Here is a 57068-nt window from a genome sequence, read left to right as displayed (position 1 = left end):
CTCCTGTTCCGCTTCCGGGATGTCGAACGGGACCGCTCCTAGTTTGGCCTGGATGACCAGGAGAGCGACCAGGAAAGCGATCGCTCCGGAGAGAGAGGTGATCGTCAGGCCGTGGACCGCCTGGTAATTGACGATCCCGCCGATCAACAGGGTCCCCGTTTTCAGGACAACAGTAAAGACCGCCAGAATAAAGGAGAGTTCGTAAGCCAGGATCAGCTTCATCTCGCGGCTAGCCCCGAGCGCCGCCAGTGGATTGCGCGAGGCCGAGGCCCCGATGATCACCGCCAGCGACGGCAGGGTCAGTAAATAGATGAGGACGATCAAGTCACCGACAAAGCTGGCCGAACGGTCAACGTTCAGCGTCCAGAGCATCGTGCCAACGAAAGTAACAGCCGCCAGGCCGAGGAGCGGCGCACCGAGAAAGACCAGCCGGGAGGCCCCTTCCGGGACCATCGTCTCTTTCCCCAGCAGTTTGGCCACATCAGCAAAAGGTTGGAACCAGGGTGGCCCGACCCGGTATTGCAGCCGGGCGGTCACTTTTCGGTCAACCCAGGTCGCCAGCAGCCCCATCACTGCGGTGAAGAGAAACCCGGGCATTATTAAAGTTGCCAGCAAAAGTTTTAGCATCGGCTTAGAAAAACTTGTTCTTCAACTCCTCGAGGGTCATTAAATTCTTGCGCGACCGGTCATCTTCGGGGTCGATCTCGACCGCCCGGGCAAAAGCGGCGATCGCTTTATCCAATTCCCCCTTGTTGTAGTAGTTCCGGCCCAGGTTATAGTAGCCGGCCGAACTGTCGGGGACGTCCTTGAGGAAAGACTCGAACTCGGCGATCGCCGCGTCGAATTTACCCTGCCGCGAATAGGCCACGCCAATGTGGTAGCGGGCAACCACGACGTGCGGCTCTTTCTCCAACACTTGCTTGAAGTACTCGATCGCCTGCTGCAGCTTACCTATATAATAGTAAGACAGGCCTAGCCAGTAACGGGCAATATGGAAATTCGGGTTGATCTCGACCGCCTTTTTGAAGGCATCGATCGAGGCCTGGAAGACCCCCCGCCGGTAGAGCGAAACCCCGAGCTCGTAATAAGCATCGGCGTAGAGCGGGTGGTGTTTGACGGCCAGCTGGAACTCGGCGATCGATTCGTCGAGCATGGTCAGGCGGTAATAGATACTCCCCAGGCTTTTGTGGGCGATGGCGTTCTCCGGGTCGAGCTTCAGCGCCTCCTTGTACTGGTTGATCGCTTCCCGCATCTTCCCTTCCCGCAAACAACTGCAGGCATTATCCATATGTTCGTCAACTTTAGCCATTTTATCTCCTCCTACCGATGAAGTTAGACAACATTCTAACCGATGTCAGGTTTTTTTGCTCGTCGACGACCTGTTCGTCCGCTTCCACGAATGACAACGCCCCGGAAGTGCAGGTTGCCACGCAGCGCGGGCGCTCCCCTTCCGCCAGGCGGTCGAGGCAGAGATCGCATTTTGGGGTCAGGTGTTTTTCCAGCGTTGTCTGGATCACGCCGAACGGGCAGGCGACGGCACAGCTCCGGCAGCCGACACACTTAAATTGACTGCGCAGGACGGTCCCATCGTCCATTTTTTTCATCGCCTCGTTCGGACAGGCCGCGGCGCAGGCCGGCTGGTCGCAATGGAGGCAGTGGAGGGGCAGCTCGGCATCGTTTTTTAACCGTGAATGGCCCAGGAGCGACTGCAAATGGTGCCCGTAAGCGCAGGCCGCAGCACAGCTCCGGCAGCCGCAACAGAGGTCCAAATTCAGATAAACCCGTTTAGCCATTGTTCACCCTGTACCAGAAAAAGTTCTTGACCAGATGGTCATTGCCGAAATGGGTGATCGGTTCGAGCGGCATCGCGGCCAACGGTTCGATCGCTTTCAAACCGGCGACGATCTCCGCCGGCTCTTTCTTTTTGCTCACGAGCTCCGGCGCTGCGGGCCCGCCAACCAAATTACCGCCGATCATCCGGCAGATCTCGGCGCAGGTCCTCTCCCCAGCCGGGGCGGCGACCGGCGCCAATTTTTCCAGTCGCCCATCGGCCAACCGGTAACTCCCCGCCGCTTCCATCTGGGTCGCTTGCGGCAGGAGGACGCTGGTATCGTAGATCGCCGGCGATTCGCTTTCGAAATGGCCGCTAAAAGCGACGAACTTCAGCATCCGGAACTTTTTCTGCAGTTCCGGATGGCCGGACGAGATATCTTCCCCGAACATCAGGAGCGCTTTGACCTCGTTCCGTTCGATCTTGGCCAGCAAGTCGTGATAAGTCGGGTGTTCCGGCGCCTCCCGGTCAATGATCGTGTTCACCCCAAGCGTGTTGCCGAACTGGTAGAGAACGATATATTTCTTATTAGGTGAAGCGGCCGCGATCTTTTTGGCGCAATAGACTCCTAGGTCGTGGCGCTGCGCCCCCTCTTGCGGCACATAGAGGACCGTCCCTTTGGCCGCCGCCTTAAAGTCATTCGCCGCCGCGGTCAGCCGGTTGGCCGGCAAACCGGTGACCTCGGCCGCTTCGGCAACTGGCAGGTCGCCGCTCAACGCCGCCAGAACGACCGCTTCCGTTCCCGGCCGGCAGGCCAGGTGATCGGTCGCGAACCAGGCAGTATGCGTCCGATTCGGGTCGATGACAATGATCTTGTTCCCTCGTTTGCCGTATTTGACCTGGTTGACCCGTTTCGAAAGGACCGGCGTCCGGGTCAGCAGGTCGCCGACGATCAGCAGGGCGTCGGCTGTTTCGATATCCTCCAGCGTCGCCAGTTCGGCGCCAGGAACTTCCCACTTAAAACCTTCATATGCTTCCAGATCGGCGGCCGACCCGGCCGAAAGGACATTTCTGATTCCGAGTGTTTTAGCTAAATTTGCGATCGCCGCCGTGTCTTCGTTGCTGGTCAGGCAGGAGACCAGGATGCCAAATTCGTCTTTGGCGAAAATGTTCAGTTCTTGTTTAATGAAGTTAGCCGCCTCTTCCCAGCTGACCGGCCGGGGGCCCAGCCGCGGCGCGGTTAAGCGCTGTGGGTGGTTGAGATATTCCAGGTTGTAGTGCCCCCGCGGGCAGAGCGCCCCCAGATTGATCGGGTTTTCGCTGTCGTAATCGATCGCGATCGCCTCTTCCCCCCTCATCCGGAACGCCGTCCCGCACCCCAGCGAGCAAAACAAACACATCGATTTTGAAGTTTGAGGTTTTCCGCCGGAGGCGGATCCGCCTTTGGCGGAGAAGTTTGAAGTTGTTGTTACCATGGTTCCGGTATGTCCTTGATCTGCTCCCAGGTGAACACTGGGCCATCCTTGCAGACAAAATACTTGCCGAGATTGCAGCGGAAGCACTTGCCCACTCCGCAGCTCATGTTCTTTTCCATCGAAAGGTAGATATCTTTCGGGGCAAAGCCCATGTCGAGCAGCCGCCGGTTGACGAATTTCATCATGATCGGCGGGCCGCAGACGACCGCCACCGCGTTTTTGACGTCAACATCGCCATCCTTGAGGATCGTCGTCACTAGGCCGACGTTGCCGGTCCAGCCCGTAGCTGCCGTATCGACCGAAATGACCAGGTTGGTTTTTTTTCTCTTCTGCCAGTTCGGTAAATCTTCCCGGTAGCAGATATCTTGCGGCGAGCGTGAGCCAAAGCGGACCTCAACTTTTTTCAGGTGGTCGATCTCGTGGTTTAAGCCATAAAGGAGTGCCCGGAGCGGAGCCAACCCGACGCCGCCGCCAACCACATAGATCTCCTTGCCATGATAGTCCTGCAACGGGTACGGCTTTCCGTACGGGCCGCGCAGACCGACCGCGTCCCCCTCTTTTAACTGGTGGATCAGGCTGGTGACCGACCCGGACCTCATAATGGTGAATTCGAGCGTGGCGGCTTTCTTATAGTCCGAAGACGGGGTAAAAGCGCACTCGCCCACCCCCGGCACCGTGACCAGCATAAATTGGCCCGGTAAAAAGGCGAGCGGCTCTTCCGGCCGGAAAACGAATGTTTTGATATTCGGCGTTTCCGTGATAACCTGCTCGGTCTTCGCTTTTATTGGCCGGTAAATGTTATTTTTGCAGTTCATACCAGTTTGGCCGTTAAGGGGGCCTGCCTCTCCAGTTCTTTAAAAATGAGGCGCATATCGATATTACCCGCGCAGGAGTCGATACAACGGCCGCAGCCGACGCAGGTGTAGCGCCCAAGGCGATCGTAGGAGTAGTCGAACTTGCAGTGGTAGCGGTTCTGCAGCCGCTCGTATAGTTTCGGCCGCGAGTTAGCGCCTCCCGCCACCCGGGCGTAGCCGTTCTTCAGACAAGCGTCCCAGACTTTATGCCGGCTATAGTCGGCAGTCGTCGGTCCGGCCTCGCTATCTATCAGTAGAAAGCAGGTACAGGTTGGGCAAATAAAGTTGCAGGCGCTGCATTCGACACAATCTTTGGTCAGTTTTTTCCAGACCTTGTTTTCCAAATTAATTTTATGGATATCAGATAAGTTCAACCTAAGTTTATGGTCAAGATTGTTCTGCTCCAGCCGCAATTCCATCCGCCGGCGTGACCCCGCGTGTTCATTGAGTTCTTCTTCGCGCGCGGCGCGGAAAAGGGTGGCGTTGGCCACGACCAGCTCTTCTCCGCGCTCGGTCCTCGCTTCAGCCACATAGCCCCCGGCGACCGGCGACAAGGAGAGGTCATAATTGCGGGTCGGATACGGCTGACCGCCGACCATGGTGCAAAAACAGGTTTTGGCGCAAGCGGTACAATCGACGCCGATAAAACCGATCTGGGCGCGGCGCGCCTTGTAGAGCGGATCACAAAACTCCCCTTCCAGGTTGACCCGGTCGAGCACGTCGAGCGCCTCCAGATCACACCCCCTGGCCCCTAGTACCCAGACCCCGGTCCCTAGTATTTCCTCCTCTCCCCCAAAATAACGGCCGACCTTCTCGATCAGCCGGAAAAGATATGATTTGAGCGGTTCAACCGTCCGGTAACCGGCCAGGTTCAATTGGCCGGCGTTATCGGCCGTGATCTCGGCCAGAATATTTTGCCCCCTAAATTCGACCGGGCCGACCACCGTCCCGTTGCCGGCTAGGCGCCGGGCCAAATCCGTGACTTTTTCCTGGCTGATAAATTGTGTTTTCATCTATTTGTGAATTCTTTCACTATTTAACTGGGCAAGCCCATTTTAGAGCATTTCGCCGCCGTCTGTCAATGTTTACGCGCCAGGTTTTTCTGGCCGTAAACGAAGAACGACATGCTCTTCAGCTCGCTCGCCAGGTCAACATTATTGACTTTGACCCCTTTGGGAACGCTCAACTGGACCGGGGCAAAATTAAGGATCGCCTTGACCCCCGCCTTGGCGATCTCTTGGGCCAAGCTTTGCGCCGCTTCGGTCGGCACTGTCAGGATGACCATTTCTACCCCTTCCTGGCGGCAGACCGTGGCCAGCGAGCCTATGTTGTAGCAATACTTTCCTCGGTATTTTTTCCCTATCTTATTGGGAGAGTTATCGAAGGCCGCCACGATCTTAAAACCAAGCTCCTCAAACCCTTTGTAGCCGACCAACGCCTGGCCAAGGTTTCCCATGCCGACGATCGCCACTCGCCGCCCCTGCTCTAAGCCAAGGATCCTGGCCAAAGCCCCTTTCAAATCCAGGACGTTGTAACCGACGCGCGGCTTGCCGAATTTACCGAAATAGGAGAGGTCTTTTCTCACCTGGTCCGGCTTAAGGCCAACCAGCGCCGCCAGGTTCTTCGAGGCAATGGAGAAGGTCCCCTGCTGGGCGAGATTGTACAGGCAGCGGTAATAAAGCGACAGTCTGGCAATAATGCGATTAGATACGTTCATTTGTGAATTGTTTCACTATTGTAACAAAACAGCCCGGCAGTGTCAACCTTTGGTCAAGGGGAATGAACGGCCCAGGCCCGCCAGCCGCAAGATTTTCGCTTACCAGCACGATAAATATCATATGGGTGGAACAACTAATGTAAAGGCCAGGGAAGGTGCCGCGCCTCCAAATCGACCTATTCCCTCAAACCGCGCAACAACTGGACAGGCAAATCCGTCAAGGATCGGCACCGGGCATGAACAGCTATTAAATCGCCTTGGAACAAATGTCCAAGAAAGGATAATGAAGCTCCTCTCATCGGGTTATAACAATGGATGCAGCAATAAGCCAAATCATGAGGAGGGCTACCAGTCGATTTCCGGCGACCTGCCAAAAAATTGTTTTGAAACCGTTTTATGGACATTGGGAATAAGAGGCTCTGCTCCAAGAGAAGAAGAATTTGAGGACGAAAATAAGATCCTGCCAAGGTTAGAAGCTAATGGTTATCATACTAGGCCAAATAGTATCCCTCTTTTTACGACCAGAGAAAATAATCAGGGCGATAAAGTTGTAACCGGCGTAAGGCCCATTCCAGCAGGTTTAATCCCGGGAGACGTCCTGTTATTCGGCTCCCCCCCAGGTATGCCAACAATAAATAAGTACTATTTTACTCCGGACTTTCCAGAACGCGGGATACATGCTTCTCCGGAGGAAAAAGCCAGAGCCGGCCAAGTTTGGGAAGCGTTAAAAACGGCTGGATATATTAACATAAGAGGCGAAATACAATCCAAATTTAATGGCAAACCTGACGATCTTAATATTGGCATCGAACCGCCCTTAACGTCGGAAGAAAAGCAAAAGACAATGCAAATTCTAAACAATATCGTTAAAAGCGCCAGAGAACACACCAATACATACTTTCATGGCGCCATATATTTAGGAGAAAGGGACGGGAAACACTATATTTTTCAAAAACCGTCATGGAATTGCGGGCCTGATTCACCTTACCAGATCACTACTATAGAAGCCTACAATTCCAGTATGGTCGGACAACCAATTAACTGTGATAATAGCTATAGCCAAATATTTGTTTATCGGAAACAAAGTAACGATGCCAATTTAATTTTAAATCCGGGGAGCGCTTTCCACTTCACTAGTGTGATCCCCTCTTCTATCGGGGTTTCGCGACAATTTTGATCGCTCTGACCTAGCTGGTCTTAATTTCCTTGCGCCTCTTGCACGCGGGAGTTATTATCGGTTTTCAAAAGCAGATGGCAATGAAAGAGCAAAGATATTGCAGGCTATTATTTTTGCGAAACCACGCTCCTCACCCCTGCCCGCTCCTCAATAAGCCCCCCTGGAAACATAAAATCTCAGTCGAAAGTAAAAGTATAGGCCCGCGTGATCGCAATCGCCTAAGAAATCGTGCTTTAGCGGCGCTTTTTGGGGGCCAGCTTCTTTATTCCCGGCTTTTTGGGGGCCTGCTTCTTCTTGACCGGGGACGCCTTCGAGAGGGGCAGAATTGTTTGGGCCGGGAGAGGAATGACCTGGCTCGGGCTGGCCGGGACAGGCGCCGGCGCCACGACTTCGGCTGGTTTGATCTTTCCGGGCAGGAGGTAAGAAAAGCTGAAGTAATGGGCCGTATTGGCCGACAAGACCGCGTCATTATAATAAGCGTAATCAAAGCTGAACCCTTTGAAGAGGAATCCGAGCCCGGCAGTCAGGTTAGTGTTGCTGGCCGTAGCGCTCGCCGCTAACTGGTCGATCCCTCCCCGCACCGCCAACCACGGCTTGGGGAGCCATTCCACGCCGCCGTGGAGGGTGAACGGATCCCCGCCGCCGACGTCCAGATCAGCTGCGATCAACAGATTATCCCTGGCCTGGAAATTCAGGCCGGCCTTGAACGCGGAGGGGAGATCTTCTTTGGTATTAGTCCCCCAGTTGATGTTGTCGGGGAGAATATTTTTCAGCGCCAGGCCGGCGGCCAATTGCGGCCGCGGCCGCCAGAGGAAACCGAGATCAAGGTCATACCCGCTCCCGGTCCCGCCAGCGATGCCGCTAAACCCTTTATTGAAAAGCTTCAGCGCCAAGCCAAGCGCCAGTTTTTCCCGGAGCTCTTTCCCCCAAGCGAAATTAATGACACTGCTCGAAAAATCGAAAGCGTTCCCGGTCCCGCTCACCCGCCCCGCTTCATAAGTCGTCTGCAGGAAGCCGGGAGAAGAAGCCCCCAGGTAGGCCATCCCCAAAGTTCCTTGCGGCAGGGGTTTCGCCGCGCCGAGCATAGTGTAATTGATATCCTCCGCCAGGCTGGTAAACATGCTGGTCGCCCCGAACTCCGTCAAATAGGCCGCGTTAGCCGGATTAACGAAGAGCGAGTTGATGTTCCCCGGATCGGCGGCCGCCGTCCGTCCCAGCGCGATCATCCGCGCCCCCAGACCCAACCTCGTCGGGTCCAGCGCCACGGCGTGAGCCGACGAGGTAACATCAAACATCCAACCCCCAACCTCAAAACAAATAGCAACTATCAAACAACAAACACCAAAACGTTTGGTAATTGGCCATTGATGTTTAATATTTGTTTTGAAGTTTGAAGTTTGAGGTTGGATGTTCATTTTAGTACGGCGATCTTGATCTTCCCAATGACCCGGCCGCCGGAGACGATGCGGAGAAAATAAGCGCCGTTGCCGGCCACTTCGTTGAAGTCAGTCGTCCCATCCCAGCTGATCTCGTTATAACCGGCCTTGCCGCCATTACTACCGGAAAGATAGACCCGTTTCCAAACGAGCTGGTTGATCTCGTTGAACATATACAGGGTAAGGTCGGCGTCGCCGTTCAGTTGATAAGCCAGCCGGGCGGGACCACTCGCCGGGTTAAAAGGATTGGGGTTGATAAAGGCGTTAGCCGCCTTCAGTTCGCCGGTGTCAACTGCGACCGTCCGGGAGACGAGCGTGGAGTTACCGCTGATATCTAGCGCCTCGATGGTCAGATAATGCGTCCCCGCCCCCAAGCTGAACGCGCAGGTTAGCGCCCCGGTCGCCGCGTCATACGATGAGGTGCCGGTCAGCGCGTTGAAGGCGGTCGCCGTCCCGTCGATGACCACCCGGCTCGTCGCTTGGTTTATCCCAGACGTTTCATCGGTCACCGTCGCCGTCAGGACGCCACTGCTCTTGACCAGGTCCCCGTTAACGATCAGGCTGCCGTCGACTTTGATATTACTGATGACCGGGGCCACGCCATCACCGCTGGCCGAGAAGGTTAAAATAGGGAGCATGCCGGCCAGGCTGTTGAAGCTGGTGCTGGTCAGCGGCCCCGAGGAGACGATCCCGGTCGAGACATCGCTCTGGAAGCTGGCCGAAGAGGCAATGCCGTTCCCCATGCCGAACCCGTTCGGGCCGGAAACAAAGTTGGCACTACTGGCCGCCCAGGCGGCGCCGGCCAAGAACAACGCCAACAGCAACAGCGTTATCTTTTTCATGGTCGTTATTATATACCAAGATCGGCCGGGGCACTACTTATTTAGCCTGAAATTTCACGAATCCGCGGCCGAAAACGTAGTAGTTGAATTGGGGAGGGGATAATATGTCCGGACCAAGGCTGGAAATTTCATGGCGCGGGAAAAACGTAAGAGTTAACCGTTTAGACGGTTTAGTTTTAAAGGGAAAGTTGCCGCTTCGTCCCCAGGCGCCAGAGAAATTGGGCCCCGCCTGGGCTGTTTTGGAGTCCGCGAAATTAGTCGAAGGGAACTGTTTGAATCTTGATGGACTGCTGGACTTTTTAGGCGCCGACAAAACCAATATCAAGTTAATGAAAAAAAACCTGGGCTTAAGGAAGATGGATAATTCCCCGCAACCAACCCAAGAAATCACGGCAGTTGATCCTCTAGATGAGGATGAAAAAGAAAAGAGGGTCATCGTTCTTAATTCTCAAATTCTGCCGATTATAGGGCACATCGCCGCTGATGAATTTTTTGTTAGTAAATATGGGGGAGCTCATCCTTTATTCCTCGCCGCGCTTGAAACTCTGAAGAGCGGGCAGATAAATGAATTTAATCAGCACCAGCAATCCTTTGTGGAGGGAACTCTTCAAGGCTGGACACTGGGGAGGGGCGCTGGGGAGAGATTTGATATGAGCGGTTTAAATTTAAATCAAATATCGCTAAATGAAGCGCGCATTGCGTGGGCCAATTTTGATAAGGCCCTTCTTTCAAGCGCTTCTTTAAAAGGCGCAACGCTAAATACGACCTCCCTGAATTACGCAATTCTTATCGGGACTGAATTTGAAGGCGCGCGATTGGAAGAGGTTGATTTGGCCGGAGCCAATCTTATGGGTGCTATTTTTAGGGGCGCGGTTATTAAAGAGGTTTCTCTTAAGGGTGCGAGCCTCGGCGGGACCGATTTCCGGGATGCTACTTTGGAGGGGATCACTTATCTCGTCAATGGCAGTACGCATAAATCCTACGACACCTTAGAAATAAAGCATTTCCTTGAACAGGCGGGAGCGATCGTTTAAATGGATGAGAGCAGGGGCAAGGGATCTTCAGATCAGAAAACAACTGAAATTTTCAATCGCAGGAAAGGATAAACAATTGTTATGAGAATTGATAGTAAACCTCCCGTTAGCCCCGCTTCGGGAATTGACTTGGTTAAACAGCGGCTTCTTAACATTATAAGAAAGCCGGGTTTTCGGTCGATCACTATTTCTCCCTACTCGCTCCACCGTCTGGGCTATTCATTCGCTCTCACCATTTTTGATGGCAACGGCATGGTCAAAGATCAGCTCAAGGAGCCGTACGAAACGGCACGGCAACTCTTTCGGGAGAAGGTAGAAAAGATCGTGATCAAACGCGGCGCTAAACCAGAGGATATTGCCGCGCTTTTTTTTCGCCTGGATGATGCGCGGCTTTCTCTCCATGATTTTTCCTCAAAGATCGAAGTCGTTTATCGGCCGCAGCCATCCGAGCAGAACCAGGCCGCCGTTCCCCAAACCGCCAAGCCGGTCGTAAAACAAACTGAATTACTTCCGCCAGTTCCACAGACCATTATTCCACGACCGGCAAACGTAACCCCTTCGTTCTCATATAATTACGATAGTTTGGTCTATGCCTGCGAATCTGCCGCTCAGACCTTCCATCCTGACAGACATTATGTCTTCTCCCAATTTATTGAAAACGGTAAAGTCCTATCGGGCTGGATAGACTATTTAACTCAAGGGAATGGGGATAACTTAAGAATAGTTTATAGGATCAAGCCCTCACAAGAACAACTCGCGATGCTGATCAAGGCTTTGCGCGAAACCGCTCAAATGATAAGGCAACATCCGGCGATGAAGGCCGCCGCTCAACCGGCAAAAGCTCCCACTCCAGAAGTGAAATTGGTGGGAGCGCCGCTAACCCCAGCCGACTTGCTCGCGGCCGGAGGAAAACTTAAGAAGCAAGCGAACCAGAACCCCAACAATATTCCCAAAGCCGAGATCGAGGCCTGGATCGCAACAGCTAAAGAGAAGCTCTCCGCTTATCAGGGGGAACTTGGCCCCGGCCCACGCCACAACTGGACTGAAGCCTTAATCACCCAGCGGGTCACTTTTGCCGACCTGGTCGAAGCCATGCACAAACTGGAAACTAAATTGGGGGGAACCCCAACCGAGATCAACTTGCCTAGATATGTCGATCCTGCTGCTCGAAATGCCTGGGATCGTCAGCAACGGGTTGAAACTCGCCAACCGCCGCAGCTGGCCGCTCGTCCTGCGCCTCGACAAGCGGTAGCATCAAGAGACTCGATCGCGCCTCTCTCCCCGCCAAGAAGCGGCAGGGCATGGGGAAAACAGTTTTTCGTAGCAGGCATATATGGTAGATTTGTCGACGTCCTCGGAGAAAAATCAGATCACTTTCTTCCCAATCAACTGTCGCACACAACTTTGGATTATGGCTATTTTGTTGATACAGGCATAACCCTTCTGGGCCATGAACGCCCCTTAAAAGTCTATTGCACCCAGACATTTCTTGAAGTCACCGCCGACTTTCTTTTAAAGGCCATTGCCGACGGGCAAATATTTCATCGTAAAGATTCTTTATCTTTAAATCCTGAAGAGGAGCTTATTTTTGCCACAGAACATTTTGGCTCATATTATCCTCAAGGAGCGATGTCCGCTAAAACATTAGTCCGTGGATTTGATTTTCCATTCCGTTTAACTGTTGAAGAGTTCTTAAAGGAATGGACGGCCAAAGATCTAATTCGCGCCATGGCCCAAAGGCCGCTTCGGGCAGTTGGGATTGAAAAAGAAGCAGAGACAGTTCCAACTCAACCCGTTAAACCGGAACAGCCGGCCAATTGCCGGACGGATGACCAACTCGTCTCTGTTATCGGGGAGATCCGCCTGATCAGTTGGGAATTGGAAGAAGGGGAGATCTCTCCAGCCCGCGCCATGGCCCGGTTGTCAGCGTACAATGATCCCAGTTTACTAATTTGGCTCGATCATCTGGCCCAAGACCGCGACCTGCGTGAATATAGCAGCCTTTATGGCTGGGGGTCGAATTTGAGCGACGCGATTAATATCATGAAGCACTGGTTCCCTACCTCGGACACAGCTGCTCAAAAGGCCCAACCGGCAAAGCCGCCGCGCCCGCTTAGCTGCGATAGGCTGTACTATTTGAGGGAGACCTGCGCGAAAATATTTGAGATCGGGCATTCATCCGCTCCTGCCCTTGGTGAACTTAATAGCCCTGAAAGGGAACTACATATAAATGCTTGCTTGGTCGGCGAAGATATTAGACCCTGGCTGACGCACCTTAATTCGGGCGGCACAGCCGCGCTGACGGCTGCATATCCTGATGAATATCAGTACATGTTGAGAAACGCGCTCAATCCGGATTATTATCCTAGTTTAATCAGAAAGGCATTGGATATTTTGAATCAGGTTTATGAAAAAATTTAGATGGGAGACTGACGGGAGGAAATAAATAATGGCCAATCCAATCGGCCCCAACAGAGCGGAAAGATCGTCTCGCCCAATTTCAAGCCTTGCGCGCATTAAAGACGTCATTATGACAGCCGTATTTAGTCTCAAGCATAATTACAGCAACCCCTTGCGCGGAATAGAAATTCATCCTTCTAAGCGTGGTAGCTACCTTTATTTATGTGTTACGACTTATACAACAAAGAGAACAAGCTTAGAATTTTGGTCCGAAGCGTCGACAACTGCCGAACATCTTTCCAAAAAAGGGATTAAGCACATCAGTATAGGCCCTGATGCAAAGCCGGAAGAAATAACAGCTTTATTTCAATTGCTGGGGAATGCTGATCTTGATTGGCAAAAATTTAACCGGCCAAACATCAAGTTTGTTAAATAGAAAAATCGTCTAAAATATTATCGTCAAACCCCCAAATCCGTCGGCAGCCGGGGTAAAAGTCTATTTCACTGCCAGACCTAAGGAGCAGCCATGTCCCCGAAATTCATCACATAATCATATTATCTGAAATCAAGATCATTATATATCGAGAAAATAATTGAAATGCTACCAAGAATCGAACAATTAGCCGCGCAAGTCAGATCGATCCCGAACTGGCCGGCGCATCCCAGAGAAATGATGGAAAGGATGACCGATCTGCGGAAAGAACTCGGGAAATTCGTCCCCAAGTTTTCACCGGCCACCCTGCCGCCCGCCGATCACTATCATCTCTTTGGCGGTAAATTCAAAGTCAAAAACCTGATCGCTAATAGAACTTATACCGCTATTTATCTGGCGACCAACGAACAAACCGGGGAAAGCATTGCTATAAAAAGAGCCCTGGTCAGGGAAGAGATCCATTTTGTGTTACGGGAAAGCAAAATCTTAAAAAGGCTTTCACATCCTAATATTATCCGCTATCTTGGGACTGATGACGATTCATTGATGATGGAATTGCTGACCGGCGCCCCCCTAAATCGCCTGGGGAACTTTAATCGGGAAGATCTGCTATTAACATTAATGTACGAAGCGGCAGAAGGATTGAGAGCGATGCATCAGAGCCAGATTGTCCACAGGGATATAAAAATCGATCATATTTTCGTCTCCGAAGAAGGGGAAATTAAATTCCTGGATTTCGGTTTTGCCAAAGATTTATTGGCCGATTCCGATATTGAAGGGAACTTCTTCGGCACATCGGAATACGCGGCTCCGGAGGTAATCCGTCTGGGTCAGAGCCAGGCCGGACCGGAAGCGGATTTTTTCTCTTTTGGCCTGGTGTTATTTTGCGGCCTAACCGGGCGCTACCCGCTGGCCAGGAAAATAAAGATCGATAAATCTCTGTCAAACTTTGTTTCTTTTCCCGCCTGGGGTCCGGTTTTAAGCACCGAGTCATTAGGACTGCTTCCTCTAAGATTTAGGCCAATCTTAACCGGCTTGTTGGAAAGAAACCCAAGAAGGCGGTTATCGGACCATGATGAATTTCAAAGGATGATATTAAGGGCTCTGTTTACTAATTAAAGATTATTCTCGGTCTAAATCCCCAAGTCCGTCGGCGCTCTTCCTAACGAATAAAGCAGATCCAGCGTAGACTTGATCTGTTCCTCGATCGTCTCTTCGGTATGGGCCCGGTCGGGATATATATTGTAGAGGCGGCGATAGTTCAACGGCGTCACGTTCATCATCACCGAATTCGCTCCGGCCAGCAACCCTTTGCGCCTCGCCTCGGAATTAAGCGTCTCAAAGCCGGTCGTCACGACGATCTTGGCGTTCTTCGGGTCGATCAGCCGGCTGACGGCTAACACTTTCAGGACCAGATCGGTTTTCGGCCCATCGGGCAGGACCGGACCGAAACTGTACATTTCAGCGTTCAATTGCTTCGTCATTAGAATATCATTTAATAAGCTCTCTTCGGTCTGACCCGGCAGACCGATCAATCCCCCAGTCAAGACCAGATAGCCGAGTGAATAAGCGTCTCTGACATCCTGCAGACGATCTTCCAGCTCATCGCCGCAGTGGAGGTTCGCGTATAATTTCGGATCGCTAGTCTCAAAACGTAAGAGGACTCCCCTCGCCCCGGCTTCGTAAAGTTTGGCCAACCCCTCCTTGCCCACTTCGCCGACCGAAACAAAGATCAAAACCGCGTGCCGCCGCTTGATCTCTTTGATCAGCCCGGCGACTCGCTCTGCCGGATATTCCGGGTCTTCCCCCGATTGCAGGACCAAAGCCTTAAAACCGTGCTTCTCTACCGCTTCATCAACAGCGGAGAAAACCTCCTCCTCCGTCATCCGGTATCTCTTAATAATTGAATTACTGCGCCGGATGCCGCAGTAGGCGCAATCGTGCTGACAATAATTGGAAAATTCGATGATCCCGTGGACACAGCAAGAGTTGGAGAGATATTTCTGGCGGAGAAAGTTGGCCGTTTTATAAAGTTGGTCCAGTTCGGCCGGATTCTCGATCAACAAGAGCTTAAGCAGTTCTTCTCTTTTTAGCTCCCGGCCTTCGGCGGCCTTATCAAAGATCAGAGAAATACTTTTGCTGACCCCGGTTTCTTCGGCTGGGCGGCGTGAGAGGCGGACGTCGGTCTCCCGCAGTTCAAAAAAGAGCTCTTTCCAGGTTTCGAGGACTTCGGTCGCTTCGCGTTCGGGTATCGTTTGGATTACATAGCCCCCCTGGGCATAGATGTAATCGCCCAGCTTGAGGTTAACGATCTCATTGATCGCCTTTTTCTGTTCGCCGAAGTAATCGACCGTGACGTTCTTGCCGTCCAGAGCGGTAACCTTACCGGGGATAGCGTAGCACATTAGAAATAACCGCTGACCAGAATATCGGAACCGAGCCGGTCGACGTGGACCAGGCGCAAATGTTTGGCTTGCGAGGGGAGCGCCACTCCCTCTCCTTCCACGGCTGTCTTGGCGTCGCGGCCGCCAAATATCTTCGGGGCGATTATAAAGTAGGCCTTGTCGACCGCTCGGGCCGTGAGGAACGAGGCATTGACCTCGCCTCCCCCTTCGACCAATAAGCTGGTGATCTTCATTTTGCCCAACTGCCTGATCAGGGCTTTGATATCGATCAGTCCGCGCGGCGCCGGCAGTTGAAGTATTTCTACCCCCCGCTTTTGCAAGGCCGCCACCCTTTTCCGGGGAGCGTCCGGTCCAACGGCAATGATGGTGCGGCCGCCCGCGGCGGCGATCACCTGGGCCGCCAGTGGGGTGCGGGCATAAGCGTCGAGTACCACCCGGATCGGGTCCTTCACTTTCTTGACCAGCCGGACATTGAGCTTGGGATCATCGACCAGCACATTGTTGATCCCGACCAGGATCGCGTCGTAGAGGTTACGCAGGTGGTGGGCGAAGTGGAGCGACTCCGGCCCGGCCACCCAGCGGCTCGCCCCGGTCCGGGTCGCTATTTTGCCGTCGAGCGTGACTGCCGATTTCAAGACGACGAACGGGCGCCGGGTCGTGATATATTTATTGAAGACCTCGTTCAATCTCTTCGCTTCGTCCGCCAGCAAGCCGACCTCGACTTTTATTCCGTGTTTCCGGAGCTTGGCAAACCCGCGGCCGTTGACCCGCGGGTTGGGGTCCTTTGTCGAAGCGATCACTTTCTTGATCCCGGCCCGGACAATCGCTTCGGTGCAGGGGGGATTGTTTTTCTTGGCGAAAGAACAGCATGGCTCCAAGTTAAGGTAGAGGGTCGCGCCGCGCGCCTCGTCCCCCGCCTTCTGGATCGCCCAGGCTTCGGCATGCGGGGTCGTAACTTCGCCATGGTAGCCCATCGCCACGATCCGCCCTTGCTTGATCAGGATGGCGCCGACCAGCGGGTCGGGGGTGGTCCGCCCTTCAGCTGACCGCGCCAGCTGATGAACTTCACGCATAAATCTTATATCGTCTTCAGACCACATATGACCTTTTTATAATCGTCCGAATAAAATATCGCCGAACCGGCCACGAGAACATTAGCGCCCGCTTTAACAACTTCCCTGGCTGTCTCGATGTTTATTCCGCCATCAACTTCGATGTCGACCCCTATTTTCCGTGCTCTAAGCTCCGTGTTCAGTGCTCTGATTTTTCCCAAAACCTCGCGCATAAACTTCTGCCCTTCGAACCCGGGATTGACCGACATGATGAGGACCATGGCTACCTTGTCCAGCACGTGAAAAATACCTTCGATCGGCGTGGCGGGATTAACCACCACTCCCGGCGCTACATTGTTCATCTTGATCAGTTCGATATCCTCATCCAGGTTTTTCGAAGTTTCGGCGTGGATCGTGATGATGTCGGCCCCCGCTTTAGCAAAATCGGGGATGTACCGGTCGGGGTGCTCGATCATTAAATGAACATCGAGCGGCAGTTTGGTCGCCCGGCGGCACGCTTTGACGACCAGCGGGCCGATCGTGATATTGGGGACAAAGTGGCCATCCATCACGTCGATATGGATCAGGTCCGCTCCGGCCGCCTCAACTTTTTTTATCTCCTCTCCCAACCGGGTAAAATCGGCCGACAGGATCGAGGGCGCTATCTTGATCATTCTGTTTCCTCCGTCCTTTCTTCGGTCACGACTTCTTGGCTGGTGGCGACCAGCAGGTCGACCCGCCCCCCCATCTCCGCCTGTTCACCGGAGAGCGGCTCTTGCGCCAGGATCGTCCCTTCCTGCAGGGCGGTGCTTTGCTCGAAGCGAATATCGCCGATCTGCAGCTGGGCCGGGGTTAAAATGGCGTCGGCCTGGGCCAGTGTTCGCCCGAGCAAACTGGGGACATTGACTTTTTCCCGGCCGGAGCTGATCATTAAATTGACGACCCGGCCGACCTTGGCCGTCCGCCCGGCCTCGGGCCGCTGGGAAACTATCGTCCCTTCCGCTTTTTTTATCTCAAAGACCGTCCCGGCCACCCGGGCACGGAGCTGGCCTGATTCGAGCTTGACCTTGGCCACTTCAAGCGTTAAACCGGTGACGTCGGGGACCATCGTTTCCGGGAGGGAATCAAAATAGACCGTGTAAACATAACCGATCAGAAGCGGCGACAGAATAAAGAGCATGATCACCGTGATCAAAGACCGGGGTGAAGGGAGCTTGAGCCGCAAGACCAGCCCGCTGACCAACAGGCTGACGACGATCACAAAGATCAAATAAAAGCTCAAGTAATTGGTTAACATATTTTACTACCTGCCTAAGAAATAAGCGTAAATTATCCCGAGCACGACGAAACTTAGCGTCACGACCGCCAGGATCCAGTTGCGGTGCTTTTCTTTCCCCCAGCGGAGCTTGATCTGGCCGACCTCCTCCAGCACTTCGCTCCGGCTGTCGAGCTCTTCGCCGCCGTATTGGGTCACGACGCTCTCAAAGATCTTGACCAGTTCATCGTCGGCTGCTCCGCGGCGGGGGAGCCGGCGCCCTTCCAGCGCCGCGCGGAACTCGTCCGCCGAGGCAAAACGCTGCAGCGGGTCCGGCCGCAAAGCGCAGGTAACGATCTCCCGGAGATAAAGTGGCCAGGACGCCGCTGTTTCCGGCGGAAGCTTGACCGGGCCGCGCAGTTTGCGCACGCCGCCCCCCAGGCCGAGTTCCGTGACGGCCGGCCGACCGGTCAAAAGTTCGTAGAGGACCAGCCCCAGGGCGAACAGGTCGGTCGCCGGCGTGACCGGGAGGCCGGCCAGCTCTTCGGGCGAGGCATAACGCCCGTTCGCCATCAGTTCCAGTATCTTTTGCGGCAAAGCCGCTTTCAGCTCCCCTTCGACGACAAAATCGGTCAACTTGACGATCCCCTGCCGGTCGATAAAGATGTTGGTCGGCTTAAGCGAGCCGTGGACCACCCCCCGGGCATGGGCCGCCGCCAGGGCGGCCAGCGCTTGTTCGATGATGACAGTCGCTTTGGCCGCGTCGAACTTCTCGCCTTGGGCCAGGAGGTCCGCCAGGCTCGGCCCATCGACATATTCGCGGACGTAATAAAAACCTTGCCAGCCGTAATCTCCGTCATAGAGCTTGGTCAGCCCCTGGTGGTTGACGATAGAAAAGCCAAGCACCCGCTGTTTCATGCTTTTGATCAGGGTCGAGTTCAGCGTGCCGCGTTTGTAAATTTTGACGATGACCGGCTTGTCGGTGCCGATGAAGAAGCCCTGGTAGGTAACGCTGAACGGGTTTTCGGCCAGTTTCTGGCCGATGCGGTATTTGCTTTTGAGGAGCTGGTCCATCGCCCCGATTATAACACCTCCCTTGCATTTTTTAAATCGGGAGCTATAATAAGGCCAGCAACATTCAGGAGGTAAATTATGAACGAGATCAAGATGAACCTGAGCACGGCCGATCGTTTCGTCCGGATAATCATCGGCGGGGGACTGCTAATGCTGGCAACCTATATTCAACTGGGCGTGCCGCTCACCTGGGCCGCCATTATCCTCGGCTTAATTTTGATGTTGACCGGCCTGGCCGGTTACTGCCCGCTCTACGCCCTGCTTGGCTGCTCGACAAAAAAATAGCTTCAAAATAGATTTAGATGAAAAAGTTCTTAGCCGGCCTCTTGGCCGTCCTGTTCGTTTTTTGCCTGTTCGCCTGCCTCCCGGGTTTTTCCGGCCAGGCCGAGGGCCGCGCCAAGCCTCGCCCGGTCAAGCGCAAGATCCTCAAGAAAACCGTCAGGAAGAAAATTAAGAAGACGGCCAAGAAATACCGCAAGGCCAAGCTGGCCAAACCGGTCAAGGCTCCCAGGAAGGCGGCGCCGGCCGCGAGAGAGCCGGCTTACCAGCTTCCCCCCCGCACCGGCACGGTAGTTAAAAGCTTTACTCTGGAAGAAGGGGTCGATGACACCGCCGCCGAGCTGATCGTCAATGAGCTCAAGTCGCTCGGTGTGGATGAGGCTTCGGTCGACGTCAACCGGAACACCCTCCGGGCCAAGTTCAATTCACAGGAGCTCTCCGCCGTCAGCGTGATCAAAAAGCTCAAAGAACTCGGATATGCCGTCAAACGGATCGACTAAGCAGTTATGAAAAAAACACTAAAATGGGTCGCGCTCACTGCCGGGGGGTTGTTGCTTGTCCTGATCATCGGCTTGGCCGCCCTCCCTTTTGTTTTTCCGCTGGATAAAATCAAGGATTTTGCCACCGCCAAACTGTCGGAAACGCTCCACCGTAAAGTGGTCATCAAGTCGGTTTCGTTCGATATTTTTTCCGGCATTAAACTTCAGGGGATCGAAGTCGGCGACCTGGTCCGGGCGGAATCGCTCGACCTCCGCTACGCCTTCTGGCCGCTTTTCTCCCGCCAGATCATCGTTTCCGAGCTTAGTTTGGTCAGGCCAGAGCTCAAGATCGTCAAAGAGCGGAACGGGCTGTTCAACTTTTCCGACTTATTACAGACCAAAGCCCCACCCAATCAGCCAGCCAGCAAACCCCCGTTTGACCTGTTTATTACCAGCTTTTCGGTCAAGGACGGCCGGATAGTTTATTCTGACCGCTCGGCCGGGACCACGAACGAACTCCGGCAGCTGAATATTAAGGTGAGCGGCTTTGAGCTCGCCTTGGTCAAGCCGATCGACCTGTCCCTTTCAGTCAACGCGACCTACGGCGGGAAGGTTATCCCGCTCGCCCTCTCCGGCCAGGTTGGCGTAAACCTTGTCAATGAGTCTGTCAAGGTTTCTGGGCTTAATTTGACGATCGCCGGCGAAAGCCTGCACGCCTCCGCCACCGTTTCCGGCTGGAAGGTGGCTCCCCAGGTCAACTTTACTCTTTCTTCAAAGGGGATCAACCTCGACCCGTTGCTCGCCATCTTCGCCGTTCCGACCACTGTGAAAAAAGCCCCGGCCAAACCGGGCGAAATGACCAAAATGATCAATAGCCTGACCAACTCGGTCCCGCGCAACCTGGGCATTAAGGGAGAGGTCGATGTCGCCAATCTGACCGTACAGAAATTTAAGGTCGACCGGGCCAAACTCTCGCTTGCCCTCTCCGGGAAGAACCTCCAACTCGGCCTCGACCAAGTCAATATTTATGACGGGATCCTGGCCGGGCGCGCAACCGTCGACCTTAATGCGCCGGGCCTAAGCTACAGCGTCAGCAACCTTAAGCTGACCGGCTTTAATTCCACCCCCTTCCTGAACGCGCTGGTCGAGACTTTCCTGACCAAAATGCCCGATTACCGGGAAATGACCAACAAGGTCTATGGCCAACTTGATGCCTCCGCCGCCCTGACCGGGCGGGGGGTTGAGCCGGACGCTATCCTGGCCAACCTCTCCGGTCAGGCCGCAGTCGAGATTAAGAATGGCGAGCTGAAACGGGTCAAGACCCTGGCCGAGGCCGGCAAGCTCCTCAAGTCCAACACCCTCCAGGGGGATATCAAATTCGGCGAGCTCTCTTCCTCGTTCGGCCTCAAAAACAAAGTCGTCTCGGTCAGTTCGTTCCGGCTGGCCCAGAACGACTTTAAGGTCAACTACAAAGGGGGGATCGACCTCAACAGGCTGGCCTGGGTCGCCGGGAACCGCCTGACCCTGAAGCTCGCCCCCGCCCTGACCACCAACCTCCCCAAAGAATTCTCTATTTTCAAGGACGATAAAGGTTGGCTTGAGACGACCTTTGAGCTGACCGGCACCCTCTCCAAGCCGATCCCCAAACCAATCTTAGAAAAACCCTTGGATGTCGCCGTCGGCAAGATCAAGGCAAAGATCGAAGCCAAAAAGATAGAGATCGAAACGAAGGTCCAGGCTGAATTAGCTTCAAAAGAAGCCGAAGCAAAAAAGGCCTTGGAACAGGAAAAACAGAAGGCAGTCGAGGCCGTTAAGCAAGAAGCTAAACAGCAGCTGAAGAACCTTTTCAAGCCCTAAATACAACCCGAATATCCTAATAAAGTGGCCCTAATTCACCAATAAAAATTAGTGAATTAGGGCCAAAGTTAGAGCATTCGGGTTGTATTTCCCGCAAGTTTTAACCCTCTAAATACGATATATATTGTATAAGGGGGCCTAAGTTATGAAGCGGTTTTTCGCCATTCTGCTGGTTATGATCGTTGTTGCCGGAGTCTGCTTCGCGGCTGGCAAGGACCCCTTAGCCTTAAAGGTCAATAAGCTTTACTCCGCCCCGGATGAAAATTCCAACCTGGTCTTTAACATCCCGATCGACGTGCAAATGCTTGACGCCTCCACTGACGGCAACTGGTACAAGGTTAAGATCTCCTTCAATCTGGGCCCTCTCGGCTATACCTATGTTGGCTGGGCCAAGATCCCGGTCGGCGATCTGCTCGCTTCCCGCCAAGCTAAGGTTGCCAAGACGGTCGTCCCGGAAGAATCCCCCGAAGAACAATAACCGCTTGTCAGAAAAATAGTCCCTTGCTATAATCCTCCTGGCTGGTAAAACTGGCCGGGAGGTTTTTTTATGATCGGTAAAGTCATCAAGGTCCTCGTTGGTCTCCTGTTCATCGGTTTAGGCGCTTGGGCGGTCTGGATATGGTGGGCCGACCTCCTCTCTTTAGTTCGCGGCGGGATCGGCCTTGGCCTGATCCTCTGCGGGCTGATCGCTTTTGCCCTGGTGGCCGACTAAGCCTTGAAAGAGCAACTCAAAGCCCTGCTCTTTAAGACCGGTGCGGTCAAGACGGGAGAATTTGTCCTCTCTTCCGGAAAGAAGAGCAGCTTCTATATTGACTGCCGCAAGGTCACCCTCCACCCGGAAGGAGCCAAGCTGATCGGCCAGATCATCCTCGACAAGATCAAAGGGTTGCCGGTCAAGGCGGTCGGCGGGCTAACCTTGGGGGCGGACCCGATCATCGGCGCCGTCATCACCCTGGGTGACATCCCCGGCTTTATCGTCCGCAAGCAAGCCAAGGAACACGGGACCAAGCAACGGATCGAAGGTTTGTTGGAACCGGGTTGGCCGGTCGTCATCGTCGAGGATGTCGCCACGACCGGTGGCTCCGCCCTGGAGGCGATTAAAGCGGCGGAAGCGGCCGGAGCAAAGGTCATCAAGGTTATTTCGGTCGTCGACCGCGAAGAAGGGGCGCAAGAAGCCCTCGCTAAGTATGACTTCGACCCAATTTTCAAAAAATCAGAGCTGCTTAACAGTTAACCGAATTTTTGCTATAATTCAACTGTCAGCCGATTTCCCGTTATAGGTTATAAGTTATCGGTTCCCACGCCCGTGTAGCTCAGTTGGTAGAGCACGTCCTTGGTAAGGACGAGGTCACCGGTTCGATCCCGGTCGCGGGCTTATCTTTTTTGCTTGACAACCGGCCCTGTTTTTCATTATAATAAGACCCGTTAACTCTGTTCTATTTTTTAGGAGGTAATCATCATGGCAAGGGAAAAGTTCGAGAGGAAAAAGCCGCACGTTAACGTCGGAACGATCGGGCACGTTGACCACGGGAAGACCACACTAACTTCGGCGATCACCAGCGTTTTGGCCGCCAAAGGTTACGCCAAGGCCAAGAAGTTCGATGAGATCGACAGCGCGCCGGAAGAAAAGGCCCGCGGTATCACCATCGCTATCGCCCACGTCGAATACGAGACCGACAAGCGGCACTACGCCCACATCGACTGCCCCGGACATGCTGACTACGTCAAGAACATGGTCATCGGCGCGGCCCAGATGGACGGCGCGATCCTCGTCGTCTCCGCCGCCGACGGCCCCATGCCTCAAACCCGCGAACACATCCTGCTCGCCCGCCAGGTCAACGTGCCGGCCATCGTCGTCTTTCTCAATAAGTGCGACATGGTCGACGACCCGGAATTGATCGACCTGGTCGAGGTAGAGACCCGCGACCTGCTCAGTAAGTATAAATACGACGGCGACAAAGTGCCGATCATCCGCGGTTCCGCTCTCAAGGCGATGGAAAATCCGGACCCGAAAGGGCCGGCCGCCAAGTGCATTTTGGATCTGATGGACGCTATTGACAATTTTATCCCGGAACCAGTGCGGGCGCTCGACCAGCCGTTCCTGATGCCGATCGAGGACGTCTTTACGATCACCGGTCGCGGCACCGTCGGCACCGGCCGGATCTCCCGCGGTAAGGTCAAGGTTGGCGAAGAGGTTGAGATCATCGGCCTCGGCTCCCATAAGAAAGCGATCGTCACCGGCATCGAAATGTTCCGTAAGACGCTCGACGAAGGTCTGGCTGGCGACAATGTCGGACTGCTCCTCCGCGGCATGGAAAAAGAAGACCTGCTGCGCGGCATGGTCCTGGCCAAACCGGGCTCGATCAAGCCGCATAAGAAGTTCGAAGCGCAGGTCTACGTGCTGACTAAGGAAGAAGGGGGCCGCCATACGCCGTTCTTCAACGGCTACAAGCCCCAGTTCTTCATCAACACGACCGACATGACCGGCGAGATCAAGCTGCCGGATAAGGTCGAGATGGTCATGCCGGGCGACAACATCACCATGACCGTCGAATTGATCGAGGACGTGGCGGTGGAAGAGGGTCTCCGCTTCGCGATCCGCGAGGGCGGCCGGACCGTCGGCGCCGGCGCGGTCTCCAAGATCCTCGCCTAACGGACTTTCTTGAGGACCCTGATCAAAGTCTTAAGCCTCCTGGCGGCGATCTCACTCGTCGTTACGGCTGGTTTGGTCTCTTTTGACTTTTTTCAATCCCAGGAGAAATTCCCAGCGCAAACCTTCATCGGCCAGGTCAATGTTTCCGGCCTGGACCAGAGCGAAGCGCTGGACAAGCTCGAGCCACTCCCTATCTCCCAGGTCTTCGTCCCCTTGATCTCGCTCGAGGCGGGCAAGATCAGTTATTCTTTTTCTCCTGAGGCGCTCGGCGTCGGCCTGGATACTGGCCGGACCGTCCGTGAGGCTTTCCGCTTTACCCACCGTGAGAACTACCTCAAAGAGCTGAAACGCCGGATCGCCGGCCAGTCTGTCCCCTGCCCCCTCTACCTAACGGTCGATGATGAACAGCTCGGGCGGGTAGTTGGCGAGATTTCGGCCGAGCTCCGCGCAACCGCCCGGGACGCTACTCTGATCTTTTACGAAGAGACTGGGGGCTTCCACATCGAGCCGGAAGTGCCGGGGCGCGAGGTCAAAGTCGCAGCAACCCTCCAGGCGATCAAGGCCGGCCTGGCCAAAGGGGAACACATTTTTCCGATCAGCCTGAAACTGCAACCGCCTCAACTGACAGAAAAGTTACTCCGCGTTGACCCGCCGGTCCAACGCCTCTCCGCCTACACCACCTATTACGGTTCGCACGATTCGCCGAACCGGATCCACAACATCAAGCTGGTCGCCTCCTGGATCGATGGCACCCTCCTCCTCCCGGGCGAGGAGTTCTCGGTCGCCAATGTACTCGGGGATGTCACGACCGAGCAGGGCTTCAAGGAGGCGTTCGTCATCGTTAAAGGCGAGCTGGTCCCGCTCCTGGGAGGCGGCTCTTGCCAGATCGCTACCACCCTCTACAACGCTATCCAGGGGGCCGACATTAAAGTTCTCCAGCGCCGCAACCATTCTATGTATTTTAATATATATCCGCTGGGACGCGACGCCGGCGTCTACCCCGGCCAGCTCGATTTTCGTTTTCAGAATGATACCGGCCACCCTATCATGATCAAGGCCCTCGCGACCAACCGGCGCCTCTCTTTCCGGATCTACGGAACACCGTCGGGAAAAACGGTTAAATTTTCCTACCCGCAAGTCTTTATGAAGACGGAAAACGGCTTCGTCCCCTCCACCGTCAAAGCGGTCCTGGCGGCCGACGCCCCCTTCAAGACGATCGTTACCCGGACGGTTTTTGACGCGGCCGGCCAGCAGCTCAAGGAAGAAAAGATCTTCAGTGTCTATACCCTTTACGGCGAGAAAACCAATGTTCCGATCGCTCGGCCGGAACCCAGGTAAAACAACTTCAAACATCCAACCTCAAACCTCAAAACAAATGGCAATTTCAAAATTCCAAAGAACAATTGAAAAGGCTTTCACCCTGGAAGGGATCGGCCTGCATACCGGTAAAAAAGTCGCGGCCACGATCTCACCGGCAGAGGCTAACGCCGGGGTCACGATCAATGGCATCCTGGCAACCGCGCGCCATGTCACTGCCACCAACCGGGCGACAACTCTCGGCGGTGTCGCGCTGGTCGAGCATCTCCTCTCCGCCGCCTATGGCCTCGGACTCGATAACCTGACCGTATCGATCCAGGGTCCGGAACTCCCCGCCCTGGACGGAAGCTCCCTCCCCTGGGTTGAGGCATTTGAGCGGGCCGGGGTCGTTGAGCTATCCTCCGAAAAAGCTTATCTGGGCCTTCAACAACCTATCCGCCTATCCGCCGGGGACAGCTCATTGGAAGCCCTCCCATATAATGGCTTTAAGCTCGATTTTATGGTAAAATTTGAAGGGGTTGGGGAACAATTTCTCTCGTTTGACGTCAAAAAACAGTCCTACGCGAGCGAGATCGCTCCGGCTCGCACTTTCGGCTACATAGAGGAATATGAGGAGCTAAAAGCCCAGGGGCTCGCCTTAGGCGCTTCAGCCGACAACGCCTTGATCCTGAGTAGACAGGGTTACCGGAACGAACCGCGCTTCCCGGATGAAATTGTCCGCCACAAGATACTCGATCTGATCGGCGACCTGGCGTTGCTCGGCCGCCCGCTTAAAGCGTGGATCAAGGCGGTTCGCTCGGGACACCAGCTGAATTCTGAACTTGTCAGGAGGCTAACCGATGGTTGAAATAGATATCAAGGAGATAATGAAAACGATCCCGCATCGTTATCCTTTCCTGTTGATCGACCGGATCATTGAGCTGGAAGAAGGAAAGCGTGCTGTTGCCATCAAGAATGTGACGCTGAACGAACCTCATTTTATGGGCCATTTCCCGGGCATCCCGATCATGCCCGGCGTCTTGATCATTGAAGCGCTCGCCCAAGTCGGCTGTGTGATGGCGCTCCGGCTGCCGTCATCCGAAGGAAAGATCGTCCTCTTTGCCGGGATCGACGGCGTCCGTTTTCGTCGGCAAGTCGTCCCCGGCGATCAGCTCCGCTTGGAGGTCGAAACGGTCTGGGTGCGCGGGCCGATCGGCAAAATGAAAGGAAAGGCGACCGTTAACGGCGAAGTGGCCGCCGAAGGTGAATTCACTTTCTCGCTTGCGGACCCGGCCGCCGGTAGCGCTAAAGTCCACCCGACCGCCACCGTCCACAAAAACGCCGTGCTGGGGAAGAATGTCGAGATCGGCCCGGATACGGTCATCGGCGCCGACGTCAAGATCGGCGACGGGACCCGAGTCGGCGCCCACTGCCTGATCACCGGCTGGACGACGATCGGCCGGGAAAATGTCATCCATAACGGGACCGCCATCGGTTTGCCCCCGCAGGACGTTAAGTACAAAGGGGAAAAAGGCGAGATCATTATCGGCGACAAGAACATCATCCGCGAGTTCGTGACGGTCCATATCCCTTCGGCCGGCGGGGAAACGGTCATCGGTAACGAATGCTTTATCATGGTCCATGCCCATGTCCCGCACAATTGCCGGATCGGCAACCAGGTGATCATCGGCGGTTATGTCGGCCTGGCCGGCTACACCCAGATCGGCGACCAGGTGATCGTCGGCGGGATGGCCGGGATCCACCAGTTCTGCCGGATCGGCCGGCTGACGATGGTCGGCGCCCAGTCCAAGGTCACCCAGGATATCGCCCCGTTCATGCTGGTCGAAGGTAACCCGGCACAGGTCCGCGGCATCAACAGTATTGGCATCCAGCGGCGCGGCATCAGCCAGGAAGCACACGCCGAAATCAAAAAAGCCTTTAAGCTCCTCTACGAATCGGGTCATAACACCATCGAGGCGGCCAAGGAGATCAAGAAACGGCTCCGGCCGCTCCCCGAGATCGAACAGATCGTCGCTTTCCTCGAACAGGAAAGCCACCGCGGGATCAGCAAGAAAACATCGCTGGAAGAGGAAGTGGAAGAGCTGCTACTGCCGGACATCCCTGAACTCGGAATATGAGCCCGCGCCAGATCATGGTCTCGGCCGGAGAGGTCTCCGGCGATCTCCATGGCGCATATTTAATACGTGAATTAAAAAAGCTCCGGCCTGATCTCGAGTTCTTCGGCCTCGGGTCGGAACGCCTGGCCGCCGCCGGAGTTGATGTTGTCCTCGACCTCACCCGCCGCGGGACGATCGGTATTTTTGAAGCGCTTCCCAATCTCTGGCCGGTCTATTTGGCTTTTCGCCGCCTGGTCCGCCTCCTCGACGAACGACGCCCGGATTTGCTTATCCTGATCGATTCGCAGGGGTTGAACTTGCCGCTGGCCCGTGAAGCCAAAAAGCGCGGCATCAAGACGGTTTACTACATCGCGCCGCAAGAGTGGCTCTGGGGAACGGCCAAAGGGACCGCCCGGGTGGCCGCCACTGTCGATCTTATCGTCGCTATTTTTCAAAAGGAATATGACGTCTATAAAAAGGCCGGCGCCAACGTCGTCTACTTCGGCCATCCGTTGATCGACATCGTTAAGCCGGCCCTCTCCAAAGAAGAAGCGAGAAAAAAGTTTTTGGGCCGGGAGCCGGAGCAAGTAAGCGGCGGCCAACGACCGGTGATCGCCATCTGTCCCGGGAGCCGGACGCAGGAGATCAAAGGGCTTTTGCCGCTCCTTCTCCGCGCGGGGAAATTAATCCAAGCTGAGTTGCCAAGCGCCCGTTTCCTGATCCCGGCCGCCACCTTCGAGACGATCAAAGATAGTTTCAGTCTGGTCGGCAATTTTCATCCGCAGGCGGTCGTCGGCCATACTTATGATATTCTCCATGCCTCCGATCTGGCGCTCTGCGCCTCCGGCACGATCAATCTGGAGGCTTCGCTCCTAGGCGTGCCCAGTATCATGACCTACAAACTTTCCTGGCCGACCTATTTTATCGGCAAATATATTTTACGGATCGATAAGAAAATAAAATATTTTTCGATGCCCAATATCCTGCTCGATGAAAATGTTCTCCCTGAACTGGTCATGGCCGACGCTGAGCCGGCCAAGATAGCGCGGGTCGCCCTCGATATTTTGACCAATGAGGCGCGTCGGCAAAAAATGTTAGCCTCTTTTGCTCAGCTCCGCTTGATGCTGGGTGGGCCCGGCATCCTGCCTCGCGTCGCCAAGAAAATACTTTCTATGATATAATGTTCCCAATGCCAGTACCTTTCTTCGACCTCAACCGCCAGAATATCGCCCTAAGATTGGAGCTCGACCAGGCCGTGGCCGCCGTCATTACCTCCGGAAAATTTATTCTCGGTGAAACCGTGGCCGAATTTGAGCGCGAAGCAGCCGCCTATTGCGGGACCGCCCACGCGATTGGGGTAGCCTCCGGGACCGATGCGCTCCACCTGGCCTTGAAGGCGGTCGGCGTTAAGGCCGGTGACGAGGTCATCACGACTCCTTTTACCTTTGTGGCTACTGCCGATGCGATCGCCTACTGCAACGCCACTCCAGTATTTGTTGATATAGAGCCAAATACTTTTAATATCGACCCGGCTAAGATTGAAGCCGCCATTACCCCCAAGACTAAGGCGATTATCCCTGTCCACCTTTACGGGCAGTCGTGTGCCATGGATAAGATCATGGTGCTGGCTAAAAAGCATAATCTGGCGGTCGTCGAGGATTGCGCCCAGGCTATCGGGGCCAAGCTGGCCGGTAAAAAGGTTGGTTCCATGGGGAATATTGGCTGTTTTTCCTTCTTTCCAACCAAAAATCTTGGTTGTTTTGGCGATGGCGGCTTAGTTACGACCAACGACGCTCGTCTGGCCGATGAGCTCCGGGTTCTCCGCGGCCACGGGAGCCGCAAGACCTATCATTATGACCTGATCGGCTTTAATAGCCGTCTCGACGCGCTCCAAGCCGCCGTCCTAAGCGTCAAACTCCCCCATCTCGATGAGTTTATTGACCGCCGCCGCCGGAATGCCGCCATTTATCGCCAGCGGTTGGCCGGGCTAGCCGGGGTTGTCCTGCCGGGAGAGCTCCCTCTCGGCCTCCATACTTATAATCAGTTTACCATCCGGGCTAAAGACCGTGACCGGTTAATTGACCATTTGAAGGGAAAGGGGGTTGGGGCGGCAGTTTACTACCCCCTCTCCCTCCACCTCCAGACCGCCTTTGCCGGCCTCGGATATAAGCCGGGTTCCATGCCCCAGAGCGAGCTCGCCCAAAGCGAAGTTTTGTCCCTCCCCATTTTCCCTGAACTGACTGAAGCCGAGGCTGAAACCACCGCCGCCGCTGTCCGGGAATTCCACTAAAGATGAGGGGGCGCGGCCTGAAACTGGGGATTGTCGGCGCCGGGGCCATGGGGCGCAATCATGCCAGGATCGCGGCCAACCTCCCCGGGGTTAACCTGGTTGGGATAGCCGATGTTGACCAGGCTAAGGCGGTCGAGCTGGCTAACCAACTGAACGTTAAGTCGTTCCCTGACCTCCCCTCCCTGCTGGCCGAAGTCGAGGCAGTTGCTCTAGTCACTCCGGTCCAAACCCACTTCGCTCTGGCCTCCGAAATTCTTAACGCCGGCCGCCATCTCTTGATCGAAAAACCGTTTACCGGCTCATCTGCCTCCGCCCGCCAACTGACCGAACTGGCCCGGGAAAAAGGGGTCGTCCTGGCGGTCGGCTTGATCGAGCGGTTCAATCCGGCCTTCCAAAAAATGCTCAAAGAGATCCGCGGCGAAAAGGTCCTGGGGATCGACATCAAACGCTTAAGCCCCTTCCCGGAGCGGATCACCGATGCCGATGTGATCTATGACATGATGTTCCATGACCTCGACCTGCTTTGTCAATTATTGCCGGACGAGATCGTCGATATCCGGGCCAAGGGAGAGAAGCTCCGGACAAAAGTTTTTGATCGGGTAGTTACTACCCTGACCCACTCCCGCGGCGCTATCAGCAGAATAGAAGCAAGTCGTGTTTTTAGCTCTAAGACAAGGAATATTACGGTATCAACCGAGCGCTTCGTCTTCAGCGCCGATCTCCTGAATAAAACATTTTACGCCCGTGATTTTTCGTCGCCCACCCCCAGCACCTCACCGGTCAAACAGGTCGACCAACTGACGGAAGAGCATAAAGATTTTCTATTGGCAATCAAGGGTCAGCGGCCGCCGACCGTGACCGGGGAAGACGCGGTCAAAGTTTTAATGCTAGCAGAGGAAGTGACTAAAAAATGTTGATCAGCCTTCTCGCCTTCGTGGTCGTGTTTTCGTTCATCGCGCTCTCCCATGAACTCGGCCATTTTATTTGGGCCAAACGGGCCGGCATTCGGGTCTTTGAATTCGGGGTCGGTTTTGGCCCGCGTCTCTTCGCCGTCGAAAAAAACGGGACGACTTTTTCTCTCTGCCTGATCCCGGTCCTCGCCTTTGTCCGGATCGCGGGAGAGGGGGACTCGGATGAAGATCGGGCCTGCCCCGAAGCCGAGCGGTTCCAGTCCAAAACTATCTGGCAAAAAGTCCAGGCCTTGGCCGCTGGACCATTGGTCAACATCGCGGCCGCCTTCGTTTTGCTCACTATCCTTTTTGCTTTTGCCGGGATCCCCTCCCACCCCTCCAACGAGATCGGGGCGATCAATAAAAATTCTGTGGCGGAAAAGGCTGGCTTAAAAGTTGGCGATAAGCTCGTCGCGATCAACGGGATAGAGTTCAAGGAGATGACCGCGGCTATTGAGTTCATCCATAAAAATGGTGGTAAAAATTTAACCCTGGTCGTTAGTCGGGGGGGTCAAAAACTGGCCATCAAGGCCACCCCAAAATACAACCCCAAAATGAAGATCGCCCTCCTCGGCTTCTCGCCCAAACCGGTCTACCGGTCTGTCAACCTCCTCCAGGCCGTCTACCATGGCGCGACCCAAACCTACTCCATGGTCGCCCAGACCCTGACCGTGGTCTGGCTCCTGGTGCGGGGGGGAGTCTCACTCGGCGACCTGGCCGGCCCCATCGGCATCGCCCAGATCACCGGCCAGTACGCTCAAACCGGGCTGATCTCCCTGGTCTACTTCACCGCTTTTATCAGTGTCAATATCGGGGTGCTCAACCTCCTCCCCCTCCCGGCCCTGGATGGAGGCCGGCTGGTCTTTGTTCTGTTGGAGTGGGTCCGCCGCAAGCCGGTTAACCCGGAGCTGGAGAACAAGATCCATCAATGGGGATTGGTCGCCTTGCTCGCCCTTATGGCAGTCGTCTCGGTCGGGGACGTTCTAAGGATCTTCCGAAAGTAGCTAGCTTCTTAGCTTGGCCGCAGCCAACGTGTTCTTCATTAACATGGCAATGGTCATCGGGCCAACCCCTCCCGGCACCGGGGTAATATAGCCGGCCACATCTTTAGCTGATTCAAAATCAACATCACCGGCCAGCTTCTCCCCCACCCGGCTGGTCCCGACATCAATCACCACCGCCCCTGGTTTGACCATCTCTCCGGTGATCATTTTCGGCTGGCCGATAGCCGCGACCAGGATGTCTGCCCGCCTGGTTACGGCACCTAAGTCCTTGGTCCGCGAATGACAAATAGTGACCGTGGCATGATGCTGAAGAAGCAGCATGGCCAAGGGCTTGCCAACAATGTTGCTCCGCCCAACCACCACCGCCTCCTTACCCCTGATCTCTATTCCTGTGGATAATATTAACTCAATTGCCCCCTGCGGCGTGCAAGGGATTAGGCCCCCTTTTTCACCTTTGAAAAGCTTCCCCATGTTCAGCGGGTGAAGACCATCAACATCCTTGTCTGGCGAGATCTCATTGAGTATCTTAATTTCATCGTTCCCTTTGGGCAGCGGAAGTTGGACCAGGATACCATCAACTTTATCATCCGCGTTGAGTGTCCGGACTAACTCGATCAGTTGCGCCTCGGTCGTTGTAGCCGGCAGTCGTTTGACTTCAGAGCTGATCCCGACCTCCTGGCAGGCCCGTTCCTTGTTCCTGACATAAACCTGGGAGCCCGGATCATCTCCAACCAAGATGACGGTCAACCCTGGAACACGGCCTCCGGATATCTTAATTTTTTCGATCTCGTTTTTAACCTCTCCCCTGATCGTGGCCGCAATTAATTTGCCATCAATTATTTTTCCCATATTGTTATCCACACTCCTTATCCACAGGCTACTTCCCGACACAAAATTGGCTGAAGATCTGGTCTATGACCTCGTCCGAGACCTCTTCGCCATTAGCCTCACCCAGGGCTATTATACTCTCTTTTAAGTCAATTGCCAGTGCCTCTATGGGTATTTCGGCGCATATGGCCCCTTCCGCCCTTATTAGTGCCTCATTAGCGCGAATAAGACTTTCTTCTTGCCTTAGGTTAATGAACGATTTATTCACTCCGTTTATCCCCTTATCCCCAACTATGGTCTGAAATATTTTCTCTTTTAATTCGGTTATCCCCAGCCCATTCAAAGCCGATGTCGCCATTGTCTTTCTACCCTCCCGCACCTCTTCTGTCGCACCGGCGCTCACCAAGTCTATCTTGTTTAACACTGTGATTGTCGGCACGCCGGATGAAGGCCCTACCCCTTCCTCGTTTTTGTTTGGGTCTGCCTGACTGGCATCAACCACCAAAAGCAATAGGTCTGCCTTCTCCGCGGCTATTCTGGCCCTCTCTATCCCCTTCCCCTCAACGCCTCCAACTCCGCCCCGGATCCCGGCTGTATCAATAAAGATCACCGGTATACCGTTAAGGCTGATGATCTCTTCAATCGTGTCCCGGGTCGTGCCTGGCAGATCATCGACGATCGCCCGATCGGCCCCCAACAAGGCGTTCAGCAACGACGATTTGCCAACGTTAGGTTGGCCGATTATCGCTACCCTATACCCCTCCCGGATCGCCCGGCCAAGGTCTGCCGTGGCTAGCAGCGCCTCAACTCTCCCCCTGATCCTTTTGATCTGTGTTCCAAGTTCTGCCAAAGTTAACCCATTTACGTCATCTGGAAAGTCTATCGTCGCCTCTATCCCAGTCAGTATTTCGACTATCTTCTTTCTGCTCTCCGCGATCTCGCTTTCTATCCCGCCAGCTAGTTGGTTAGCCGCCCCAGCTACCCCTCTTTCGGTCTTGGCGTTGATCAAATCAATGATCGCCTCTGCTTTTGTTAAGCCAACCTTACCGTTAAGAAATGCTCGCTTGGTGAATTCCCCCGGCTCCGCCAGTCTGACCCCCTGGCGAATGATCAACTCCAAGATTTGCCTGGTTAATAGGAGGCCTCCATGGCAATCGATCTCCACCACATCTTCACCAGTATAGCTATTAGGGGCGGCCATATAAACGGCTACGACTTCGTCTACCTTATTATCCTTGTTAAACAGCCAACCGTGGTAATTATGGTGTGATTCTAGAGGAAAACTATGCTTTGTTGGCCTAAAAATCGCCTGAAGCGCCTCGACCGCCCGCGGCCCGCTAATTCTAATCGAACTGACGGCCCCTACCCCATGCGGCGTAGTGATCGCCGCGATAGTATCATCGAGTGAATGTTTCACGTGGAACGCCCTATTGCTTCGGGGCGATCACTAATCTCCGGTCTCTCCCCTCGCCACGGCTAACGCTTGTAACATCAGGATTGTCCTTTAAAAACAGATGAATTGCCCTGCGGTCAGCTGGCTCCATTGGAGGCATAACCCGCTCCTTGCCGCTCTCCTTGACCTCGGCAACGACCTCCCCCGCCAGTTTCTCCAGCACATCGACCCTCTTTTGCCGGTAGCCGCCGGCGTCTATGTGAACGCGAACCCTGGCCCCCATTATCTTTCCGACCATGGCTGTTACAACCGTTTCCAACGACTTAAGCATCGCCCCTTCCTTGCCGATGATCCGAGCGATATCCTCCCCCTTTACATCTAAAGTCACGTCCGTTTCTGTTTCCGATTCAATCGAAGCGGCGGCCATTAATTCCATCTTATCTAAAATCGCCTGAAGAGCTATCCTCGCTTCTTCCGCCGCGCCTTCCTTTAACCCTACTTCGACCTCGGCCTCTGCTCCACCAATGATCCCCATGACCGCCGGCCGCCCCTCACTAATCACCCTGACACTGACCGCCTCCTTGGCAACCCCCAAGACCGAACAAGCCGCCGCAACCGCGTCGTCAACGTTTTTTCCCTTCATAACTACATTTTTCATAATTCCCTCCTACTTTTAACCTTTTGCGTCATAATATAGGCCTGTTGGGCCCAACCCATCATATTTGAAACGATCCAGTAGATCTGGACCCCGGCCGCGAAGTTATAACTGATAAAAGCAATAAATATCGGCATAAAATAGAGCATCATTTGACTTTGTCCTGGCGCTTGCGGCATAGACTTCTGCGATAGCCAGGTGCTAACGCCGATCAATATCGGCAAGATAAACAGATGGTCCGGCTTGGAGATGTCGTTGATCCATCCCGGGATAAAACCGACGTTTGTCCCAATAATAGCGGTAAACTCCTTGCTTTGTAGCGCCCAAAATAGCGTTAGAAAGAAAGGGAGCTTCAAAAGGACCGGCAGACAACCCCCCAAGGGGTTTACGCCTTCAGCTTTATACAAGCCCATCGTCTCTTTTTGGAGGGCCGCTGGGTCATCCTTGTGCTTTTTCTGTAATTCCTGAATTTTTGGCTGAACCTTCTGCATTGCCGCCATCTGTTGTATAGATGATAAGGTAAGGGGGTAGAGGGCCACATTAACGGCAATAGTCAACCATATTATTGCTAAACCGTAGTTGTGACCACCTATCGCATAGAAGAACTTGAGGACCTCCAGCATCATATCAACTAAATAGTTCACTTTAGCTCCTTATTAACTGTTTCACGTGGAACATCGATCAAGGGACCGGATCAAACCCGCCAGGAAAATATTGATTGCACCTTATTAAGCGTTTTAACGCCAAATATAAGCCAATAATTAAACCGTGCTTCTGGATCGCCTCAATGGCGTAGCTGGAACAGGTCGGGTAGTAGCGACAACTCATGCCAAAAATTCTCGGTTTCACTTTTTGGTATATAGTCAACAAATATATAACTACCCGGCTAAACAAGCCCATTTCCTAAGTGCCTTTTCGATCTCTTCGCCTTGGACCTCGCCGGGGTACATCCCCCTTGGAAACATTACCATATCTATATTTTTCCCAATCTTACGCCTATTATTGGCATAATAGCCAATGATAGTCCGTCTGATTCTGTTTCTGGTTACCGCTGAACCGAGCGACTTGGGACAAACTACCACCACCCGTGGAGTATTGAGTTGATTTAGTTCGGCAACTATTCGGAGTAGGGGTGAGGTAAAGGTTAGCTGTTTTCTTTTCAGGATCGCTTGTATTTCGCGGTTCCTACTTATCCTCTCGCTATTTGGGAGCAAGCAGCTTCCTGCCTTTGCGGCGCCGGTTGGCGATGACCCTTTTGCCGCCTTTGGTCCGCATCTTCACCAGGAAACCGTGGGTGGATTTGCGACTTCTGGCGTGGGGCTGGAAGGTTCTTTTTGTAGACATGCTGTTCTCCTTGTTATTCATTATACAGACTTTTATCTCGTCCTGTCAATCGTGATTTATTTGTGATATACTGATTTTCCTTTCAAAGTAACTCACATGACAGAAGTTGATATCAATGCGATCTGGAATCAGGTCCTCCCTTTGCTCGAGAAGAGCCTCAATCGGCCGATCTTCGAGGCCCTGATCTCATCCACCAAGCCGCTCGGCCTGGCCGCCGGCCGTTTTACCGTAGCCGTCCCTAATCGGGTAGTTAAAGAGTGGCTCTCGCAATATTGCGTGACCTTACTCGAGGTTGAACTGCGCGTTTTTCTCCCTGAGCTATTAACGGTCGAGTTCGCCGTCGGCTCGGAAGATCTTTTCACGACGCCGCTTTTTGAGCCGGCCGGCCCGCCGGTCAAGCGGACGCCGCAGCCGATCAACCAGTATCTCAATACCCGCTATACCTTCGAGACTTTTGTGGTCGGGCATGGGAACCGCTTCGCGCACGCGGCCGCCCTGGCCGTATCCGAAAGTCCCGCCACCGCCTACAATCCTTTCTTCCTGTACGGCGGAGTAGGGCTGGGGAAGACCCATTTGATGCAGGCGATCGGCCATCGCGTCCTGCTCAAGCATCCCAACACCAAGATCCTCTACACTACCTCCGAGACTTTCACCAACGAACTGATCAACTCCATCCGCGACGACAAAACAACCCAGTTCCGCAACAAATACCGCAACATCGACGTCCTGATGGTCGACGACGTCCAGTTCATCGCCGGCAAGGAGCGGACCCAGGAAGAGTTTTTCCACACCTTCAACGCCCTGTATGAGTCCAACAAACAGATCGTGGTCAGCTCCGACCGCCCGCCGAAAGAGATGACCACGCTCGAAGAACGGCTCCGCTCGCGCTTTGAGTGGGGGTTGACCACCGATATCCAGCCGCCTGATTTTGAGACCAGGATCGCCATCCTGAAAAAGAAGGCCGACTTGAGCGGCATCATCATCTCCGACGAGATCCTCTCGTTCATTGCCAGCAAGGTCATCTCTAATATCCGCAAGCTCGAGGGAGCCCTGATCCGGGTCGTTGCTTTCGCCTCCCTTAATAACAGCGAGATCGACCTGCCGCTCGTCGATCGGGTACTCAAAGATGTCTCCACCTCGGCCGGCGAGGGGTTAAATATTTCCATTGATATCATTAAAAAGGCTTCGGCCGAGCATTTTGGCGTCCGCCTCGAGGACCTGTCCGCCAAGATCCGGACCGCGAACATCGCGCTGGCCCGCCAGACCGCCATGTACCTGGCCAGGACCCTGACCGCCGCCTCTTTGCCGAAGATCGGGGCCGAATTTGGCGGGCGCGACCATACCACGGTCCTCCACGCCTGCGAAAAGATCAGGCAGGCGCTTAAAGCCCGGGCCGAGATCGCCGATGCCATAAAAATGATCACGGCCAACGTTAAGAAGTTCACAGCCTCGCCTGTGTAGAAGTCTGTCCCGTAAACTTATCTACACATTTATCAAGTGGCTGTGGAGAAAGAGGGGAATCTTTTCTTGTCCGGTCAACTAGAAAGCGACTTATCAACATTTCCACGCCCTCTATTATTACTATCTTTTTTATATTATAATAATATAGGAAAGAAAACTTGTTGATAAAAACCGGTAAGGGGGTTTAGTACATGGAATTCAGTTGTGAGAAAAAAGAATTGCAGGCCGGAGTGAATACAGTGGAGAAAATTGTCGCGACCCGCAGCACCTTACCGATCATCGGCAACATCCTATTTGAAGCGGTTAAATCAGGTTTAAAACTTTCCGCCAATAATCTGGAAATAGGAATGGAACTGAACCTTCACGCCAAGGTAGAGAAAGAAGGGGCGGTCCTCTTGCCGGCCAAGACCTTGAGCGGGTTGGTCGCCAAATTGCCGGAAGCCGTCGTCAGCGTCAAATTAGGTGAGAACGGGACCGTGCGCATCAGTTATAACCAATCACACTTCACCTTGAATTCACTCCCACCAGATGAGTTTCCCTCCTTACCCAAGGTCAAGGAGGGGAAGACCATTGCCGTTGATCCGGAGGTCTTCGCGGAAATGATCAAGCAGACGATTTTTGCCGTTTCGACTAGTGAAGATAAATATGTTCTGACCGGTGTTTTGCTGGAAATAGGGAAAAGCGGGCAAGCGGGAGACACCTCTAATATTCGCTTGGTCGCGACCGATGGCTATCGCCTGGCCAAGAGCGGGAAAAAGATCGAAGTGAAGGGGGACCAGGCGGCCAGCGTCATTATTCCTTCTAAGGCCCTGGTCGAACTGGCCAAAAGGCTGGAGAACAGCGATAAAGAAACCCTCAAGGTCACGGTCGCTAACGACCAGATCAGTTTCAAGCTGGGAGAGTACTACCTGGTCTCGCGCTTGATCCAGGGGCAGTTCCCCGATTACAAGCAGGTCATACCGAAAAAGAGCGCGACCAGGGTCGTTTTGAACAACAAGGATTTCCTGAAAGCGGCGGAGCGGGCGGCGGTCATCGCAGCCGGCTCCGCTAACGTGACCTCCTTCGAAGTCAAAGGCGGCAAGATGAACATTACCGCCAATACGCCCGACGTGGGAAGCGTCAGCGAATTATTATCGGCCGAAGTGAAGGGGAGTGAAAAAGCGCGCGCCTCCTTCAACGTCCGGCTGATCACGGACGTTCTTGGGGTGATCGGCCAGGAAAAAGTTGTGCTGGAGCTGGGTGAGGGGCTAAGCCCCGGCGTCATCAAACCGGAAGATAACGAAGATTATCTCTACATTGTTATGCCGATCAGGACACAAGAGGTAGCTTAATTGCCGCAGAGACTCGCGTCTATTATTCAAGGTTTAGATAGCGGCGTGGCCGCGGCGATCAAGAATTGCCAGCTAACATCGTTGTGGGCGGAGGTGGTCGACGAGCGCCTCCGGCGCCACACCGACGCGGTCAAGATCAAGGAGCGGGTCCTCTATGTGGCCGCGACCAATAGCGTCTGGGCAAGCGAACTGACTTACCTCAAAAAAGAGCTGATCGAAAAATTCAACAGGCTGGCCGGAGAAGGGGCCATCCGGGACATTAAGTTCAAAACGATGGAGGTAAATTAATGGCGAAGGGGAAGGGCGGTTCAGATTACGACGCGTCTAAAATAAAGATCCTGGGCGGGATCGAAGCGGTCCGGATGCGCCCGGGGATGTATATCGGCACGACCGGCAAACCGGGCCTGCATCATTTGATCTACGAAGTGGTCGACAACAGCGTGGACGAAGCGCTGGCCGGGCACTGCGACAAGATCCGCGTCACGATACACAAGGACAACTCGGTCAGCGTCGAGGATAACGGCCGCGGCATCCCGTTCGACCTCCATCCGGAGACCAAGCGGCCGGCGGCCGAAGTAGTGCTGACCACCCTCCATGCCGGCGGCAAGTTCGGCGACTCGGTCTACAAGGTCTCCGGCGGGCTGCACGGCGTCGGCGTCTCGGTCGTCAACGCTCTTTCCGACTGGATGGAAGTGGAGATCTACCGCGACGGCCGAATGTACCACCAGCGTTTCGAGACCGGCAAGCCGGGCAAGGAGAAGATCACCCCCGCCAAGGATAAAGAGCGGAACGGCACGACCGTCACTTTCCACCCGGACAAGACCATATTTGACGACATTGAATTCGAATTTGAGACCGCCAAGCACCGTTTGCAGGAAGTGGCCTTTCTGAATAAAGGGCTGACGATCGTTTTGGCCGACGAACGCGAGAAAGAAAAATTAGAAGAAGAATATCATTATGACGGCGGGATCGTCGAATTCGTGACCAGCCTGAGCCGAGGGAAGGAAGCGCTCTACGCTCCGCCCGCGTACTGCACTGGGGAAAAAGACAATGTTTTTGTCGAAGTCGCGGTCCAACACCTTAAAGATTATTACGACGAGAATGTTTATTCTTACGTCAACTGCATCCGGACCAGGGAAGGGGGTACCCACCTGGTCGGCTTTAAATCGGCGCTGACCAAGGCGATCAATTCATACGCTAAAAAGAACAATATGTTGAAGGAGAATGAAGCGCTGGCCGGTGAGGACGTGCGCGAGGGTTTAACCGCGGTCATTAACCTGCGCATTCCATCGCCGCAGTTCGAAGGCCAGACCAAGACCAAGCTGGGGAACAGCGAGGTCAAGGGGCTGGTCGACTCGATCGTGGCGGATGGGCTGGGGCTTTACCTTGACAAGAACCCGGCGGCCGGCCGGGCGATGATCGAAAAATCGCTGTTGGCTTACCGGGTCCGCGCCGCGGCCCGCAAGGCGCAGGAGCTGGAACGGAAAAAATCGGCGCTCGACACGGCGATGTTGCCGGGGAAGCTGGCCGATTGTTCTGAATCGGACCCGGCCAAATGCGAAGTCTTCATAGTTGAGGGGGACAGCGCCGGCGGCTCGGCCAAGCAGGGGCGGGACCGGCGATTCCAGGCGATCCTGCCGCTCAAGGGGAAGATCCTGAACGTGGAAAAAGCGCGGCTGGATAAGATCCTGGCCAACAACGAGATCCGGACGCTGATCACCGCGATCGGCCCCGGCTGCATCGCGGCCCTGAAAGGCGACGGGAACGGAGAGTCGGAGGTGGAGTTAACTCCCGATGAACTGAAAAAGCGCCTGCGCTACCATAAGATAATCCTTCTCTGCGACGCCGACGTTGACGGCGCCCATATTCGCACCCTGATCATGACCTTCTTCTACCGCTACGCCCGCGAATTGGTCGAGAACGGCCATCTTTATATCGCTCAACCGCCGCTGTACTTACTGAAGAAGGGTAAAGCGCAGCACTGGCTCCACTCCGACAAAGAGCTGGAGACTAAAATGAAGGAGATCGGCCGGGAAGGGACCAGCCTCCAGCGCTATAAAGGGTTAGGTGAAATGAACCCCGAACAACTCTGGGAGACGACCCTTAACCCGGAGACGCGGACCATGCTACAGGTCCAACTGGAAGACGCCGAAGTGGCGGACAACATTTTCACCGTGCTGATGGGCTCCGAAGTGGAGCCGCGCCGGGCCTTTATCGAAAAACACGCTAAAGATGTCAAGAGGTTAGACGTATGATCAGAAGAAAAAAGTTCAAGGAAACGGCCGCGGCCGAGCCGGCGACTGAGCCGATCTTCCGGGCCAACGTTATGCCGACGACGATCGAGCACGAAATGAAGACCTCCTACATCGATTACGCGATGTCGGTCATCGTCGGCCGCGCTTTGCCGGACGTGCGCGACGGCTTTAAACCGGTCCACCGCCGGATCCTCTTTGCCATGGACGAGCTGGGACTGCAGCCGGGCAAGCCGCATAAGAAATCGGCCCGCGTCGTCGGGGAAGTCCTCGGTAAGTACCACCCGCACGGCGACTCGGCCGTTTACGAAGCGATGGTCCGGATGGCCCAGGATTTTTCGCTCCGCTACCCGCTGGTCGATGGCCAGGGGAACATGGGGAGCGTCGACGGCGACTCGGCGGCGGCCATGCGCTATACCGAAGCCAGGCTTTCCAAGCTCGCCGTCGAGATGCTGGCCGACCTGGACAAGGAGACGGTCAACTTTGGCCCTAACTTTGACGAATCGCTACAGGAACCGCTCGTCCTCCCGTCCCGCATTCCCAACTTGCTGGTCAACGGCTCTTCCGGTATCGCGGTCGGGATGGCGACCAATATCCCGCCGCACAACCTGACCGAAGTGATCGATGGCCTGGTCGCGCTGGCGGATAACCCGGAGACGACGCTCGAAGCCATACAAAAAATCGTGACCGGGCCCGACTTCCCGACCGGCGGCCTGATCTGCGGCCGGCAGGGGATCAACGACGCGTACACGACCGGACGGGGGTTGCTGACCCTGCGCGCCCGCTACGACCTGGAACGGGTCAAGAACAACAAGGAAGCGATCATTGTCACCGAGATACCGTATCAGGTCAACAAAGCGGAGACGATCGAACAGATCGCCGAGCTGGTCAAGGATAAGAAGATCCAGGGGATCTCCGACCTGCGCGACGAATCCGACCGCGACGGGATGCGCATTTACATTGAGCTGAAGCGCGACGCTTCGCGCGAGGTGGTCCTCAACCAGCTTTTCAAGCACTCTAACCTGCAAGTTACCTTTGGCGTCAACATGCTGGCCCTGGTCGGCGGCCAGCCCAAACTGCTCAACCTCCGCGAGATGATGGCCGAGTACCTTAAGCACCGCGAAGAGGTCGTGACCCGGCGGACAAAATACGAATTGCGCCGGGCGGAAGAACAAGCGCATATCCTGGAAGGGTTGGTTATCTGCGTCTCCAATATCGACGCGATCGTTAACCTGATCAAGAAGTCGAAGAGCGTCGATGATGCCCGCGAAGCGCTGATCGATAAATTTGATCTTTCCAAAATTCAGGCGCAGGCGATCCTCGACCTCAAGCTGCAGCGCCTGACCGCCCTGGAAAGACTTAAGATCGAAGAAGAACTGAAGGCGCTTAAAAAGCTGATCGGCGAGCTCAAGGAGATCCTGGCCAGCCGCAAAAAGCTCCTCGCCCTGGTCAAGAAGGAGCTCCTCGAGGTCAAGGAAAAGTACGGCGACAAGCGGCGGACCGAGATCAGCGCGCCGGCCGAGGACGTTAACATCGAGCAACTTATCCCGGAAATGGAAGTGGCGGTGCTGATCACCCGCGATGGTTACGTCAAGCGGGTGCCGGTCTCGTCGTTCAAGTCACAACTGCGCGGCGGGCGCGGCGTGGCCGGGATGAGCACGCGGGAAGAGGATGAGATAGAGAATATTTTCACCGCCTCCACGCATGCCTTTGTCCTCTTCTTCTCCAACCGGGGGAGGGTGTATAAATTAAAGGTTTACGATCTGCCGGAGGCCAGTCGTTCCGGCAAAGGCCAGGCCATTGCTAATGTTTTACAGGTGGAACAGGGCGAGTCGGTCACCTCCGCGGTCGCGGTCAGCGACTTTGAGAAAAAATCTTTCCTGATGATGGCGACCAAGAACGGCATGGTCAAGAAAGTGCCGGTAGAAGATTTCGCCAATATTCGCCGCTCCGGCATCATTGCCATCAAGTTGAAGGAAGGGGACGAGCTCCGCTGGGTCCAGGAGACCGACGGCAAACGCGAAGTTATCCTTGGCGCGGAGAGCGGTCTGATGATCCGCTTCTCGGAAAAAGTTGTCCGGCCGATGGGCCGGACCGCGGCCGGGGTCCGCGGTATCCGCCTGCAAAAGAAGGACGCGGTCGTTTCGATGGACGTCCTCAACGACGGCGGCGACCTGCTAGTCATCTCGCGCGGCGGTTTCGGCAAGAGGATGAAACTGGACGAGTTCTCCGCCCAGAACCGGGGGGGCAAAGGACATATCGCCATTAAGCTCCGCGACAATGACACGGTTTCCCAGATGAAGATCATCCACGGGAGCGACGAACTTCTCTTTGTCAGCGCCCGCGGGACGATGAGCCGGCAAAAGGCGAGCGGCATCTCCGCCCAGGGGCGCTACGCCAAAGGGGTGCGCATCCAGCGGGTTGATGAAGGGGATTATATCGTTGACGTGGCGAGCATCATCTCCAACGAAGAAGCGGCCGAAGTGCTCGAGCAGGCGCTGGAGACGGAGCAGGAGCGGAAAGAAGAGATGCTCCAGAAGATCAAAGAAGAGCGGGCCCAACTCCCGATCAAGCGGACGAGACGGCGCAAAAAAGATTAGTTTTTGATCTGGGCGACAATAGCGAGGATCGCTTTTTTGTCCAGATAACCGTCATGTTTCCGGAAGAGACGGCCGGCTGGGGTCAGAAAGACCACGGCCGGAGTGCCGCTCACGCCATAAAACTCGGCCATTTGCGGCTCGGCTTCCACGTTGATCAGCCGGAAGGTCGCTGTTCCCCGAGCCTCTTTATTCAACTCATTCGAAACAAAAACCGCCAGGTCCGACTCCCCGTCCTCGGGCTGGTAGAGGGTGAGGACTTTGGGCAGGCCGGCCTTGACCTCGACGATCGCGACCGGCTTGGGCTCCTCGACCGGTTGGATAGGGGCGGCCGGTTGTGAACCGCGCAGGAAATAAACGCCGAACGCCAGGATGGCGGCGAGGACGACGACCATAATGACCCAATTGATAGTTTTCATTTTATCCTCCAGGAAACTTATTGCGCCGTTATTATAGCATTGAGAAATTAAATTTGGTAGCTTTCATGAGCAGCGAAAAAGAGGATGCTTATCAAACTCCAAGCCTAAGGGTGAGGGGCATCTAACCCCAGCTCTTTCGCCCGCTTAAAACATTTTTCCGCTTCATCTAAGTTTCCTTGCTTTTTAAGCACATTCCCCTTATTGAACCAAGCCTCAGCTTCGTTAGGATTAATCTCCAGGGCTTTATTGTAAGCCCTAATTGCTTCATTTAATTTCCCTTGGTTAGCAAACACATCTCCTTTATGGAACCAGGCATGAGCAAGATTAGGATCAATTTCCAAGGCTTTATCGAGCGCTTCAAGCGCTTCAGTTAATTTCCCTTGTTTTTTAAACGTAACTCCTTTTCCTGTCCAGGCAACAGTATCGTTGGGGTTGATTTCCAAAGCTTTATTGAGAGCTTCAAGCGCTTCAGTAGGCTTTCCTTGTTTGAGAAGGACAGCCCCCTTACCGCTCCAGGCTTCAGCATAATTAGGATTAATTTCCAAAGCTTTATCGAGGGCTTCGAGCGCTTCCGGGAACTTTCCTTGTTTGGCAAGGACAACTCCCTTACTGCTCCAGGCCTCAGCGTCATTAGGATTAATTTCCAGCGCTTTATTGTAGGCTTCGAACGCTTCCGGGAGTTTTCCTTGCGCGACAAGTCCCCCTCCCTTATTGTTCCAGGCATCAGCATAATTAGGATTAATTTCCAGGGCTTTATTGAAAGCCTCAAGCGCTTCCGGGAACTTTCCTTGTTTGGCAAGGACAACTCCCTTATTGTTCCAGGCATCAGCATAATTAGGATTAATTTCCAGCGCTTTATTGTAGGCTTCCAGAGCTTCAGTAAGCTTTCCTTGCTTGGCAAGGACAATTCCCTTACCGCGCCAGGCCTCAGCGTAATTAGGATTAATCTCCAGCACTTTATTGAAAGCTTCAAGCGCTTCAATGAATTTTCCTTGCTTGGCGAGCGCAACTCCCTTGTTACGCCAAGCTTCAAGCGCTTCCGGGCGTTTTCCTTGCGCGAAAAGGACAGCCCCTTTATTGCTCCAGGCCTCAGCATCATTAGGATTAATTTCCAGTGCTTTATCAAGGGCTCCCAGCGCTTCCGAGAGGTTTTCTCGCTTGAGAAGGACAACCCCCTTGCCGTTCCAGGCCGCAGCAAAATTAGGATCAATTTCCAGCGCTTTATTGACGGCTTCCAGGGCTTCAGTAAGCTTTCCTTGTCTTTGAAGCGTTGCCCCCTTGCAGTTCCAGGCCGCAGCACAATTAGGATCAATTTCCAGCGCTTTATTGACGGCGTCGAGCGCTTCCGGGATTTTTCCTTGCTCGGCGAGTGACGCTCCTTCGTTGTTATAATGTAAAGCAATGCTTTCTCGGTCAGTGCCGGCGCCTGTTGCCGTTGGTTCGAAAGTTAGTTGTTGGGATTGTTGAAAGACGGTCAAAATTTTTGCTCGTTTAATTGGATCCTTAATCATTCTCCTTATTTTCTCTTCGACAGTCGGCACAAAGGTTAAAATTTCTTCGTTAGGGTTAATAAAAAATGCTTGCCATGAAGCATCAGTTTCCCCCAAAATCTTTAAGAGATTTCTTCTGGCAACAACGGTTTTTACTGCGTCCAATTTATATTTCTGTCCTCTCAGGTTAGCGATTGTATAAGCATGGGAGGGGACTGTTTTTCCATTCGTGTGAGCTTCAAACCCAGCAGCGCGAAGGAGAGAAACCAAAAGATGGCTGTATTCAAGACAGGCCGCCACCCGATCCGGCGGAGGCGAGCCGATTAACTCTTTGGGCAAAAGATCTCCGTATTTTCTTCTTAAGGGGGCAAGAAGACCAAAATCGAGAGGGAGGGCCAGCCCGCCTTCTTTAATGGTCAGCCCGCGATAACTTACGCCGTTGACCGTAAAACTTTGAGAGGGAGGAATAACCGCCCTAAATAAAAGAATGGCCTTGTCCAGTTCGGTCTGAGGCTGGAATTTTTTAAAAAGCTGAAGGACAAAGTCTTTTATTTCAGCTCTTTCTTCGAAGGGATCTTCCAAGCCGGCCCGGTGCAAATCCTGAATGACTGGACGGTAGGCTGGGCGATGGTTGAAAACCTCTTCAAAGAGCTCCTCGGCTTCTACAAAGTCGTTCTTCTTCCCCACGTTTCCGTCAACCTTCATTGTTAATGAGTTGTAATCTGACGCCAGTTTCTTGCCTGCTTTGGGACAGGGCAGCCCCAAGCCCCCAAAAAGTGCGTCGCTCAGGGAGCCCCCTGGGCATAAGGCTGCTTTTGGCTTTTCTGCTTGGCGAGCAGGAGGCGCTCCTTTGTGACAGGCCAAAGTTGTACAAGACGCAAGAAACAGCGCCCGCCAAGCCCGACTCATACCTGTCGGTTTTTTAAAATTAATATTCATCTTTTCCTCCTCCCATTTCCCAGACAAGTTATCGTTGACTTCCTTGACAAGGTTTGCACTGAATTTGCAAAGAGAATATTTATCAAAGTCCAAGCCTACGGGCGAGGGGCATCCAGCCCCAGCTCTTTAGCCCGCTTAAAACATCTTTCCGCTACAGCTATTTTTTCTCTTGCTTACGACGCACAAGTCTTTTATTGATCCAGGCATTAAGAAAATCAGGATTAATTTCCAGTGCTTTATCGTAGGCTTCGAGCGCTTCCGGGATTTTTCCTTGCTCGGCGAGTACCACTCCTTCGGAGTTATAATGGTCAGCAATGCTTTCTCGGTCGGTGTCGGCTTCTGTAACTGTTGGCTCGAAAACCAATTGTTGAGATTGTTTAAAAACGATCAAAATTTTTGCTTGTTTAATTGGATCTTTAATCCTTCGCCTTATTTCTTTTTCAACAATCCGCCTAGAGCCAAAGAGTACAGTTTCTTCGTTAGGATTAATAAAAAATACTTGCCAGGAAGCATCCGGTTCCCCAAGAATCTCTATGAGCTTTCTTCTAGCAACGCCTTTGCTGCCTTTGAGCGTGTCCAATTTGTATTTCTGTCCTCCCAGGTTAGCGATGGTATAAACATGGCGGCCGACTGATTTTCCATTCGCGTGGGCTTCAATTCCCGCGGCGCGAAGGAGGGAGACCAAAAGGTGGCTGTATTCAAGGCAAACCGCGACTCTCTCTTCTGGAGAAGCCGCAATCAATTCCTTGGGTAAAAGAGAACCATGTTTTTTCCTCAAAGGGGCGTTCCACTCCATATTGAAGGGAATAGCCAGCCCATTTTCTTCCGTGCGAAGTCCATAATAGGGGCCCCCCCCAACCTCAAAACTTTCGGAAGGAGGAATAACTGCCCTAAATAGAAGAATAGCTTTGTCCAGTTCGGTTTGAGGGCGAAATTTATTAAAAAGCCGCAAAACGTAATCTTTTATTTCAGTCCGTTCTTCGAGAGGATCCTCTAGTCCGGCCCGATACAATTCCTGAATGACTGGACGGTATACTGGACGATTATCAAAAACTTCTTGAAAAAGCTCCTCGGCTTCTACAAGGCCGTTCTTCTTCCCTATATTTCCATCAACCTTTCTTGTTAGTGAGTTGTAATCTGACGGCAGTTCCTTGCCTGCTTTAGGGCAGGGAAGTTCCAAGCCCCTAAAAAGCGCTGAAGTCAAGGAGTCCCCCGGACATGAGGGTTTTTCGGAACTTAATGGTTTTTCCGGCGGAGGAGGGGGAGGCGCCTTTCTGCAACAGGCGAAAGCCGTTCCAGACGCAAGAAGCAGGGGCCACAAAACTCTGACGTTAATTGATTTTCTAAAAAGCATCATTGTTTTTCCCCTCCCATTTCTCTCGCAAGTAGTTATCTTTGCCTTCTTGGCTAAATTTCAATGATTTATGGAGGGGCTTATTTTATTGAGTTTCGGGGAAGCTCCCGCTATAATGATATGCTAGTGAAAAGAAAAACAAAAAAGAGAGCGCAAAAGAATCTTTACTACATCGCACTGGTAGGACTGGCTATCGTCGGCCTGGCCTTCCTAGCCTGGACCAATCTCTCCGTGGAAAAGAAAAATCCGGTCGTCAGGGCGCATTTCTTTAAGGGCGAAAAACTGATCGCCGTTGAACGGCCGCTAAAGCCCGATACCCCGCCGCTCAAGCAGGCGATCGAAGCGCTGCTGGCGGGACCGACCCCGCAGGAGGCGGCTGAGGGAATTACGACGCAGCTGCCGGCCGGGGTCAAGATCAGGTCGATCAAGGCGGAAAGGGATATTGCCATCATCGATTTCAGCGGCCGGCTCGAGGCTTACGGCGGCGGCTCAAATCGGGTCGAGGGGCTGGTGGCGCAAATAGTTTATACCGCCACGGCGGTCCCGGGGATCAGTAAGGCTTGGATCTGGCTGGCCGGGGAGAAAGAAGTGGTGCTGGGCGGGGAAGGGTTGGTCCTGGACAAACCGTTAGGCCGCGGCGAGCTCGCTTATTAATTTATCCAGAGCCTCTTTTTTTACCGTTTCATTCACGCAGAGCAACCGGCAACCTTTAAGCTCGGGATAATATTCGTCCAGCGCCAGGCCAAAAGGCCGCGCGGTCCTGACCACGAATTCCTGGAAGATCGGCGTGCCTGGAAAGGGGAGTTTAGCGGCCGGTAGGGCCCGGCGGACATAGTTCGCTTTCTGCAAGCAGAGCTCCGCGACTTTCTTTAACCCCGACTTCCCCAGCAGAGAAAGGTACACTGTTGCGGTTAAGGCGCAAAGCGCTTCGTTGCTGCAAATGTTAGAGGTCGCCCGTTCGCGGCGGATATGCTGTTCGCGTGTCGCCATGGTCAGAACAAAGGCTTTTTTCCCGTCGACATCGACCGTCCCGCCGACGATCCGCCCCGGCATCTGGCGCAAATACTTGTTTTTAGTCGCCAAGATCCCCAGCCCTGGCCCGCCGAAACTGACCGGGCTCCCCAGCGGCTGTCCCTCGCCGACGACAAGGTCGGCCCCCGCGGCGCCAGGGGGCTGCAGCAGTCCGAGCGAAATCGGGTTCGCGGCCACTATGAAGATAGCCCCTGCTTCATGGGTCTTTTTGGCCAACGGGCTAACTGCCTCAATGTGCCCAAAGAAGTTAGGTTGTTGGAGGATGAAGCAGGCGAGGTCGTTCGTGATTCGTGATTCGTGATTCGTGGCCCCAGTTTTCTGGTCATATGGCAACTCGACCAACTCAAGATCGGCCGCGTTACAGTAGGTTTGCAAAACCTGGCGATAATGCGGATTGACGGTCCGGGCAACGGCGATCTTTTTCTTCCCGGTGATACGGCAGGCCATGAAAGCGGCTTCCGCTAAGGCGGTCGCCCCGTCATACATCGAAGCATTGGCGACATCAAGGCCGGTCAGTTCACAGACCATCGATTGATACTCGTAAATGGCCTGCAAGGTCCCTTGGCTCGCTTCCGGCTGATAAGGGGTATAGGCGGTATAAAATTCTGCCCGGCCGACCAGATGCCTCAACGCGCTAGGGATAAAATGATGATAAGCACCAGCGCCGAGGAAGTTATAGGTGGTGGAATTACGTTCGCCCAGCGCCGCCATCTCGGCCAGTAGCTCCGGCTCGCTCAGCGGGGGCGGGAGGTCCAACGGCTTTTTCAGGCGGCTCGAGGCGGGAATATCGGCCCAGAGGTCGCCGCTCACTTTAAGATCTTTTGATAATCGGCGGCGGAGAGAAGCGCGTTCACCTCCGCGGGATCAGACATCTCCACTTTGATGATCCACCCCTCGCCGTAGGGGGAATCATTGACTAACTGCGGTTTTCCATCGAGGGCGTCATTGCGGGCGACGATTTTGCCGGAAACAGGAGTATACAGGCTGGAGACCGATTTGACCGACTCGGCCACACCGAACTCCTGCCTTGCCTTGAACTCCTTGCCGAGCGGGGGGAGCTCGACGTAAACGATATCCCCCAGGGAATCCTGCGCGTAGTGGGTAATGCCGATCGTGGCGATCCGGCCGTCGGCCTTGACCCACTCGTGTTCTTTGCTGTATTTTAAATTATCCGGATACATCTAATCCTCCAGTTGGTTGACCTTGACCCGGCTATAGCCGAAGATCAGGCCGGCGACAATGACGCGGGCCAGGCTATCCCAGAGCCGGTCGTAGAGCATTTTTTTCTGGTAGAACATATCCATCATCGGTTCCCCGCTCTGGTCGACCGGGGCGTCCGTTGCCCGCGCGAGAGAAACCGTGGTGGTGTTGTTCATGGCCAGGCCGACGGTCGCGCTGGTCAGATCGACCACCCCCCACAGGAGGACGAAAAGAGAGACGAGGCAGATGATATAGTAATAGGTTTTTTTGAGGTCCATTACTGTTTATTTTACTCTTTTCACGAAGGTTTTGTCAACGAGCCGGGCGGGGACCTTTTCGCCGCGGATCTCGACGAATAATGGGGTGAGGGGTGAGGTCTGAGGGGAGAGGTAGGCGAGGGCAACCGGTTTTTTCAGCGTCGGGGAAAAAGTCCCGCTGGTTACGACCCCTATTTTCGCTTTTTGATCGTCGAAGACCAAATTCCCCTGGCGCGGGATCGCCCGGCTTGCCAGCTCGATGCCGACTAATTTTTTTCGGAGGCCTTCGTTCTTTTCTTTTAGCAGAGCCTCCCGGCCGATAAAATCACCCTTATCGAACTTAACTGCCCAGCCGTAGCCGGCTTCGAGCGGCGTGGTCTCTTCGTCATATTCATGGCCGTAGAGCGGCAGGCCCGCCTCGAGCCGCAAGGTGTCGCGCGCCCCCAGGCCACACGGCTGGACCCCGGCCTGGACGAAGGCGTCCCAAAGGGAGGCGGCTTCTTTTTTGGCGGCGATCAGCTCAACGCCGTCTTCGCCGGTGTAGCCGGTGCGAGAAAAAACCAACCCATTGGCCGAAAGAGTGTGGTTGTGTTTTAAGTTTGTGAGCGAAACGGACAAGGTTTTTTCGGCCGCCGCGATCGCCCTGGGTCCCTGGAGAGAAAGCATGCAATGTCCGTCGAGCGGCTGAACCGCCGTTTTTCCGGCCAGGCTTCTTAGCCAGCCCAAAACTTTTTCGGCGTTAGAGGCGTTGGCGACGATCATGAAATAATCTGCCAATCTGTAAACCAAAATGTCGTCGATCACGCCCCCTTTTTCGTTGCAGAGAACGGAATACTGGCACTGACTAACCGCCAATTTTGAGGCGTCATTGGTTGCCGCTTCTTGGATGAGCGCCAGCGCGCCCTCCCCATCGATCTTGATTAGTCCCATGTGACCGATATCAAAAATCCCGACGGAGCTGCGGACGGCGGTATGTTCGGCGATGATCCCAGCCGGGTAGGAAACGGGCATCGCCCAGCCGGCAAATTCGACCATTTTAGCGTTTAAGGCAAGATGTTTATGATGAAGGGGTGTTTGTTTTAGCATAAATATTTAAATTCCGCCAAACAATTTTAATTGAGGATTTTTCGCCTCAAGGTATTTTCTGGCCTTGGCCCAAAATTCTCGGGCGGTTTTTAGCAGCGCGGCGACCTCGCTTTTGGAGATCAGCCCGTGCGGCTCATAAATACAATCGTTTCTTTTGATCCTATATCTCTGGATCTTTGAGATTAAATCATGGTATTCCGGGCCAAGAAGTTCCCCGGCGACAAGGAACGTGTTTTTATGCTGCTCGCCGCCAGCCGGGCGATAGCCGTTTAAAAGCACGATCAGGCGGCCAATCTGCAATAGTCCGTCATATGCCAACTTAAACGCCGCTTCATCGATCCGGTCTTTAACCAGCTCTGCCGCCTCAAAGTTCCTTTTAGCCGCCGCTAAAAGGCCGTTTAAATAGTCCAGCCCGGTTTGTTGTTTCTGCAATTTGCCTTCTTTAATTAGCTGGTTTAATAAATCGGCTAAACTCATAATCGTCTCCTTTTATTAAAAGATGATCTTTTAATATTTCTTTATAGAAATAGCGGTCCTTGAGCTTTTTGAGGAAGTCGGAGGCGGTTGATAAATGATAGTTTATAGTCCGACAGATGGTCTTTTCCACCTCGCTTACGGCCTGGTAGACGGCGTCTTCATCGACCGGGCCAATAATAAACAAATCGATGTCGGAATCGGACTTAAAGCCGCCTTTAACATAAGAACCGAAAAGGAACGCGAATTGAATAGCCGTGATTTTCCCCAGCGCCTTTTTCAGCTCGAGTTCAACGCCGAAGGTCTTTTTAATTATAGAGCCAACCTCATTAAGCAGAGCGTAGCTTTTATTAAGCGAGTAAAGCTTTTGCCGGCCGCGCTGCTTAAAAGACGCCAGATCGGCCAACAGCAGGCGGTTGAGTTCTCTTTGCGCCGTGCCCGAAGACGCCCCAATGGTCCGCGCGATCTCGCTCAAATAGTATTCTTTGTTTGGATTGTAAACAAACAGAAGAATGATCCGCCGGCGTATCTTTGATTTTGACAATAGATCGAACATATACTCAATATTGAGTATATTATTACTCAAGGCTGGGTATATGTCAAATCTTGAGCCGGGAGCTGTAGAAGTAATAACACATTATTAGGATTAAAAATCTATCATGATAGTGATTTAAGAGCGGCAATAAACTTCTCATTCTGCTCTTTGGTCCCGATCGAAACGCGGATAGCGCTTGGAAAGCCAAAAGAGGTCAAGGGCCGGATAATTACCCCCTGCTTCATTAGCGCCATAAAGAGCTCATCAGCTGACTTCTTTAGGTCGACAAAAATAAAGTTTGCTTCTGTTTTCTTGTAAGCCAATCCCAGCCGGTCAAACTCCGCGTAAAGATATTTCTTCCCCTCAAGATTATTCTGGTAGGTCTTAGCCAGAAACTCTTTGTCATCCAACGCAGCTAAGGCCCCGGCTTGGGCTAAACGATTAACATTAAAGGGCATCTTGGTCCGGAACATCGGCCGGAGGATATCCGGCCGGGCGACGCCATAGCCGATCCGCAAGCCGGCTAACCCGTAATACTTCGAGAAGGTCCGCAGGACAACGATATTTTTTCCGGCTCTAACGGCCGCCAGCGTGTTCGGCAGGTCGGCCCGTTCCGCGAACTCAATGTAGGCCTCATCTACGATGACCAGCGCGGTCGGCGGGACCTTGGCCAAAAGCGCGTCGAACTGCGCCGCCGAGAAGGCGGTCCCGGTCGGGTTGTTCGGATTGGTCAGGAAGACAAGCTTGGTCTTGGTGGTGAGTGCCCGGGCGAAACCCTCCAGGTCGAGCTCGTAATCTTTCAGCTCAACAGTGACGATCTTCCCGTCGAAGATCCGGGTGATCAATTCGTACAAAGAAAAGGTGTTCTGGCTGATAATGACTTCATCGCCGGGATTAAGATAGGTCGAACCGAGGACCTGCATGATATCATCCGACCCGTTGCCGCAAAGGATCGAGTCGTCGCCGACTCCCAGGTGTTTGGCGAGTGCTTCGCGCAAGAGGGTCGACCGCTGATCGGGATAGATATGTAAGTTATGAGCTTCCTTGGCAATTGCCTCAAGCGCCAGTGGGGAGGGGCCGAAGGGGTTTTCGTTCGAGGCCAACTTAACTGCCCCGGTCACGGTCCGGCCGGGAACATAGTCCTTGATCCCTGCCACGACCGACCGGAGAAGCTCGTCCATTAGAACGGATTTGCCCAGCTAAAGCCGACCAAGGCGGAGCGCGGGTCCTTGACCTGGCTGCCGTCGAGGATGTTCAGTACCGAGAAGTTGAGCGAAAAGATCGGCGTGAAATAAAACCTAGCCCCGGCGTTGACCTGGAAGAGGGTCTCCCCGGCCATCAGGTCGGCGGCCAGAAAGAGGTTGTCGCCGGTCGCCAATTCCACGCCGGCGATACCAAGCGGGCGGAACTTATAGTTGGGAAAGTCGGCCTGGAAGCCAAAGGTTAACTTAGGCCCCTGCTGGAGATACTTCGTGGCGACCATATAGACATCGGTCTGGGTGTAGGAAAAGAGGTTCTCGACCCCGAGCGCCAGGAGGAGCGGGTACGGGTCGTCGCCGGTAGAGAGCGAAAGCTTCATGTTGACAAAGACCCCTTCCCGCAGCTTGCTGGAGGTTTTTTCGGTCCCGCCGACGATCCCCAGTTCCACCCCGTGGAACGTGCCGAGGTTCAGTTTGTAGGAAACGACCCCTTCGGTCGAGGTGGTGCCGCCAGAGCTGATGGTGGTGCCGTAGTCGGCGCCGATATTAAAGTTCTTGTAGGGGATGCAGTCGGCCGAAGGGATCCTGATCAGGCCGGTCGGGCCGTTGAGCGCCGGTGCCGGGAAAACCCGAGGGTAAGCCAGAGATGGCGAAATGATCAATGACGAAATAACAATGACGAAACAATTGCGAAGCCTCAATCTCCAAACATTTTTCATTTAGGAAGGCCTCCTTTGACTTAGGGAATTATAAACAGTTTCGAACTGCTTTGCAATGAGCGGGGCGGCAAAACGGTCGCGGGCGTCCTGCCGGGCGGCCTGGGACATTTTATGACGGAGCGCGCCGTCGGCCAGCAAGCGGCGGACGTGGCCAACAAAGGCGTTAAGGTCTCGCGGTACGAGGTAGCCGTCTTCCCCGTTCCGCACAGTCCCGACCAACCCGCCGGCGAAAAGGGCGACGATCGGCAGACCGGCCGCCTTGGCTTCGGCCAGGACCAAACCCTGGGTCTCGGTGGTCGAAGCAAAGAGGAAGAGGTCGCCGATCAGGTAATAGCTTAGTATCTCTGGATATGAAACTTCACCGGTGAGAACAATGTTTTTTGATTTTGAACTTTGATGTTTGAGGTCCTCAAGGAGTGGCCCCCCGCCGACGAGGACGAGTTTTGAGTTAGGAGTTTGGAGTTCGGAGAACGCCTTCAAAAGAAAAGGGATATTTTTTTCTTTAGAAAGCCGTCCGACATAGAGCAAAACTTTATCCTGGCCGGATAAACCATACTTTTTTCTCAACAGCTGGCGGGTGGCGGCGAAGTCGGCCGGATATTTTAGTAATTCAACCCCGGTCGGGATGACGGCGATCGGCCGGAAGACCCTCCATTTCAGGAGAACGCGCCTGGCCATTTCCGAAGGAGCGATTATTTGGTTGGCCCCGTTACAGAAGGCTTGCAGATAGGCAACGATCGCCATTTTGGCCAAAGCCTTGGGAACAAATCGGGCAAAATGGACGTAGCGGGTGAAGAGCGTGTGGAAGGAATAAACCAGCGGGATGCGGCGGCGGCGCGCGATGAAACGGGCCAGGAGTCCGGCCTGGAAGGGGGAATGGCTATGGATAATATCCACTTCGGGGATCGACCGGACGAACGGGATGGCCAAGCGGAACCTCGGGTAGCCGCCCGCGATCGAAGGGAAGCGGATGATATCCGGGTCAGTATCGACATGGCCGGGATAACGCGGGGCCAAGACATAGACCCGGTGGCCCAGAGCGCGGAGCTCGTTAACGAGGATTTCGGCGGAATTGGTCACTCCCGAGAGGTACGGCTTGTAGGAATCGGCGAAAAAGGCGATCCTCACTTCAGCTTTTTAATAATCTCGGGGAGTTTACGCAGGCTGGCCTGGATCTCGAGATCTTCGCGATGGTTGATCGCCGGATAGCCGGAGATGACCGAATTGGCGGGGATATCTTTGGTCACTCCCGCCTTGGCCATTACCACGGTGTTGTCGCCGACGGTGATGTGCCCGTTGAAGCCCGCCATGCCGCCGACCGAAACGTGGTCGCCGAAGGTGACCGAGCCGGCGAAACCGACCAGCGCGGTGATCGCGCAGTTCTTCCCGAAGTCGCAGTTGTGGGCGACGTGGGTCAGGTTATCGATCTTGGTGCCGGCGCCGATCCGGGTCTCGCCCAGCGTCGCCCGGGCGATACAAACATTGGCGTAGATCTCGCAATCATCTTCGATTGTGACCGTCCCGAGCTGCGGGACCTTGGCCCAATGCTCGTTGTCCCAGACAAAACCGTAGCCATCCACTCCGATCCGGGCGCCGGCATGGACTATACAGCGTTTGCCGATCTTGACCCGGTCGTAGAGAGTGACATTGGGGTGGATGACGGTATCATCACCGATCTCGACCTCTTCACCGACCGAAACGAAAGCGCCGATCGCCACCCGCCGGCCTAGCTTGGCCGACCGGGCGATGACCGCTGACTTATGCCGTTCGGCCGAACGTTTAATTTTCGGGGCGAAATGAGGGAGGATCTGGGCCATGGCCAGGCGGGGGTTCTTAACAAGAATGGCCGGTTTGCCGGACACCTTGGCGGTCGCAGCAACCACCAGGGCGGTGGCCCGGGAAGACAAAGCCGGGGCCAGGAATTTATCTTCAAGAACGAAGAGTAAATCCCCGGTCCCGGCCATTTCGCTAGAGGCGACCGTCCGGATCTCCAAGTCCCCGTTGCCGACCAATTCGCCGGCCACGAGGGCCGCTAGCTGCTTTAGCTTCACGGTTACTTGTTCAGGGTGGTCAGCACCAGGTCGGTCAGATCGGTGCCGCCATTGATGACGACCACTTTATCGAGGACAACCTCAATGCCGACTTTCTTGGAAACTTTCTTGACGGCGTCAAGGATCTTCGACTGGAGTTGGGTGGTCAGTTGTTCGTTGAGGCGCATGAGAGCCTCGCGCTTGGGGGCCAGTTTTTCCTCGAGATCTTTCTTCATCTTCTCGAGTTCTTCCGGTTTCTTTCCGTCTTTTTCCGCCTGCGCCAGCGTCTTCTGGCTATCTTCGAACTCCTTCTTGAAGCCCTCTTCCAGCTTGGCTAATTCGGCCTGGGACTTCCCGGTCTCCTTGTAGCCCTTGAAGACCTTTTGGACGTCGATGGTCCCGATACCGCTGAAGTCGGCCGCTTTAGCGACACCAAACATCAGAACGAGAGCCAGGGCAGTAACTAAATATTTTCTCACTCGTGTTCACCTCCTTGCAGATCAGGGTTATTCTAACATAGCGGGGGAGGCGCGTCTAGCCGCTTCGAGCTGGACGAGCAGAACGGCGATATCGGCCGGGGAGACCCCGGCCAGGCGCGAGGCCTGGCCGATCGAAATCGGGCG

At 54.2% G+C, this 57068-nt stretch carries 60 protein-coding genes and 1 tRNA gene (2 of these 61 only partly in view); 26 read left to right on the top strand and 35 right to left on the bottom strand.

The genetic code is table 11. The annotated features are described in order from the left end of the window. From WC903_00880 to WC903_00850, 7 genes are all read right to left on the bottom strand, one after another. A protein-coding gene (locus WC903_00880; protein MFA5892510.1) for a complex I subunit 1 family protein crosses the window boundary here: on the bottom strand, positions 1-627 show its 5' portion. It extends 282 nt beyond the left edge of the window; only the first 627 of its 909 coding nucleotides appear in the window; the start codon lies at positions 625-627; the stop codon falls past the left edge of the window. Positions 628-631: 4 nt separating this feature from the next. Continuing rightward, a complete protein-coding gene (locus WC903_00875) occupies positions 632-1309 on the bottom strand; it encodes a tetratricopeptide repeat protein (GenBank protein MFA5892509.1) in 678 nt (225 codons plus the stop codon). Between the two features lies 1 nt (position 1310). Beyond that, the gene (locus tag WC903_00870; GenBank protein MFA5892508.1) at positions 1311-1793 is read right to left on the bottom strand and encodes a 4Fe-4S dicluster domain-containing protein; all 483 of its coding nucleotides are present in this window, start codon (positions 1791-1793) and stop codon (positions 1311-1313) included. Next, a complete protein-coding gene (locus WC903_00865) occupies positions 1786-3246 on the bottom strand; it encodes a molybdopterin-dependent oxidoreductase (protein ID MFA5892507.1) in 1461 nt (486 codons plus the stop codon). The genes WC903_00870 and WC903_00865 overlap by 8 nt, the downstream gene beginning before the upstream one ends. Further along, positions 3240-4061, bottom strand: a complete 822-nt coding sequence (locus WC903_00860; protein ID MFA5892506.1) for an FAD/NAD(P)-binding protein — start codon at positions 4059-4061, stop codon at positions 3240-3242. The genes WC903_00865 and WC903_00860 overlap by 7 nt, the downstream gene beginning before the upstream one ends. After that, positions 4058-5113, bottom strand: a complete 1056-nt coding sequence (locus tag WC903_00855) for a 4Fe-4S dicluster domain-containing protein (GenBank protein MFA5892505.1) — start codon at positions 5111-5113, stop codon at positions 4058-4060. Before WC903_00855 ends, WC903_00860 begins: the two co-directional genes overlap by 4 nt. 65 nt (positions 5114-5178) lie before the next feature. Next, positions 5179-5817, bottom strand: a complete 639-nt coding sequence (locus WC903_00850; GenBank protein MFA5892504.1) for a redox-sensing transcriptional repressor Rex — start codon at positions 5815-5817, stop codon at positions 5179-5181. 121 nt (positions 5818-5938) lie between these two features. Here WC903_00850 and WC903_00845 point away from each other — a divergent pair, with 121 nt between their 5' ends. Continuing rightward, positions 5939-6994, top strand: coding sequence for a hypothetical protein (locus tag WC903_00845; GenBank protein ID MFA5892503.1), 1056 nt, complete (start codon positions 5939-5941; stop codon positions 6992-6994). Positions 6995-7227: 233 nt separating this feature from the next. Here the strand turns inward: WC903_00845 and WC903_00840 are convergent, their stop codons facing one another. Together WC903_00840 and WC903_00835 are read right to left on the bottom strand one after the other, a co-directional pair. Further along, complete coding sequence (locus tag WC903_00840; GenBank protein MFA5892502.1) at positions 7228-8289, bottom strand: hypothetical protein; 1062 nt, start codon at positions 8287-8289, stop codon at positions 7228-7230. 116 nt (positions 8290-8405) lie between these two features. Further along, entirely contained in the window at positions 8406-9272 is an 867-nt protein-coding gene (locus WC903_00835; GenBank protein MFA5892501.1) for a hypothetical protein, read from the bottom strand. A gap of 104 nt (positions 9273-9376) precedes the next feature. Here WC903_00835 and WC903_00830 point away from each other — a divergent pair, with 104 nt between their 5' ends. From WC903_00830 to WC903_00815, 4 genes are all read left to right on the top strand, one after another. Further along, positions 9377-10306, top strand: coding sequence for a pentapeptide repeat-containing protein (locus WC903_00830; GenBank protein ID MFA5892500.1), 930 nt, complete (start codon positions 9377-9379; stop codon positions 10304-10306). A 252-nt stretch (positions 10307-10558) separates the two neighbouring features. Continuing rightward, a complete protein-coding gene (locus WC903_00825) occupies positions 10559-12727 on the top strand; it encodes a hypothetical protein (GenBank protein MFA5892499.1) in 2169 nt (722 codons plus the stop codon). A gap of 28 nt (positions 12728-12755) precedes the next feature. Continuing rightward, positions 12756-13142, top strand: coding sequence for a hypothetical protein (locus WC903_00820; GenBank protein MFA5892498.1), 387 nt, complete (start codon positions 12756-12758; stop codon positions 13140-13142). A 162-nt stretch (positions 13143-13304) separates the two neighbouring features. Beyond that, positions 13305-14258 (top strand): protein kinase, encoded by a 954-nt coding sequence (locus WC903_00815; GenBank protein MFA5892497.1) that lies wholly within the window; start codon positions 13305-13307, stop codon positions 14256-14258. Between the two features lie 14 nt (positions 14259-14272). Here the strand turns inward: WC903_00815 and WC903_00810 are convergent, their stop codons facing one another. The 5 genes from WC903_00810 to WC903_00790 are packed head-to-tail and all read right to left on the bottom strand — an operon-like array spanning position 14273 to position 18925. After that, the gene (locus tag WC903_00810; GenBank protein ID MFA5892496.1) at positions 14273-15544 is read right to left on the bottom strand and encodes a radical SAM protein; all 1272 of its coding nucleotides are present in this window, start codon (positions 15542-15544) and stop codon (positions 14273-14275) included. After that, the gene (gene ribD / locus WC903_00805) at positions 15544-16617 is read right to left on the bottom strand and encodes a bifunctional diaminohydroxyphosphoribosylaminopyrimidine deaminase/5-amino-6-(5-phosphoribosylamino)uracil reductase RibD (protein ID MFA5892495.1); all 1074 of its coding nucleotides are present in this window, start codon (positions 16615-16617) and stop codon (positions 15544-15546) included. Before ribD ends, WC903_00810 begins: the two co-directional genes overlap by 1 nt. A gap of 5 nt (positions 16618-16622) precedes the next feature. Then, complete coding sequence (rpe, locus tag WC903_00800) at positions 16623-17270, bottom strand: ribulose-phosphate 3-epimerase (protein ID MFA5892494.1); 648 nt, start codon at positions 17268-17270, stop codon at positions 16623-16625. After that, the gene (locus WC903_00795; GenBank protein ID MFA5892493.1) at positions 17267-17893 is read right to left on the bottom strand and encodes a PASTA domain-containing protein; all 627 of its coding nucleotides are present in this window, start codon (positions 17891-17893) and stop codon (positions 17267-17269) included. The genes rpe and WC903_00795 overlap by 4 nt, the downstream gene beginning before the upstream one ends. Positions 17894-17899: 6 nt before the next feature. Then, positions 17900-18925 carry a serine/threonine-protein kinase gene (locus WC903_00790; protein ID MFA5892492.1) on the bottom strand — a complete coding sequence of 342 codons (1026 nt, stop codon included), beginning with the start codon at positions 18923-18925 and terminating at the stop codon, positions 17900-17902. A 78-nt stretch (positions 18926-19003) separates the two neighbouring features. On the opposite strand from WC903_00790, the gene WC903_00785 reads away from it, so the two are divergent. The 15 genes from WC903_00785 (at position 19004) to rseP (ending at position 31850) form a co-directional block, all read left to right on the top strand. After that, complete coding sequence (locus WC903_00785; protein MFA5892491.1) at positions 19004-19210, top strand: DUF2892 domain-containing protein; 207 nt, start codon at positions 19004-19006, stop codon at positions 19208-19210. Positions 19211-19227: 17 nt separating this feature from the next. Continuing rightward, entirely contained in the window at positions 19228-19704 is a 477-nt protein-coding gene (locus tag WC903_00780; protein MFA5892490.1) for a hypothetical protein, read from the top strand. Positions 19705-19710: 6 nt separating this feature from the next. Continuing rightward, positions 19711-21540 carry an AsmA family protein gene (locus tag WC903_00775; protein ID MFA5892489.1) on the top strand — a complete coding sequence of 610 codons (1830 nt, stop codon included), beginning with the start codon at positions 19711-19713 and terminating at the stop codon, positions 21538-21540. A 145-nt stretch (positions 21541-21685) separates the two neighbouring features. After that, complete coding sequence (locus WC903_00770) at positions 21686-22018, top strand: hypothetical protein (protein MFA5892488.1); 333 nt, start codon at positions 21686-21688, stop codon at positions 22016-22018. Positions 22019-22087: 69 nt separating this feature from the next. After that, positions 22088-22252, top strand: coding sequence for a hypothetical protein (locus WC903_00765; protein ID MFA5892487.1), 165 nt, complete (start codon positions 22088-22090; stop codon positions 22250-22252). A gap of 3 nt (positions 22253-22255) precedes the next feature. Beyond that, entirely contained in the window at positions 22256-22774 is a 519-nt protein-coding gene (gene pyrE, locus WC903_00760) for an orotate phosphoribosyltransferase (protein MFA5892486.1), read from the top strand. Positions 22775-22842: 68 nt separating this feature from the next. Further along, a tRNA-Thr gene (locus WC903_00755) sits at positions 22843-22915 on the top strand. 84 nt (positions 22916-22999) lie between these two features. Further along, the gene (tuf, locus tag WC903_00750; GenBank protein MFA5892485.1) at positions 23000-24193 is read left to right on the top strand and encodes an elongation factor Tu; all 1194 of its coding nucleotides are present in this window, start codon (positions 23000-23002) and stop codon (positions 24191-24193) included. Positions 24194-24202: 9 nt separating this feature from the next. Further along, positions 24203-25531, top strand: coding sequence for a VanW family protein (locus WC903_00745; protein ID MFA5892484.1), 1329 nt, complete (start codon positions 24203-24205; stop codon positions 25529-25531). After that, positions 25500-26357 (top strand): UDP-3-O-acyl-N-acetylglucosamine deacetylase, encoded by an 858-nt coding sequence (lpxC, locus tag WC903_00740; protein ID MFA5892483.1) that lies wholly within the window; start codon positions 25500-25502, stop codon positions 26355-26357. Before WC903_00745 ends, lpxC begins: the two co-directional genes overlap by 32 nt. Continuing rightward, the gene (gene lpxA, locus WC903_00735) at positions 26350-27627 is read left to right on the top strand and encodes an acyl-ACP--UDP-N-acetylglucosamine O-acyltransferase (GenBank protein MFA5892482.1); all 1278 of its coding nucleotides are present in this window, start codon (positions 26350-26352) and stop codon (positions 27625-27627) included. Before lpxC ends, lpxA begins: the two co-directional genes overlap by 8 nt. Further along, on the top strand, positions 27624-28787 hold the full coding sequence (gene lpxB / locus WC903_00730) for a lipid-A-disaccharide synthase (protein MFA5892481.1): 1164 nt from the start codon (positions 27624-27626) through the stop codon (positions 28785-28787). The genes lpxA and lpxB overlap by 4 nt, the downstream gene beginning before the upstream one ends. Positions 28788-28795: 8 nt before the next feature. Then, the gene (locus WC903_00725) at positions 28796-29896 is read left to right on the top strand and encodes a DegT/DnrJ/EryC1/StrS family aminotransferase (GenBank protein ID MFA5892480.1); all 1101 of its coding nucleotides are present in this window, start codon (positions 28796-28798) and stop codon (positions 29894-29896) included. A gap of 2 nt (positions 29897-29898) precedes the next feature. After that, positions 29899-30813, top strand: a complete 915-nt coding sequence (locus WC903_00720) for a Gfo/Idh/MocA family oxidoreductase (protein MFA5892479.1) — start codon at positions 29899-29901, stop codon at positions 30811-30813. Next, positions 30807-31850 carry an RIP metalloprotease RseP gene (rseP, locus tag WC903_00715; GenBank protein MFA5892478.1) on the top strand — a complete coding sequence of 348 codons (1044 nt, stop codon included), beginning with the start codon at positions 30807-30809 and terminating at the stop codon, positions 31848-31850. The genes WC903_00720 and rseP overlap by 7 nt, the downstream gene beginning before the upstream one ends. On the opposite strand, the gene folD is transcribed toward rseP, so the two are convergent. The 6 genes from folD to rpmH all read right to left on the bottom strand — a co-directional run bounded on the left by folD (position 31851) and on the right by rpmH (position 36070). Next, on the bottom strand, positions 31851-32699 hold the full coding sequence (folD, locus tag WC903_00710; GenBank protein ID MFA5892477.1) for a bifunctional methylenetetrahydrofolate dehydrogenase/methenyltetrahydrofolate cyclohydrolase FolD: 849 nt from the start codon (positions 32697-32699) through the stop codon (positions 31851-31853). It lies immediately after the preceding gene. A 28-nt stretch (positions 32700-32727) separates the two neighbouring features. Beyond that, positions 32728-34095 carry a tRNA uridine-5-carboxymethylaminomethyl(34) synthesis GTPase MnmE gene (gene mnmE / locus WC903_00705; protein MFA5892476.1) on the bottom strand — a complete coding sequence of 456 codons (1368 nt, stop codon included), beginning with the start codon at positions 34093-34095 and terminating at the stop codon, positions 32728-32730. A 10-nt stretch (positions 34096-34105) separates the two neighbouring features. Continuing rightward, complete coding sequence (jag, locus tag WC903_00700; protein MFA5892475.1) at positions 34106-34729, bottom strand: RNA-binding cell elongation regulator Jag/EloR; 624 nt, start codon at positions 34727-34729, stop codon at positions 34106-34108. Next, a complete protein-coding gene (locus WC903_00695) occupies positions 34726-35352 on the bottom strand; it encodes a YidC/Oxa1 family membrane protein insertase (GenBank protein MFA5892474.1) in 627 nt (208 codons plus the stop codon). Before WC903_00695 ends, jag begins: the two co-directional genes overlap by 4 nt. 55 nt (positions 35353-35407) lie before the next feature. Continuing rightward, a complete protein-coding gene (yidD, locus tag WC903_00690) occupies positions 35408-35626 on the bottom strand; it encodes a membrane protein insertion efficiency factor YidD (GenBank protein ID MFA5892473.1) in 219 nt (72 codons plus the stop codon). 300 nt (positions 35627-35926) lie between these two features. Next, the gene (rpmH, locus tag WC903_00685; protein ID MFA5892472.1) at positions 35927-36070 is read right to left on the bottom strand and encodes a 50S ribosomal protein L34; all 144 of its coding nucleotides are present in this window, start codon (positions 36068-36070) and stop codon (positions 35927-35929) included. Between the two features lie 96 nt (positions 36071-36166). Between rpmH and dnaA the strand changes: the two genes are divergently transcribed. The 5 genes from dnaA to gyrA all read left to right on the top strand — a co-directional run bounded on the left by dnaA (position 36167) and on the right by gyrA (position 43714). Next, positions 36167-37531, top strand: coding sequence for a chromosomal replication initiator protein DnaA (dnaA, locus tag WC903_00680; protein MFA5892471.1), 1365 nt, complete (start codon positions 36167-36169; stop codon positions 37529-37531). 191 nt (positions 37532-37722) lie between these two features. Beyond that, positions 37723-38862, top strand: a complete 1140-nt coding sequence (gene dnaN / locus WC903_00675) for a DNA polymerase III subunit beta (protein ID MFA5892470.1) — start codon at positions 37723-37725, stop codon at positions 38860-38862. Then, positions 38863-39150: a DUF721 domain-containing protein gene (locus tag WC903_00670; GenBank protein MFA5892469.1), complete on the top strand. Its 288-nt coding sequence runs from the start codon at positions 38863-38865 to the stop codon at positions 39148-39150. Continuing rightward, entirely contained in the window at positions 39150-41117 is a 1968-nt protein-coding gene (gene gyrB, locus WC903_00665) for a DNA topoisomerase (ATP-hydrolyzing) subunit B (GenBank protein ID MFA5892468.1), read from the top strand. The genes WC903_00670 and gyrB overlap by 1 nt, the downstream gene beginning before the upstream one ends. Then, positions 41114-43714, top strand: coding sequence for a DNA gyrase subunit A (gene gyrA, locus WC903_00660; protein ID MFA5892467.1), 2601 nt, complete (start codon positions 41114-41116; stop codon positions 43712-43714). Before gyrB ends, gyrA begins: the two co-directional genes overlap by 4 nt. Here the strand turns inward: gyrA and WC903_00655 are convergent. The 3 genes from WC903_00655 to WC903_00645 all read right to left on the bottom strand — a co-directional run bounded on the left by WC903_00655 (position 43711) and on the right by WC903_00645 (position 47916). Next, positions 43711-44130: a hypothetical protein gene (locus WC903_00655; protein ID MFA5892466.1), complete on the bottom strand. Its 420-nt coding sequence runs from the start codon at positions 44128-44130 to the stop codon at positions 43711-43713. The two genes, gyrA and WC903_00655, sit on opposite strands and share 4 nt — an antisense overlap. Before the next feature lie 104 nt (positions 44131-44234). Continuing rightward, positions 44235-46652 carry a tetratricopeptide repeat protein gene (locus WC903_00650; GenBank protein ID MFA5892465.1) on the bottom strand — a complete coding sequence of 806 codons (2418 nt, stop codon included), beginning with the start codon at positions 46650-46652 and terminating at the stop codon, positions 44235-44237. A gap of 64 nt (positions 46653-46716) precedes the next feature. Then, entirely contained in the window at positions 46717-47916 is a 1200-nt protein-coding gene (locus tag WC903_00645) for a tetratricopeptide repeat protein (protein MFA5892464.1), read from the bottom strand. Positions 47917-48039: 123 nt separating this feature from the next. Between WC903_00645 and WC903_00640 the strand changes: the two genes are divergently transcribed. Further along, positions 48040-48567: a GerMN domain-containing protein gene (locus WC903_00640; protein ID MFA5892463.1), complete on the top strand. Its 528-nt coding sequence runs from the start codon at positions 48040-48042 to the stop codon at positions 48565-48567. Here the strand turns inward: WC903_00640 and gcvPA are convergent. The 12 genes from gcvPA to mnmG all read right to left on the bottom strand — a co-directional run. Then, a complete protein-coding gene (gcvPA, locus tag WC903_00635) occupies positions 48541-49755 on the bottom strand; it encodes an aminomethyl-transferring glycine dehydrogenase subunit GcvPA (GenBank protein MFA5892462.1) in 1215 nt (404 codons plus the stop codon). The genes WC903_00640 and gcvPA overlap by 27 nt on opposite strands. Then, the gene (gcvH, locus tag WC903_00630) at positions 49752-50126 is read right to left on the bottom strand and encodes a glycine cleavage system protein GcvH (protein MFA5892461.1); all 375 of its coding nucleotides are present in this window, start codon (positions 50124-50126) and stop codon (positions 49752-49754) included. Before gcvH ends, gcvPA begins: the two co-directional genes overlap by 4 nt. Further along, on the bottom strand, positions 50127-50423 hold the full coding sequence (locus WC903_00625) for a hypothetical protein (protein ID MFA5892460.1): 297 nt from the start codon (positions 50421-50423) through the stop codon (positions 50127-50129). 6 nt (positions 50424-50429) lie between these two features. Next, entirely contained in the window at positions 50430-51488 is a 1059-nt protein-coding gene (gcvT, locus tag WC903_00620) for a glycine cleavage system aminomethyltransferase GcvT (GenBank protein MFA5892459.1), read from the bottom strand. A gap of 6 nt (positions 51489-51494) precedes the next feature. Further along, on the bottom strand, positions 51495-51965 hold the full coding sequence (locus tag WC903_00615; protein ID MFA5892458.1) for a hypothetical protein: 471 nt from the start codon (positions 51963-51965) through the stop codon (positions 51495-51497). Continuing rightward, positions 51931-52506 (bottom strand): nucleotidyltransferase domain-containing protein, encoded by a 576-nt coding sequence (locus WC903_00610; GenBank protein MFA5892457.1) that lies wholly within the window; start codon positions 52504-52506, stop codon positions 51931-51933. Before WC903_00610 ends, WC903_00615 begins: the two co-directional genes overlap by 35 nt. Before the next feature lie 113 nt (positions 52507-52619). Beyond that, complete coding sequence (gene hisC, locus WC903_00605; GenBank protein ID MFA5892456.1) at positions 52620-53678, bottom strand: histidinol-phosphate transaminase; 1059 nt, start codon at positions 53676-53678, stop codon at positions 52620-52622. Next, a complete protein-coding gene (locus tag WC903_00600; GenBank protein ID MFA5892455.1) occupies positions 53678-54415 on the bottom strand; it encodes a hypothetical protein in 738 nt (245 codons plus the stop codon). Before WC903_00600 ends, hisC begins: the two co-directional genes overlap by 1 nt. Further along, a complete protein-coding gene (locus tag WC903_00595; GenBank protein ID MFA5892454.1) occupies positions 54416-55543 on the bottom strand; it encodes a glycosyltransferase in 1128 nt (375 codons plus the stop codon). After that, positions 55540-56466 carry a UDP-3-O-(3-hydroxymyristoyl)glucosamine N-acyltransferase gene (lpxD, locus tag WC903_00590; GenBank protein ID MFA5892453.1) on the bottom strand — a complete coding sequence of 309 codons (927 nt, stop codon included), beginning with the start codon at positions 56464-56466 and terminating at the stop codon, positions 55540-55542. The genes WC903_00595 and lpxD overlap by 4 nt, the downstream gene beginning before the upstream one ends. Before the next feature lie 2 nt (positions 56467-56468). After that, positions 56469-56924 (bottom strand): OmpH family outer membrane protein, encoded by a 456-nt coding sequence (locus tag WC903_00585; GenBank protein ID MFA5892452.1) that lies wholly within the window; start codon positions 56922-56924, stop codon positions 56469-56471. A gap of 27 nt (positions 56925-56951) precedes the next feature. Beyond that, positions 56952-57068, bottom strand: the 3' portion of a protein-coding gene (mnmG, locus tag WC903_00580) for a tRNA uridine-5-carboxymethylaminomethyl(34) synthesis enzyme MnmG (GenBank protein MFA5892451.1). The gene runs 1641 nt beyond the window's last position; 117 of the gene's 1758 nt are visible here — the last part of the coding sequence; its start codon lies off the right edge, out of view; the stop codon is at positions 56952-56954.

Source organism: Candidatus Margulisiibacteriota bacterium, from assembly GCA_041658645.1.
Lineage (GTDB): Bacteria > Margulisbacteria > WOR-1 > O2-12-FULL-45-9 > XYB2-FULL-48-7 > JBAZZV01.
This window is presented reverse-complemented; position numbering and strand designations above follow the sequence as displayed.

Bases quoted from the DNA above. Each gene is read 5' to 3' on its own strand.
- WC903_00875 (MFA5892509.1), bottom strand. From the start codon at position 1,309: ATGGCTAAAGTTGACGAACATATGGATAATGCCTGCAGTTGTTTGCGG.
- WC903_00865 (MFA5892507.1), bottom strand. From the start codon at position 3,246: ATGGTAACAACAACTTCAAACTTCTCCGCCAAAGGCGGATCCGCCTCC.
- WC903_00840 (MFA5892502.1), bottom strand. From the start codon at position 8,289: ATGTTTGATGTTACCTCGTCGGCTCACGCCGTGGCGCTGGACCCGACG.
- WC903_00790 (MFA5892492.1), bottom strand. From the start codon at position 18,925: ATGGACCAGCTCCTCAAAAGCAAATACCGCATCGGCCAGAAACTGGCC.
- yidD (MFA5892473.1), bottom strand. From the start codon at position 35,626: ATGGGCTTGTTTAGCCGGGTAGTTATATATTTGTTGACTATATACCAA.
- WC903_00835 (MFA5892501.1), bottom strand. From the start codon at position 9,272: ATGAAAAAGATAACGCTGTTGCTGTTGGCGTTGTTCTTGGCCGGCGCC.
- WC903_00780 (MFA5892490.1), top strand. From the start codon at position 19,228: ATGAAAAAGTTCTTAGCCGGCCTCTTGGCCGTCCTGTTCGTTTTTTGC.
- WC903_00695 (MFA5892474.1), bottom strand. From the start codon at position 35,352: ATGATGCTGGAGGTCCTCAAGTTCTTCTATGCGATAGGTGGTCACAAC.
- WC903_00615 (MFA5892458.1), bottom strand. From the start codon at position 51,965: ATGAGTTTAGCCGATTTATTAAACCAGCTAATTAAAGAAGGCAAATTG.
- WC903_00765 (MFA5892487.1), top strand. From the start codon at position 22,088: ATGATCGGTAAAGTCATCAAGGTCCTCGTTGGTCTCCTGTTCATCGGT.
- WC903_00810 (MFA5892496.1), bottom strand. From the start codon at position 15,544: ATGTGCTACGCTATCCCCGGTAAGGTTACCGCTCTGGACGGCAAGAAC.
- WC903_00850 (MFA5892504.1), bottom strand. From the start codon at position 5,817: ATGAACGTATCTAATCGCATTATTGCCAGACTGTCGCTTTATTACCGC.
- rpe (MFA5892494.1), bottom strand. From the start codon at position 17,270: ATGATCAAGATAGCGCCCTCGATCCTGTCGGCCGATTTTACCCGGTTG.
- WC903_00600 (MFA5892455.1), bottom strand. From the start codon at position 54,415: ATGAAAAATGTTTGGAGATTGAGGCTTCGCAATTGTTTCGTCATTGTT.
- WC903_00720 (MFA5892479.1), top strand. From the start codon at position 29,899: ATGAGGGGGCGCGGCCTGAAACTGGGGATTGTCGGCGCCGGGGCCATG.
- WC903_00645 (MFA5892464.1), bottom strand. From the start codon at position 47,916: ATGATGCTTTTTAGAAAATCAATTAACGTCAGAGTTTTGTGGCCCCTG.
- gcvH (MFA5892461.1), bottom strand. From the start codon at position 50,126: ATGTATCCGGATAATTTAAAATACAGCAAAGAACACGAGTGGGTCAAG.
- dnaN (MFA5892470.1), top strand. From the start codon at position 37,723: ATGGAATTCAGTTGTGAGAAAAAAGAATTGCAGGCCGGAGTGAATACA.
- lpxA (MFA5892482.1), top strand. From the start codon at position 26,350: ATGGTTGAAATAGATATCAAGGAGATAATGAAAACGATCCCGCATCGT.
- WC903_00855 (MFA5892505.1), bottom strand. From the start codon at position 5,113: ATGAAAACACAATTTATCAGCCAGGAAAAAGTCACGGATTTGGCCCGG.
- jag (MFA5892475.1), bottom strand. From the start codon at position 34,729: ATGAAAAATGTAGTTATGAAGGGAAAAAACGTTGACGACGCGGTTGCG.
- WC903_00770 (MFA5892488.1), top strand. From the start codon at position 21,686: ATGAAGCGGTTTTTCGCCATTCTGCTGGTTATGATCGTTGTTGCCGGA.
- gyrB (MFA5892468.1), top strand. From the start codon at position 39,150: ATGGCGAAGGGGAAGGGCGGTTCAGATTACGACGCGTCTAAAATAAAG.
- WC903_00785 (MFA5892491.1), top strand. From the start codon at position 19,004: ATGAACGAGATCAAGATGAACCTGAGCACGGCCGATCGTTTCGTCCGG.
- gyrA (MFA5892467.1), top strand. From the start codon at position 41,114: ATGATCAGAAGAAAAAAGTTCAAGGAAACGGCCGCGGCCGAGCCGGCG.
- WC903_00625 (MFA5892460.1), bottom strand. From the start codon at position 50,423: ATGGACCTCAAAAAAACCTATTACTATATCATCTGCCTCGTCTCTCTT.
- rseP (MFA5892478.1), top strand. From the start codon at position 30,807: ATGTTGATCAGCCTTCTCGCCTTCGTGGTCGTGTTTTCGTTCATCGCG.
- dnaA (MFA5892471.1), top strand. From the start codon at position 36,167: ATGACAGAAGTTGATATCAATGCGATCTGGAATCAGGTCCTCCCTTTG.
- WC903_00820 (MFA5892498.1), top strand. From the start codon at position 12,756: ATGGCCAATCCAATCGGCCCCAACAGAGCGGAAAGATCGTCTCGCCCA.
- WC903_00795 (MFA5892493.1), bottom strand. From the start codon at position 17,893: ATGTTAACCAATTACTTGAGCTTTTATTTGATCTTTGTGATCGTCGTC.
- WC903_00655 (MFA5892466.1), bottom strand. From the start codon at position 44,130: ATGAAAACTATCAATTGGGTCATTATGGTCGTCGTCCTCGCCGCCATC.
- rpmH (MFA5892472.1), bottom strand. From the start codon at position 36,070: ATGTCTACAAAAAGAACCTTCCAGCCCCACGCCAGAAGTCGCAAATCC.
- WC903_00845 (MFA5892503.1), top strand. From the start codon at position 5,939: ATGGGTGGAACAACTAATGTAAAGGCCAGGGAAGGTGCCGCGCCTCCA.
- WC903_00870 (MFA5892508.1), bottom strand. From the start codon at position 1,793: ATGGCTAAACGGGTTTATCTGAATTTGGACCTCTGTTGCGGCTGCCGG.
- WC903_00830 (MFA5892500.1), top strand. From the start codon at position 9,377: ATGTCCGGACCAAGGCTGGAAATTTCATGGCGCGGGAAAAACGTAAGA.
- WC903_00725 (MFA5892480.1), top strand. From the start codon at position 28,796: ATGCCAGTACCTTTCTTCGACCTCAACCGCCAGAATATCGCCCTAAGA.
- folD (MFA5892477.1), bottom strand. From the start codon at position 32,699: ATGGGAAAAATAATTGATGGCAAATTAATTGCGGCCACGATCAGGGGA.
- hisC (MFA5892456.1), bottom strand. From the start codon at position 53,678: ATGGACGAGCTTCTCCGGTCGGTCGTGGCAGGGATCAAGGACTATGTT.
- ribD (MFA5892495.1), bottom strand. From the start codon at position 16,617: ATGCGTGAAGTTCATCAGCTGGCGCGGTCAGCTGAAGGGCGGACCACC.
- WC903_00860 (MFA5892506.1), bottom strand. From the start codon at position 4,061: ATGAACTGCAAAAATAACATTTACCGGCCAATAAAAGCGAAGACCGAG.
- WC903_00825 (MFA5892499.1), top strand. From the start codon at position 10,559: ATGGTCAAAGATCAGCTCAAGGAGCCGTACGAAACGGCACGGCAACTC.
- WC903_00815 (MFA5892497.1), top strand. From the start codon at position 13,305: ATGCTACCAAGAATCGAACAATTAGCCGCGCAAGTCAGATCGATCCCG.
- WC903_00775 (MFA5892489.1), top strand. From the start codon at position 19,711: ATGAAAAAAACACTAAAATGGGTCGCGCTCACTGCCGGGGGGTTGTTG.
- lpxC (MFA5892483.1), top strand. From the start codon at position 25,500: ATGTTCCGATCGCTCGGCCGGAACCCAGGTAAAACAACTTCAAACATC.
- tuf (MFA5892485.1), top strand. From the start codon at position 23,000: ATGGCAAGGGAAAAGTTCGAGAGGAAAAAGCCGCACGTTAACGTCGGA.
- lpxB (MFA5892481.1), top strand. From the start codon at position 27,624: ATGAGCCCGCGCCAGATCATGGTCTCGGCCGGAGAGGTCTCCGGCGAT.
- gcvT (MFA5892459.1), bottom strand. From the start codon at position 51,488: ATGCTAAAACAAACACCCCTTCATCATAAACATCTTGCCTTAAACGCT.